Source organism: Pseudomonas sp. 2024-210, from assembly GCF_045062345.1.
Classification (GTDB): Bacteria; Pseudomonadota; Gammaproteobacteria; order Pseudomonadales; family Pseudomonadaceae; genus Aquipseudomonas.
In genome coordinates this window covers 321,861-379,531 of the sequence record NZ_JBJGEJ010000002.1, presented here as the reverse complement: position 1 = coordinate 379,531, position 57,671 = coordinate 321,861, and the positions used below count along the sequence as shown (strand labels likewise).

The window sequence follows — 57,671 nt, the reverse complement described above, 5'->3', positions numbered from 1 at the left end:
CACCAGCGAACGCCTGAAAGCCTTGAACATGAACAAGGATGAACTGAGAGCGTTGCGCAGTTTTCTCGACACGCTTTAAGGAAGGACGCATCACAGTTCGTCGCTGGGGCGCAATTGGGCGCTGGGTCAAGCGCACTTGAGAAACAATATCGTTTATTATTGTTTCAAGTTTTGTAGTACCCCAGCGAGGAACCCAGCGAATGATGCTCCGAAATACCCAGCTTGCAACATTTCTACTGCGCAGTTTGTCCATCGCAACGCTTGGCCTGACCCTGCTCGCTCCCGCCGCTTACGCTGCCGACCCTGTCACCCTGACCTTGTATAACGGCCAGCACAAAGAGGTTGGCGACAACCTTGCGGCCGCCTTTGAAGCCAAGACCGGCATCCACGTCAATGTGCGCAAAGGCAGCAGCAACCAGTTGGCCAGCCAGATCGTCGAAGAAGGCGACCGCTCGCCTGCCGACGTGTTCTACGCCGAAGAATCGCCACCGCTCAACAGCCTGGGCGAGCAAGGCTTGCTGGCCAAGGCTGACGACAGCACCCTGCAAGCGCTGCCCAAGGAATACGTGGCGGCTAACGGTACATGGATCGGCGTGACGGCGCGTACTCGCGTAGTGGCCTTCAACCCAAACAAAATCAAAGAAGAAGAACTGCCAAAATCAGTTCTGGATTTCGCAGGCCCTGAATGGCAAGGCAAGGTAGGCTTCGTGCCGACCAGCGGCGCTTTCCAGGAACAGGCCGTCGCCATTATCAAAATGCATGGTCGCGACGCCGCTGAAGAATGGCTGACAGGCCTGCGCGCCTTCGGCAAGACCTACACCAACAACATGGTGGCGCTCAAAGCCGTCGAAAATGGCGAAGTGGCAGCGGTACTGGTCAACAACTACTACTGGTTTGCCTTGCAGCGCGAGAAAGGCAAGCTGGACTCCAAACTGCACTACTTCACCGACGGTGATGCGGGCGGCTTGATTACTGTGTCCAGTGCCGGTGTGGTCAAAGCCTCCAAGCACCCTAAAGAAGCCCAGCAGTTGCTGGCCTACATGGCCAGCGAAGAAGGTCAGCGGGTGATCACCAATACCACCGCTGAATACCCGATGCGCAAAGGCATGGTCTCGGAACGCGGCCTCAAGCCGTTTGATGAACTGCAAGCGCCGAAAATCACTCCGGCCGACTTGGGCAACGCAGATGAAGCGCTGGAGCTCGAACAAGAAGTAGGCCTGCTCTGATGCTGCTTGCCGCTCAACCTGCCCGCTTTACCCTGAAACGCAAAAGGCCATCAATCTGGCTGTTGTTGCCCGTATTGTTTCTGGTGGGCCTGAGCCTGTTGCCATTGCTGTATGTGGGCACCAAGGCCTGGCAAGCCGGATGGGCGCAAGCGGTGCATCTGTTGTGGCGGCCATTTGTATTTGGCCTGATGCGCAACACCTTGATGTTGATGGTCGGCGTGACCGTCACCTGTGCGCTGGTGGGGTTGTCGCTGGCCTGGTTGCTGGAGCGCAGCAACTTGCCGGGTCGCCGGCTGTGGGGCGTGATCCTGTGCCTGCCGTTTGCCGTTCCGGCGTTCGTCAGCAGCTTCACCTGGGTATCGCTCAGCGCCAGCTTTGAGGGGTTGGGCGGCGCCATTCTGGTGATGAGCCTGTCCAAATACCCGCTCATTTTTCTGCCGGTGGCGGCCACCTTGCGCAACCTCGACCCGGCGCTTGAAGAGTCTGCGCGCACGCTGGGCCAGAATCGCTGGGGGGTGTTTTTCACCATCACCCTGCCGTTGCTCTGGCCTTCGCTGCTGGCGGGATCGCTGCTGATTGCTCTGCACATGCTGGTGGAGTTCGGCGCACTGTCAATTATTGGCTTGCAGACCTTCACCACCGCGATCTATCAGCAGTTTGAGCTGGAATTCAGTAACGCCAATGCCGCCATGTTGTCAGCGGTGTTGCTGGTGATGTGTTTGAGCCTGTTGTGGCTGGAGCTGAAAGTGCGGGGTAAAGGCCGCCACATTCGCATCGGCCAGGGCGCGGCGCGGCGTGCCGAGCAGGTTCGGCTAGGCAAGTGGTCGCTGCTGGGCCAGCTGTATTGCCTGGCGCTGGCAGTGATTGGCAGCGGCGTGCCTTTGGGCATGCTGGTGTACTGGCTGGTCAAGGGCAGCTCGGCTGCTTTTCCCATGGCTCAGATTGGCGAAGCGCTGCTCTCGTCGTTGTCACTGGCACTGGGTGGCGCGGCGTTGTGTCTGGTTTTGGCAGTGCCGGTCGGCCTGCTGGTGGTGCGTTACAAAGGCCAACTGGCGATCTGGGCTGAGCGCTTGCCGTACCTGCTGCACGCGCTGCCAGGGCTGGTGATTGCCTTGGCGCTGGTGTATTTCTCGCTGCATTTCGTGCCTGCGCTGTACCAGACTTCGGCTTTGCTGCTGATTGCCTATGCGTTACTGTTTTTGCCGTTGGCGCAGGCGCCGATTCGTACGGCGCTGAACAAGGCGGCGCCGCAACTGGAAGAAGCGGCGCGAACCTTGGGCGCCTCGTCGTTCTCGGCGTTTTGCCGGGTGACGTTGCCAATCATCTTTCCGGCGCTGGGGGCGGCGTTCGCGCTGGTATTTCTGGATGCGATGAAGGAGCTGACAGCGACGCTATTGTTGAGCCCAACCGGCTTGAATACCTTGGCGACGCAAGTGTGGTCGCACACCTCGAATATCGAGTTTGCGGCGGCGGCTCCTTACGCAGCGCTGTTGATTCTGGTGTCCGGGCTGCCTGTTTATTTGCTGACCACACGGATGTATTTGAGCCGCTGAGTACGCTTGCCCTCACCCCAACCCTCTCCCGGAGGGAGAGGGGGCTAGATCGAGGCGTTTCGCACATCTGCTTTTGCCTTTAATCCCCTCTCTCAAAGGGAGATGGGGTTGGATCTGAGCGTTTCGCATATCTGCTTTTGCCTTTAGTCCCTCTCCCTCCGGGAGAGGGAGCTGGATCTGAGCGTTTCGCACATCTGCTTTTGCCTTTAGTCCCCTCTCCCTCCGGGAGAGGGAGCTGGATCTGAACGTTTCGCATATCTGCTTTTGCCTTTAGTCCCTCTCCCTCCGGGAGAGGGAGCTGGATCTGAGCGTTTCGCACATCTGCTTTTGCCTTTAGTTCCCTCTCCCTCCGGGAGAGGGAGCTGGATCTGAGCGTTTCGCACATCTGCTTTTGCCTTTAGTCCCATCTCCCTCCGGGAGAGGGAGCTGGATCTGAACGTTTCGCACATCTGCTTTTGCTTTTAGTCCCCTCTCCCTCCGGGAGAGGGTTAGGGTGAGGGGCTTTTGATCTCAAGCCCGAAATTGCCCCAAGCTCGCCTTGAGCTGCGCCGCCAAACCATCAAGCACCTTGCCACTGGCCGTGGTTTCATTCACCGCTTGCGCCGCCCGCTCGGACTGCGCGTGGATCACTTCAACCCGCCCCCGAACGGCATGCGCCCCCTGCGCCTGATGCGCAGCGGCTTTAGTGGCATCACCAATGGCGGCATGCACTTGCTCAACCGAGGCTTGCACCGTTTTTTGCAATTGCACACTGCCGTGCAACACCGCCAACCCCTCATTGGCCTGACGCCCCGCTAACCCAATCGCCGCCACCGCCTCTTTCGCGCCCTGCTGCAAGGCCACGATGTGCGCCTGAATATCGCCAGTGGAGCTTTGTGTCTTGCTCGCCAGCGCCCGCACTTCATCCGCCACCACGGCAAAACCACGCCCCGTCTCACCGGCCCGCGCAGCTTCAATGGCCGCGTTCAATGCCAACAAGTTGGTTTGCTCCGCGATGCCATGAATCACCGTTAACACCACCTCAATCTGCTCGCTCTGACGGGCCAGCCGTTCAATCACCTTGGCGCCCTCGCCCACTTGTCCGGCCAAGGCTTCAATCAAGCCGCCGACTTGCGTCGAGGTACGCGTGTTTTCATCGGTGGCCTGACGAATCTCCTGCACCTGTTTTAGCGCCGCTTGCATCGCATGGCTTTCGGACTGTGCCGCATCAGCCATGGTCGACAGCGCTGCCAGGCTTTGCGCAACCTCATCACGCTGCAGTTGCGCGGCAGCATTGGCCCCGGCATTGCGCACGGTCATCGCGCCGATCTCAACCCCGGTCCGTTGCGCCACATCACCGGCCTCACGCACGATGGGCTGGAGCTTGTCGATAAAACGGTTAACCGCTGCGGCCATGTCGCCAATCTCATCCTTGCTGTGCAGGCCGACACGTTTCGTCAAATCACCATCGCCTGCTGCCAGGTCATTGAGCGCGTTAATCAACAGCAGCAATTTGCTCACCACGCGCCGGCCCAGCACCACGGCCAGAAGTAAAAGCACAACCAAGCCGACAACCGCCAACCCCAGGCCAATCCGCCAGCGCAACGTATCCGCCGCCTCACGCACGGTTTGGGAAGTATTGACTTGCATCTGCGCGGCTGCCGCCTGAGCCGACTGCAAACGTGCGCCTAACACCGCCGAGCTGTCGCTCGCCGCACCTTGCAAGCTTTCGCCCACCAACTGTTCACTGTTGACGATCAGGGTCGCAAAACGCTTATCAAGGGCCGCCAGATCCTCTTCTAACGACGCCGTTGAAACCCCCATCAACACTTTGCCGATTTCAACACCGTTTGGGCTGATGGGTGCCTCGAGGTAATACACGGCCGGGTCGTTGCGGGCAGCGCTCAAGACCTTGTCCAACGCTCGCTCACCCTGGCCCTTTTCCAACAGGGCTTTGTTGATCGGGTTGTCACGGTTGAGGTAGCGCGTCAGGTGCTGGCCTGCCGCATCGTCATACACAACAAACAGCACATTGGGATTACGTTGAGCACGGCGGGCAAATTCAGACAGTGTGGGTACGTCGTTGTCCCAAATGGCTCGCGGTGCCACAGCCGCCAATAATTGCGCCATGTCGTTGGCGGAATCCTTGAGACTCTTTTCCATCGAATCCCACAGCTGCGTCTGCTCTTCTTTCAAGCGCGGCGCCAGGCCCGCTGTCAGGCGCTGGCGGGTATGGGCAGACAGCTCATCGAGACTGTTTTTGACTTCCTGAGTGGCCTGCTGCAATTCAACTGTCAGTTTTTGGCTGTCTGCGCCCAGACGCGCGTCCAAATCAGCTTCCAATGCGGTGACGGTGCTCCGAGTCAGTGCAACCGCCACCAACACTTGCACCAAAAGAGCGATACCCAAGGTAACGAACACAGGTCGCAACAAGCGGCTTCGTAACAGTGAGAGAACGGCAGACACTGGTAACCCCTCCACATACGTGCCATTATTTTGATGGCACTTTTATTGGCGGTTTCCACAGCAAGGGTCGTGCCGTTTGAGATGACGCAAACAACAAAGGGCCCCGAAGGGCCCTTTGCTTTACATCGCTACGACTTAAGCGAACGGGTGACGCAGAACGATGGTTTCGTTGCGGTCCGGACCTGTCGAGATGATGTCGATCGGTGCACCGATCAGCTCTTCTACGCGCTTGATGTAAGCACGAGCGTTGGCTGGCAGAGCTTCCAGGGTTTTGGCACCCACGGTCGACTCAGTCCAGCCCGGTACAGTTTCGTATACCGGTTGCAGGCCTTCGTAGCTATCAGCATCAGTCGGCGCGTCAACCAGCACGGTGCCGTTTGCATCTTTGTAGCCGACGCAAATGTTGATGGTTTCCAGCCCGTCGAGCACGTCCAGCTTGGTCAGGCAGATGCCCGAGATGCTGTTCACGTCGATAGCGCGACGCAGGATGACGGCATCGAACCAGCCGCAACGACGGGCACGGCCCGTGGTTGCGCCGAACTCGTGACCCTGTTTAGCCAGATGAGCGCCAACGTCGTCGAACAGCTCAGTCGGGAACGGACCCGAACCAACGCGAGTGGTGTAAGCCTTGGTGATGCCCAGGATGTAGTCCAGGAACATCGGGCCCACGCCCGAACCCGTTGCAACGCCACCGGCAGTGGTGTTGGAGCTGGTCACGTACGGGTAAGTGCCGTGGTCGATGTCGAGCAGCGAACCTTGCGCGCCTTCGAACATGATGTCTTTGCCAGCGCGGCGCAGGCCGTGCAGCTCAGCCGTCACGTCCAGCATCAGCGGCTTGAGCAGCTCAGCGTATTCCTTGCACTCGGCCAGGGTCTTGTCGAAGTCGATGGCTGGCTCTTTGTAGAAACCCACCAACATGAAGTTGTGGTATTCCACCAATTCACGCAGCTTGGCTTCAAAGCGCGGCATGTTCAGCAGATCGCCAACACGCAGGCCACGACGTGCCACTTTGTCTTCATAAGCCGGGCCAATGCCGCGACCGGTCGTGCCGATCTTCAGCTCGCCGCGGGCCTTTTCACGGGCCTGGTCCAGCGCAACGTGGAACGACAGGATCAGCGGGCAGGACGGGCTGATACGCAGGCGCTCACGCACCGGTATGCCTTTCTCTTCCAGCTTGATGATTTCACGCAGCAGGGCATCGGGAGCGACCACGACACCGTTGCCGATCAGGCATTGCACGCCTTCGCGCAACACGCCCGACGGAATCAGGTGCAATACGGTTTTTTCGCCGTCGATCACCAAGGTGTGGCCAGCGTTGTGACCCCCTTGGTAACGCACTACAGCGGCAGCATGTTCGGTCAGCAGATCAACGATCTTGCCTTTGCCCTCATCACCCCATTGGGTGCCCAGGACTACGACATTCTTACCCATAACACTTGTCCTCATTCGCGCAAACTTGGTGCCGGCAATTGCCGGCAGGAAAACTCAAGAAACCAGCGGCACTACTTGCCACAGGCCATTCTGCTGAATCAATTGGCGGTCGCAGTCAGCCTCTTGGGCCCCAGCCTGCGGCTGCCCAGGCAATGCCTGAACCACACGCTGACCTTCACTGCGAAGCTGGCAAACCTGCTGCCAGAGTGCCGCATCCGTGCTGTCGGGCATCCATATACCACCAGACGGCAACTCGACTTGCGCACGCCCCAGGGTCACCAGGGTTTTCAAATCGGTCGAAAAGCCGGTAGCCGGCCGGGCACGCCCGAAGACAGCACCGATGTCGTCATAACGGCCACCCTGAGCGATGGAATCACCAACGCCCGGTACAAATACCGCAAACACTACACCTGTGTGGTAGTGATACCCACGCAACTCGCCCAGGTCAAAGTACAACGGCAACTGCGGGAAACGCACCGACAACCCGTGTGCAATCGCTTGCAGGTCGTCCAGCGCCGCCAGCACTTGAGCCGGAGCCTTTGCCAAACGCTCGCGCGCGGCAGCCAGAACTTCGTGACCGCCACACAAATCGACCAAAGCCTGGAGCATGCCTGCCAAATCAGCCGGCAAACCTTCGGTCAAGGCCGTTACTTCGTCGATCGCCTTGCGTTGCAGGGCGTCGAACAATTGTTGTTCCACTTGCGCCGACAGGTTGGCCGCACGGGCCAGCCCACGGTAAATACCGACATGCCCCAAGTCCATGTGGACATCGGGCACATCTGCCAGTTGCAGCATCGCCAGCATCAGGCTGATCACTTCAACATCGCTGCTCGGGCTGGCATCGCCATACAACTCGGCACCCAACTGGATCGGGCTGCGCGAGGAAGACAAACCGCGCGGCTTTGCATGCAACACGCTGCCGGCGTAGCACAGACGGCTCGGGCCTTCACGACGCAGGGTATGCGCATCAATACGCGCCACTTGCGGCGTGATGTCGGCACGAAACCCCATCTGGCGACCCGTTTGCGGGTCAATAACCTTGAAGGTGCGCAAGTCGAGATCCTGGCCTGCCCCAGTCAGCAAGGACTCCAGGTATTCGATATGCGGGGTGACGACGAACTCATAGCCCCAGCTCTGGAACAGATCCAACACCTGACGCCGCGCCACTTCTATGCGGGCCGCTTCAGGTGGAAGTACTTCTTCGATGCCATCTGGCAGAAGCCAGCGGTCTACTGTTGCCATTACGCCATTCCCCTATGATCCGGGCGGCTTGCCAGCAGGCGAGCCTTGAGTAAAGCAGAACGTGGCTGCGTCTTGAGCGCGCACAGCAAAAAAGCCTGAAGCAACAGGCTTACACAGCACATTCCTCGAAAAAATCTGCCGACGCTGTATCAGCCGTTCGGTCAATCAAACATGCAGACGCAAAAAAGCCGGGAATTTCCCGGCTGCCGCATCATACACACGTTTTCTAAAAGGATCACCCCGCCAGGCAATTTGCCCGCCCGGCGGAGTGAATGCATGCGCCCGATTGTGATGCCTGAGGCCGGCAATCGGACGGCATGACGCCTTACTGTTGCGCGGGCTTGGATTTTTCCAGGTAGCGGAAGAAATCGCTGCTTGGGTCCAATACCAACACGTCGCTCTTGTTCGCAAAGCTTTCGCGGTAAGCGCGCAGGCTGCGATAGAACTTGTAGAACTCCTGATCCTGGCCGTAAGCCTTGGAGTAGATCGCAGAGGCTTGGGCGTCGCCATCACCGCGCAGCTCTTCGGACTGACGATACGCTTCAGCCAGCAGAACTCGACGTTGACGGTCGGCGTCAGCACGAATGCCTTCGGCCAGCTCATTACCTTTGGCCCGATGCTCACGTGCTTCACGCTCACGCTCGGTGCTCATACGTTCGAAAACGCTGCGGTTTACTTCTTTTGGCAAATCGATGGCCTTGACGCGAACGTCGACCACTTCGATGCCCAGCTCTTTTTCAGCCATTTTGTTCAGCGATGCGGTGATGTCAGCCATCAGTGCATCACGCTCACCCGACACCACTTCATGCAGGGTGCGCTTACCGAACTGGTCACGCAGGCCGGATTCCAGACGACGCGACAGGCGCTCGTCAGCAATCTGCTTCATGCCGGAGGTAGCGGTGTAGAAGCGCTCGGCATCTTTCACGCGCCACTTGGCGAAGGCATCCACCATGACCGCTTTCTTTTCCAGCGTCAGGAAACGCTGCGTCGGTGCATCCAGCGTCATCAGACGAGCGTCGAACTTGCGCACCTGGTTGACGTAAGGAATCTTCACGTGAAGACCCGGCTGAACATCGGCCTGAACCACACGGCCAAAGCGCAGCAGAACGGCACGTTCAGTTTGCGAGACGATGTAGAAGCTGTTCCAGGCAACGATCGCCACGACAACGGCAACAATAAGGGCGATCAGCGATTTATTGCTCATCAGCGACTCTCCCTGGTACGCGGTGGTGTCGGCAGATCCGTGTTGGTGTGCGAGGCCGAATCACTGGTGCTCGCCGCCGCTGCCGAACCCGTTGCCGGGGTGCTGCCATTACGGCCTTCGATCATTTTGTCCAAGGGCAAGTACAGCAGGTTGCTCTGGCCGTTCTTGTTACCGGTCACGAGTACTTTGCTGGTGTTGCTGAAGACTTCCTGCATGGTGTCCAGATACAGACGATCACGCGTGACCTCTGGAGCCTTGCGGTATTCCGCCACCAGTTTGGTAAAGCGGTCAGCTTCACCTTTGGCGCGAGAAACGACTTCGTCGCGGTAACCGTTGGCATCTTCGATGATGCGCTGCGCCTGACCACGGGCTTCCGGCACTACACCATTGGCGTAGCTTTCGGCCTGGTTGCGGGCACGCTGCTCGTCTTCACGGGCACGAATCACGTCATCAAAGGCTTCTTGTACTTCACGCGGTGCGGCTGCGTTTTGTACGTTGACCTGCGTGACGGTGATACCGGTCTTGTAAGTATCGAGGAAGCGCTGCAAGCGTTCCTTGATCTCGATAGCCATTTGCTCACGACCTTCGGTCAGCACCTGATCCATCGAAGTGGAGCCCACGACATGGCGCAGGGCACTGTCGGTGGCTTGTTGCAGGCTGACTTCCGGCTGATCAACGTTGAGCACGAAATCGCGCAGGTTGCTGATCTTGTACTGCACGGTCAGCGGCACTTCGACGATATTTTCGTCTTCAGTCAGCATTTGACCCTGCTTGGTATACGCACGCTCACGCGTCACGTTTTCCATGTACTTTTTATCGAACGGCGGGAAATAAATGTTCAGGCCCGGCCCTACAGTGTCGTAGTACTTGCCCAGGCGCAGCACCACGGCTTGCTCCTGCTCATCGACTACATAGACTGCGCTGTACAGCCAAACGGCTGCCAATGCGACCAGGCCAATGCCCAGCAGTCCGAAACCGGCACCCTTGCCGCCCGACCCACTGTCACCACCATTGCCGCCCGTGCGTTTTTTTCCACCACCGAACAACCCATTCAGGCTTTCCTGCAGCTTTCGGAAGGCTTCGTCGAGATCTGGTGGTCCCTTGCGGTCGCCATTTTTAGGGCGTTTGCCACCCCAAGGATCTTGATTATTCGAGTTGCCACCCGGCTCATTCCAAGCCATAGCGCTCTCCATCTGATAAAGCAAAGACGCGCCCACGGCGCGCCGACCAATGCTACAGAATGCCTATCACAGCGGCACAGCCGCTTTGCGAGGCTTTTATTGCAAAGTGTGTTCTTCGATGAATTCCAGCGGCTGCATCCCTTCGCGGCTGATTAAGCGATTGAGCTCGGCTCGCGGCAGGCGTACGTCCAACAAACTGGCCCCCTCATCGTCATGCGCTTCTTTTTGCACAACACCTAGTTCGAAGAACTGAGCCCGCAGTCGAGCAAATCGCTGCTCAAGACGCAAGGTGCCGACAAACAAATCATTGCCCAGCAACTCGGCGATGGCTTGTTCAAGCAACTCAAGCCCCGAACCGTCGCGCGCCGATAGCCAGACCCGTTGAGGTTTGCCGTTGGCATCGCGCTGAATCTGGGGTTCGACCGCTTCAAGCAAATCGATTTTGTTGTAGACCTCGAGGATCGGCAAGTCCTGAGCACCAATCTCGCCCAGAACGACCATCACCTGCTCAATCTGCTGCATGCGCTCAGGTTCGTGCGCATCGATCACGTGCAGCAACAAATCGGAATTGCTCGACTCTTCGAGCGTAGACCGGAAAGCTTCAACTAGCTTGTGCGGAAGGTGACGAATAAAGCCCACGGTATCCGCCAGCACAATCGGCCCCAAGTCACCCAAATCAAGGCGGCGCAATGTCGGGTCGAGCGTGGCGAATAGCTGGTCAGCGGCAAACACGTCGGAGCCGGTGACCGCATTGAACAGCGTGGATTTGCCGGCGTTGGTATAGCCCACCAGCGAAACCGTAGGAATGTCGGCGCGCTGGCGCCCTCTACGGGACTGCTCGCGCTGACTGCGGACTTTTTTCAGACGAGCCTTGATCTGGCTCATGCGCACACGCAGCAGGCGTCGGTCAGTTTCGAGCTGGGTTTCACCCGGGCCGCGGCTACCAATGCCCCCACCTTGACGCTCAAGGTGAGTCCAGCCACGAACAAGCCGTGTGCTCATGTGGTCAAGCTGGGCCAGTTCGACCTGCAACTTGCCTTCGTGAGTACGAGCGCGCTGAGCGAAAATGTCGAGAATCAGCCCGGTACGGTCAAGCACGCGACACTCGAACACACGTTCGAGGTTACGCTCCTGACTGGGCGTCAGGACATGATTGAAGATCACAATGTCGACCTTCTCGGCCTTGACCAGGTCGCGTAACTCCTCAACCTTGCCAGTGCCAATCAGGTACTTGGCCGATGGCCGATGACGCGGCACGTTAAAAAACGCGACGGTCTCGGCGCCGGCCGATTTAGCTAACTCCTGGAACTCCTGCGGATCTTCGCGCGCCTCAGGGTCCTGTCCTTCCAAGTGAACGAGGATTGCCCGCTCACCACCACCGTGACGCTCAAAGAACAAAGGAAGCTCCTGTCTTATTTATTAGGCGTTACCTGGTTCCGCGTCAGCGAGCTCTGCTTCGGTTGCGCTAGGCAAGCGAATTGGACGCACAGGTACGACTGTAGAGATAGCGTGTTTGTAAACCATTTGGCTAACGGTGTTTTTCAGCAGAATCACGAACTGGTCGAAAGACTCGATAGTCCCCTGCAGCTTGATGCCGTTGACCAGATAAATGGAAACGCCAACCTTCTCTTTACGCAATGTATTCAAGTAAGGGTCTTGTAGCGAATGCCCTTTTGACATATGCCGCACTCCTGTAAGGAAAAAAATAGAAACAAAAATTAATGGCTTATGTCGCCACATCCATAGGATAGACGGCATTCCCTAAGACTCAGGTCAATATGGAGACCGATTCCAGGTATTTCAAGGCTCGTGGCAGATTGTCGCAGTCGAGGCTGTCCAGCCAATGTAGACCATCCCAGCTGCGTAACCAGGTGAACTGACGCTTTGCCAACTGGCGCGTAGCAATGATGCCGCGCTCCTGCATCTCGGCTGCCGTCAGTTTGCCGTCCAGGTAATCCCAGACTTGTCGATAACCCACTGCACGTATAGACGGCAACCCGGCATGCAGGTCACTTCTATTACGCAAGGCTACGACCTCGTCAATGAAGCCCTGTTCCAGCATTTGCCCGAATCTTTGTGCAATTCGCTCATGCAACACCTGGCGGTTCGCCGGGGCGATGGCCAGATGCGCGACAGTATAGGGCAATTGGCTGCGCCCAGAAGCCGCTGCTTTAGTAGATTGTTCAGATTGTTTTTGACGATGGGCCGTCATGGTGAGGCCACTGACCCGATAAACCTCCAGCGCACGTGTCAAACGCTGAGGGTCATTGGGGTGAATGCGCGCCGCAGACTCGGGGTCGATGGCCGCCAACTGGTCGTGCAACGCTTGCCAGCCGAGCTGTTGCGCCTCTTCTTCGAGCTGGGCACGCACCTGCGGGTCGGCCGCAGGCATGTCGGCCAGCCCGTCGATCAATGCTTTGTAATACAACATGGTGCCACCCACCAGCAGCGGCGTATTTCCGCGCGCGGTGATTTCGGCCATGACTTTCAGGGCATCGGCGCGAAAGTCCGCCGCTGAATAGCTCTGCGCCGGATCAAGAATATCGATCAGTTGATGCGGGTGTTTGGCCAGAATGTCTTTGGACGGCTTGGCGGTACCAATGTCCATGCCGCGATAGACCAGCGCCGAATCAACGCTGACCAGTTCGCACGGCAGCACTTTGCTCAGCTCAATCGCCAGATCGGTTTTACCGGCAGCCGTCGGCCCCATCAAAAAGATGGCCGGGGGTAAAGCATTGGAACCTGTCATCAGCGACCGCGCAAAAAGAGTTTATCCAGGTCGTCCAGGCCCATTTGGGTCCAGGTCGGACGACCATGATTGCATTGACCGCTACGCTCGGTGTTTTCCATGTCGCGCAGCAAGCCGTTCATTTCCGGGATCGCTAAACGGCGATTCGCCCGGATGGCACCGTGGCAAGCCATAGTGCCAAGCAATTCGTTGAGGTGAGCCTGTATCCGGTCGCTGGTGCCGTACTCCATCAAGTCGGCGAGCACGTCATGCACCAGACGCTGAGCCTCGGCCTGCTTGAGCAGCGCCGGGATCTGGCGGATCGCCAAGGTTTCCGGGCCAAGGCGTTGCAGCTCAAAGCCCAGACGCTGAAACCACTCGGCATGCTCTTCGGCACAATCGGCTTCACGCTGACTGACGGCAATCGATTCCGGCACAAGCAACGGCTGACCGCTCAGGCCTTCGCTGGCCATGGCGACCTTGAGGCGCTCGTACATGATCCGCTCGTGCGCCGCATGCATGTCCACGAGCACCAGCCCTTGGGCGTTTTCGGCAAGGATGTAGATGCCCTTGAGCTGGGCGAGGGCAAAACCCAGCGGCGGAATATCGCCTTGTCCATCCGGCAACGGCGCAGCATTGGCTTCAGGCAAGGGGGCGAAAAACGCCCGATACGCATTTTGAGCCTCCGCCACAGGCACCGCAGGCGCTGAGGGCTGCGGGCGATATTGATACTGATAACCCGCCCCTGCACCTGAGCCCGCCACGTGTTGAGTCGGCGCCGATTGTGGCTGTTCCAGCACATTGGCCGCCAGACGCATCTCACCTTGCGGGCCGAACTCACCGGCGTCCTGCCCCGTCGGCCGCTCGGCACCCGGCACAGGCGCTGGTGCAGCCAATTGATCTTCGGGCCTTACATCGCCAAGGGCACGGTGCAAGGTGCCGTACAAGAAGTCATGCACCATGCGCCCGTCACGAAAACGCACTTCGTGCTTGGTGGGGTGAACGTTGACGTCGACCACGGAGGGGTCAACCTCAAAAAAAAGTACAAACGTCGGGTGACGGCCATTAAACAGCACGTCGCGATACGCCTGACGCACGGCGTGCGCCACCAGCTTGTCGCGCACCGCACGGCCATTCACGTAGAAATACTGCAAGTCGGCCTGACTGCGCGAAAAGGTCGGCAAACCGACCCAGCCCCACAAATGCAGGCCGTTGCGCTCTACTTCAATCGGCAGCGCCTGCTCCAGAAACGCCGAGCCACACACCGCCGCCACACGCCGGGCGCGGGCCGTATCGTCGCGGGCTTCGTGCAAGTTGAGGATAGCCTTGCCGTTGTGGCGCAGGTTAAAGGCCACATCAAAACGTGCCAGCGCCAAGCGCTTGATGACTTCTTGCAGGTGATCGAACTCGGTTTTCTCGGTCTTAAGAAACTTGCGCCGCGCCGGAGTGTTGAAAAACAGGTCGCGCACTTCAACCGACGTCCCCACCGGGTGGGCAGCTGGCTGAACCCTGGGCGCCATGTCGCGGCCTTCGGTTTCGACCTGCCACGCCTGATCGGCACCACGGGTGCGCGAGGTCAACGTCAGGCGCGCCACCGAACTGATGGACGCCAGCGCTTCCCCGCGAAAGCCCAGGCTCATGACCCGTTCAAGGTCTTCGAGGTCGCGAATTTTACTGGTCGCATGTCGCGCCAACGCCAGCGGCAAGTCGTCGCTGGAGATGCCGCGACCGTCATCACGCACGCGCAAGAGCTTGATGCCAGCCTGTTCGACGTCCACATCAATGCGCTTGGCACCGGAATCGAGGCTGTTTTCCAGCAGCTCTTTGATCACCGATGCCGGACGCTCCACCACCTCGCCCGCCGCAATCTGGTTAGCCAGTCGCGGGCTGAGCAATTCAATACGTGCACTGTCGTTCAACGGCCCGTCACTCATTATTGGGCCGCCAGGGTAGTTGCCGGAATGTGCAGGCCCTGACCGATTTTCAATTCATCGGTTTTCAAGTTGTTGGTGCTGCGCAATGCCGTCACTGGCACTTGGTAGCGCACAGCAATCATCGCCAGCGTTTCGCCGGGGCGAACCGTGTGCTCGCGTGCACCCTGGGCAATTTTGCCGGTGTCGCGCAGCCAGGCAATGTAAGTGCCCGGCGGCGGATTTTGCTGGAAGAACTGACGCACGCCGCTGCTGATCGAGCGGGCCAACGCTTGCTGATGGCTGCTGGAGGCCAGCTTGGAGGCTTCATTGGAGTTCGAAATAAAGCCGGTTTCAACCAGGATCGACGGGATGTCCGGAGACTTGAGCACCATGAATCCTGCCTGCTCAACACGCTGCTTGTGCAGCGGAGTTACGCGGCCAATGTTGCTCAGCACTTTTTGCCCCACGTTAAGGCTGGAGGTCAGCGAAGCGGTCATCGACAGGTCGAGCAGAACACCAGCCAGCATGCGGTCCTTGTCATCCAGACTGACGTTACCCGCCCCGCCGATCAAGTCAGAACGGTTTTCACTGTCGGCCAGCCAACGTGCGGTTTCAGAGGTTGCACCGCGTTCAGAAAGTGCAAACACCGACGCACCAAAAGCGGCCCTGGACGGCGCCGCATCGGCGTGGATCGAAACAAACAGGTCAGCCCCCTTTTTGCGGGCGATTTCGGTACGCCCGCGCAACGGAATAAAGTAGTCGCCGGTGCGGGTCAATTCGGCTTTAAAGCCCTTCATGCCGTTGACCTGACGCTGCAATTCTTTGGCAATGGCCAACACAACGTCTTTTTCGCGCTGACCGGCGGAGCCAGAAGCACCTGGGTCTTCGCCGCCGTGGCCGGCGTCAATGACCACCACCACATTGCGTTTACCGCTCGGAATGGGCGGCAAGGCCACGCTCGGTTGAGTCGGGGTCACAGGCACCACCGGCACCTTCGCCACATTGGTGGCCGGCAAACTTGGCGTGAGGTCCGCGCCTTGATCGTACAAGTCGACCACCAGACGATTACCGTACTGCGCATTCGGCGCCAGGATGAAGCTCTTGGGGGTCACGGCCTTTTTCAGATCGATGACCACGCGTAAGTCGGTCGGGGTGCGCTGCGCCGAACGCATGCTGGTGATCGGCGTATTGGCGGTCTGCACATTCAAAGGGCCAGCCAGCGTCGCTCCATTGATATCAATCACCAGACGATCAGGGGCGGTCAGCGTGAATACGCTGTGCTGCACCGGGCCTGTGAGGTCAAACACCAGTCGTGTGTTGTCCGGGGCACGCCACAAACGCACGCTTTTTACTTGAGTCGCCGCCACCGCATTCACGGCCATGACACTCAGCAACAGACCCACGACACTCACTAACGCGCGAAAGCGCATACCTAACCCCATCATTAATTGTTTTCCGATGCCAATTTGGCATACCAGGATTCACCGCGTGAACCGTGGGGCTTCAGCGTCAGCTCCCGCCCGGTCTTATGCGACCTAATGGTAATGGTCAGGTCGGGCTTTGGCAAAAAGCCTGCACCTTTATCGGGCCATTCAATCAAGCATAGAGCGTCATCGTCGAAGTAATCGCGAATGCCCAGATATTCCAGCTCCTCGGGATCGACCAAGCGATAGAGGTCAAAGTGAAACGCTCGTATGTCGCCGATCTCGTAGGGCTCAACCAGTGTAAATGTCGGACTCTTAACCGCGCCTGTATGGCCCAAGCCCCGAATCAGGCCACGAGATAAGGTGGTTTTACCCATACCCAAGTCGCCATTGAGAAAGATCAGGCCATGACCTTCGGTGATCTGTGCCAGACGCGCTCCAAAAGCGGTCATGGCCTCTTCATCGGCCAGATGCAGTGTTATTTCTTGCACGGTGCATGTTCCTCCAACAACTGACGAATGGCTGGAATCAAATCACTGGCCGCCAGCCCACGGCCCAATTGTCCTTGCTGCTCGCCTGCACGGGCATGCAGCCACACGGCCAGACAAGCCGCCTCATAAGCCTTCATGCCTTGCGCCAGCAATGCGCCGACCACGCCAGCCAGCACATCACCCAGCCCCGCAGTGGCCATGGCCGGATGGCCGTGGTTGCACTGAGCCAACTCGCCTTGCAGCCCCGCAATCAAGGTACCCGCCCCCTTGAGGACACATACCACTGAGTATTTTTTAACCAGCGCTCTGGCCGCCGCAGGGCGATCCGCCTGCACCTGCTCCGTGCTGATACCCAGCAAACGCGCGGCTTCGCCGGGGTGCGGGGTCAATACCGAGCCTTCAGCCAACGTCAGGTCGGCGTTGGACAACAGATTGAGTGCATCGGCATCCCACACCTGTGGCATTTTTGCCTGAGCGGCGGCTGATAAAAGGCTACGCCCCCACGGGGCCTGGCCCAAGCCCGGTCCAATCACCAACACAGAAGCGTGGGCCAGCAAGCTCATCAGTTGGTTGGCCGATTGCACGCCTACGGCCATGACTTCCGGCAGGCGGGTCAACGCCGCGGGTACATGTTCAGGCCGCGTTGCCAGCGACACCAGACCCGCGCCACAGCGTAGTGCAGCTTGGGCACTCAAGGTAATTGAGCCGCCAAAACCCCGATCGCCGCCGATCAATAGCACATGGCCAAATTGGCCTTTATGAGCCGTGAGCGGACGAGCGGGCAGAGCTGGCAAGGTCTGCGCCATGAGCAGCTGGGGTTCTGAAAACAGGTGTTTGGTCTGCGGCATACGTGTCGTGCTCCGATGTCTGGCAGAATTATACGCATCTCAGCTCCGGTTTCTCTTGCCTCATGCCTGCTATTACTGCCGACCTCCCCGCTCTCGCTCAGTCCATCAAGGAATGGGGCCGCGAGCTGGGCTTTCAACAAGTCGCCATTGCCGGCCTCGATCTGGGCGAACACGAACAGCATCTGGAGCACTGGCTCGCCGCCGGGTATCACGGCGACATGGACTATATGGCCGCCCACGGCAGCAAACGTTCACACCCCGACGAGTTGGTGCCCGGCACGGTACGGGTGGTTTCTTTGCGCATGGACTACCTGCCGGGCGACACGCACATGGCGCAATTGCTGGCCCAGCCGGAAAAAGCCTACGTGTCGCGGTACGCACTGGGTCGCGATTATCACAAGTTGATTCGCAAGCGCGTGCAGCAATTGGCTGACCGTATTCAAGCTCAAATTGGACCGTTTGGTTTCAGGGCCTTTGTCGACAGTGCCCCGGTGCTGGAAAAAGCCATCGCACAAAAAGCTGGACTGGGCTGGATCGGTAAAAATACCTTGGTGCTCAATCGCAAGGCCGGCAGCTACTTCTTTTTAAGTGAATTGTTCGTCGACTTGCCACTGCCTGTGGATGCGCCCCACGAGACTGAACATTGCGGGCGATGCACGGCCTGCCTGGATATTTGCCCCACCAATGCCTTTGTCGGGCCTTATGTGCTGGATGCGCGCAAATGCATTTCGTACTTGACCATTGAATTGAAAACCGCGATTCCAGTGGCGTTGCGCTCGATGATCGGCAATCGGGTCTTTGGGTGCGATGACTGCCAGATTGTCTGCCCCTGGAACCGTTTTGCCCGCACGACAGCCGAGGGTGACTTCAAGCCGCGGCATAACCTGGACAACGCGGGCTTGGCCGAACTGTTTATGTGGGATGAAGATAAGTTCTTGAGCAGCACCGAGGGCTCGCCCTTGCGACGCGCGGGGTATGAGCGCTGGTTACGCAACCTGGCGGTGGGGCTGGGCAATGCGCCCTCCACGATTCCCGTGCTCGAAGCATTGAAAGCGCGGCGTCACTATCCGTCAGAGCTGGTGCAAGAACATGTGGAGTGGGCGCTTGAGCAGCATGCAAAGCGCTTGCCCTCACCCTCTCCCGAAGGCTCAGGGATCTGATCGACAGTGTCATGCACAACGGTTTCTGCCTTTAGTCCCCTCTCCCTCCGGGAGAGGGCTAGGATGCTTTTAACTAATGCTCGTCGTTGTAAACGAACTTGGGCATTTCCCAGTTAAAGCGTATCGCCAGCAAGCGCAGCAATAACCCGCCGAACAAGGTGACAAAAATCGCCTGATCTTCAGGCATCCCAAAGTAGGTACACAGCAAGAAGCACCACGCCGCTGCAAACGAGACGCTGGCATAGAGTTCACGGCGGAAGATCAGCGGAATATCGTTGCAGAAAATGTCCCGCAAGATGCCACCGAATACCCCTGTGATCACACCACTGACCGATGCCACCAGCATGCCCTGCCCCATTTCCAGGGCGGTCATGCAACCAATAAGGGTGAAAGCCACGAGCCCTAGCGCATCCAGCACCAGAAACAGTGAACGCAGATGTCGCATCAGCGGTGCGATAAAAATCGTTACCAAAGCGGCAACGGTGGTGAGCACCAGGTATTCGGGATGCTTGACCCACGTGAGCGGGTAATGCCCCAGCAACATGTCACGCACCGAACCGCCGCCCAGTGCGGTGACGCAGGCGATCAGCACGACCCCGAACCAATCCATCCCCCGCCGACCGGCAGACAACGCACCGGTCATGGCTTCAGCCGTAATGGCCACTAAATAGAGCATCAGCAACATGTCGGCGATCCTTGCAATAAGGCGCGCAGTCTACTCATTTGCCGCATGCACCAACAGAGGGCAGCCATTCACGACAGGCAGTCGCTGACGAAAGTTGCGACGTGGACATGAGTGCTTGCAGATCAGAACTTGATGAAGTGTTTGCGGTAGTGCTGCAGCTCGGCAATCGACTCGCGAATATCATCCAGCGCCAAATGCGTGCCTTTTTTAACCAGACTGTCGCGCACTTCCGGTGCCCAGCGTGCGACCAGCTCTTTAAGCGTGGAGACATCGAGATTTCGGTAGTGGAAGTAGCTTTCCAGGTCTTTCATGTAGGTGTACAAAAAACGCCGGTCCTGGCAGATGCTGTTGCCACAGATCGGCGATTTGCCTTTGGGCACCCAGTGCTCAAGAAAAGCGATGGTCTGCGCCTCGGCCTCAGCCATGGTCGTGGTGCTGTCCTTGACACGCTGGGTCAAACCGCTTCCGCCGTGGGTACGGGTGTTCCACTCGTCCATGCGCGACAGCACTTCATCGCTGTGATGGATGGCGATGACCGGGCCTTCGGCCAAAGTATTGAGGTTGCTGTCGGTGACGATGGTGGCCATTTCAATAATGACGTCGTTGTCAGGATCAAGACCGGTCATTTCCAAGTCGATCCAAATCAGGTTCTGCGCGTTTTGCATAATGGCCTCCAGTGCTAAGTCGAGCAGTTTAGCTTAGGCAGGTTGCCCACGTGCTAAACTCGCCAGCGTTTCACCCTCATTATCGCTTTATCAACACGGAACACCCATGGCCAAACGCCAGCTCAACCGTCGCCAAAACTGGCGCATCGAAAAGATTCAGGGCGAGCGCGCTGCCCGCGCCGCTAAACGTGAATCCAGTGCCGTCGAAGCGCTGGAAGGCGGCGATTTAGGCGCTGAACAGCTCGGCTTAGTGATCGCGCATTTTGGTGTGCAGGTCGAAGTCGAAGCCCAGGAAGGTGAACTTAAAGGCCAGATGTTCCGTTGCCACTTGCGCGCCAACCTGCCCGCACTGGTAACCGGCGACACGGTGGTGTGGCGCGCTGGCAATCAGGGCATCGGCGTTATCGTCGCCCAACTGCCGCGTAAAACCGAACTGTGCCGTCCGGACAGCCGCGGCCAGCTAAAACCGGTTGCCGCCAACGTCGACATGATCGTGATTGTGTTTGCGCCCATGCCCGAGCCGCACGCCAACCTGATTGACCGCTATCTGGTGGCGGCTGAGCACGCCGGCATTCGTCCTTTGCTGCTGCTCAACAAGGCTGACCTGATTGACGAGCAAAACGCCCCTGCACTGAACGCCTTGCTGGGCGTTTATCGCCAGCTCGGTTACCCAGTGCTGGAAGTATCGGCGCATCACGGTGATGGCATGCAGCAGTTGCAGGCGCAACTTGACGGCCATATCAGCGTGTTTGTGGGTCAGTCAGGCGTGGGTAAATCGTCGTTGGTCAACAGCCTGCTGCCCGAGGTCAACCTGCGGGTGGGACCGCTGTCCGAAATTTCGGGTCAGGGTACGCACACCACGACCACTGCTCGGCTGTTCCACTTCCCAGGCGGCGGCGACCTGATCGACTCCCCGGGTATTCGTGAATTTGGTCTGGGCCACGTCAGCCGGGCCGATGTTGAAGCGGGCTTTATTGAATTCAACGACTTGATTGGTCGCTGCCGCTTCCGCGACTGCAAGCACGACCGCGAACCGGGGTGCGCGTTACTGATGGCGCTGGAAGATGGTCGCGTGCAGCAACAACGCATGAACAGCTACCGCTCGATTATCGCCAGCTTGCCTGAGTCGAGTTACTAACGGCAAAAGCCCCTCACCCTAGCCCTCTCCCAGAGGGAGAGGGGACTGATTTGTGGCGCAGCTTTTAGCTCCCTCTCCCTCTGGAAGAGGGGACTGATTTGTGGGGCAGCTCTTAGCTCCCTCTCCCTCAGGGAGAGGGTTGGGGTGAGGGCGAGGCCGGATCATCAAACAGGTTCAGCTTCTGGCGCTCTTCATGCATCGGCGGCGGCTGTTGATCCGGCGGCAAGGTGATCGGGTCAACTGGCGCCTTAGGCAGCGCCTCAGCCTTGACCGGCTCCGCACTTTGCCCCCCCTCAATCGCTTGCTGGGCACGCTTGTTCAGCACCACGATGTCGATACGGCGGTTCACCGGGTTCGTTGGGTTGCTCTTGTCGAACGGCACCGATGAGGCGTACCCCACCACCCTGGCAATCTGGCTTTCGGGGTAACTGCCTGTGACCAACGCACGGCGGGCCGCATTGGCACGGTTGGCCGACAATTCCCAGTTACCAAAATCACCACTCCCCGAATACTGCGTGGCATCGGTGTGGCCGCTGATGCTGACCTTGTTCGGTACCGCTTTGATGGTGTCAGCCATGGCCAGCAGAATATCTTCGACGTACTGCTTGAGCCGCGCGCTGCCAACGTCAAACATCGGCCGATTTTCAGCGTCCATGATTTGAATGCGCAAGCCATCCGGCGTGATTTCAAACAGTAACTGGTCTTTGAATTTGCGTAACTGAGGGTTTTCTTCGACCTTGTTTTGCAATTCTTGCAACAGCAATTCGAGGCGCTCTTTCTCCACTTGCTCAGCCACACTTTCGGCCTGATCAGGATCGATCTTCTGGCTGTTGATCGTGTCGAGCTGGGGTTGCAGCTTTTCTTCCGGGTTCAGCGTGTTGTCCGGCGCCAGGGCGGGTGTACCGCCCAGATCAATGGTGTACGGCGAACCGCTTTCAGTGAAACCGACCGGGTCTTTGAAGTAGCCGCTAATGGCCAGTTTTTGCGCCGGGGTGGCCGCAGACATCAGCCATAGCACCAGAAAGAACGCCATCATCGCCGTGGCAAAGTCAGCAAAGGCAATTTTCCAGGCGCCGCCGTGATGGCCAACGGCAAAGCGCTTGACGCGCTTGATGATGATCGGCTGATTGTTTTCCATAAATCAGCGACCGCGAACCACTTGCTCAAGCTCGGAAAAGCTTGGACGGTGCTTGGGATACAGCACTTTGCGGCCAAATTCGACCGCCAGCGACGGCGGCATGCCCGAGGCAGAAGCGACCAGCGAGGCCTTGATGGCTTCGTACACGTTTATTTCTTCTTTGGCATCGTGGGCCAGCGACGTGGCCAAAGGGCCGAAGAAACCATAAGCGGCCAGAATACCGAAGAATGTGCCCACCAATGCAGCACCAACGTGCTGGCCAATGGCAGTTTGATCGCCTTCACCCAGCGATGCCATCGTCACCACAATACCCAGAACGGCCGCCACGATACCGAAACCCGGCATGCCGTCGGCGATGCCGTTAACGGCGTGAGACGGGTGTTCTAACTCTTCCTTTAGATTGAACAGCTCCATGTCAAACAAGCCTTCCAGCTCGTGGGGCGCCATGTTGCCCGAGGACATGATGCGCAAGTAATCGCAAATGAACGCAGTCATGCGCTCATCTTTAAGAATGGTCGGGTATTTGGCGAATATCGGGCTGGCAGCCGCGTCTTCGATGTCGGCCTCAATAGCCATCATCCCTTCGCGACGACTTTTATTCAGAATCTCGTAAACCAGGCCCAGCACTTCAAGGTAGAAAGCGTGGGAGAACCGCGAACCGAACATGCCCAGCGATTTTTTCAGTACGTGCAGGGTCATGTAGCCCGGATTGGCCTGCAAGAACGCCCCCAGCGCTGCGCCACCAATGATCATGACCTCAAAAGGCTGAATCAATGCCGCGATCTTGCCGTGGGAGAGCACGTAGCCGCCGAGTACACTCGCGATCACGACGATAATGCCGATAATTTTAGCCATAAATATAAAAGTACTTATTCAGTCGGGTTCGGGGTGATTGCAGCGTCACAAAAACTCTTCTTCTCCCTATCGGCAAATCTGCGCCAGACTGTAACGCGTAAAAGCGAAAAACATTCAGCCCGGTTCGGGTGTGCCCTCCCTTTATGATGATCGCGCTCCTTTTATGGCTAACAAAAATATTGCATCGACATCAGTACCGACCACGCTGGACGCTTGGGTTCAGCGGCTAAACAACGCTCAGCTGCCCATCCCGCAATACAGCCATGCGCAGGTAAGCGCAGCGATCAACGACAGTCGCCGCTCGTTGCGCGATATTGCCGAGGTCATGCAAGACAGCCCTGCGTTGGCGTTGAGTTTGATTCGCGAAGCCAACCAGCATCTGCAAAGCAGCCTGAGTGAACCGGCTGAAAGCCTGGAAGTGGCCATCAACCGACTGGGGTTGAAACGCACCCAGGAAGTGCTTGAGAGCTTGCCCGCCCTGGCCCCGGAGGACATGCCGCTGCCTTACCGGCAAATCCAGCTCATCAGCCAGCATGCAGCGCAACAAGCCATCGGCCTGTTCGGCAATCGCCTGGCGCGGCTCTGGCAAGAGATTTACTGGGGCAGTTTGCTGTTCCTCTCGCCCTTGTGGGCCATGGCGCTGACCCACCCTGACCTGCTCGAAGAATGGGAGCTGCAAGTGCTTCACCGCGGTGAGTGCGCCGACAAGGTCGAGCAGAAGCTGTTCGGCGTACGCCTGTTTGAGATCTGCAGGGCACTGGCCGAGTTATGGCGGCTGCCTGATTGGGTGCTGCACGGATACACCGTGGTCAATGAGCAACAGCTTACGCTGGTCAGTGTGTTGCATATTGCTCGCGACCGGCATCATCCGCTTCGCCAGCAACAGCGTCTGGACGCCGATCCGGCCTTGCGTAGCTGGCTCAACCAGCCAGCCAACAGCGTGCTGCTGGCCAATGGGTTGGCACTGTCGGCTCAAGCCGCCTGGGATATACCGCACAATCGGCGCTGGCAACTGCTGACCAGTCTGTACTTGCAAATGCCGCTGGATGATGTGCAGCAGCTTGTTCACCAAAACGCCGTCAGCAGCGGCCGATACCACTCTGTACCCGAACTTTGGCACCCGGCGCAGGCACTGCTTTTGCCTTGGAATGCACGACGCACGCTGCAAGGCAATCAACCCGCCGCGCCGCCTTCGGCCGAAGCGCTGACCCTATGGCGTAAACACTGTACACAGCTGTTGGCCGAGCCGAGCACGTTCGCCAATGCGATGCACCTGACGACCTGCGCCCGCGAAGCTTTGGTCGCCTGCGGTATGCGCAGGCTCATTGTGTTGATGGCTGACAAGACATCGAGTTATCTGCGGGTTTTTCAGGTCTGGGGGCTGCCCAAAGAGGTGTTCGATCTGACGTTCACTATCAGTGAGAGTACCGGCCTGCAGCGTTTGATGGCGCAACCTGCACAACTGCGCCTGACCCCCGAAAATAACGCAGTGATTGGTGCAGCCCTGCCTGACAAGCTGCTCTGCCTGTTTCCCGGTGAGCATCTGCTGCTGCGTTCACTGAGTAATAATGGCCGCGTGGTCATGCTGATACTGGCCGACCAGGGCGGCGGTGCGCTCAACGAGACCAGTGTGCAAGCGTTTGGCAAAACCGCGCAATGCATTGAAAAAGCCCTGCACAGCTTTACCAACCGCGGGCGTTAGCGCTTGCGCTACAATCCTCTCTTTTTTCGCTCTGGAGAACCCATGCCTGACTTCTCTGGCTTGCCGTTGGTGATCGAACCCGGCGACCTGCTCGCACGGCTTGATGCCCCCAATTTGATTGTGGTCGACCTGACCAGCGCAGCACGCTACGACGCCGGGCATATTCCGGGCGCTCACTTTGTCGACCCCAAGCGCACGCAACTGGGTCAGCCTCCTGCACCCGGCCTGCTGCCGACACGCTCGTCACTGGAGGCATTGTTCGGTGAGCTGGGCCACACACCCAATGCGGTCTACGTGGTGTATGACGACGAAGGCGGCGGCTGGGCCGGGCGGTTTATCTGGTTGCTCGATGTGATCGGGCACAAGGCTTATCACTACCTTGATGGCGGCCTTCCCGCCTGGATTGCCTCAGGCGGCCCCTTGTCTACCGACGTGCCTGCGCCGGGCGGCGGCCCTGTGCCAGTAACCTTGCATGAAGAACCCATCGCCACCCGCGAGTACCTGCAAAGCCGTCTGGGTGCAGCCGACCTGGCGATCTGGGATGCGCGCAATCCTGCCGAATATTCGGGTGAAAAGGTGTTGGCCGCCAAGGGTGGGCACATCCCCGGCGCGATCAATTTTGAATGGACAGCAGGCATGGATAAAACCCGCGACCTGCGCATTCGCACCGACATGGCACAGATCCTCAAGGATCTGGGGATCACGCCGGACAAAGAAGTGATTACTCATTGCCAGACTCACCACCGTTCTGGCTTTACCTATCTCGTCGCCAAAGCGCTCGGTTATCCGCGCGTCAAAGGCTACGCCGGCTCCTGGGGCGAATGGGGCAACCACCCCGACACCCCCGTCGAGCTGCCTGTCAAACACTAAGGACCTGTAATGAAAAAGCGTTTGTTTCTCTTGAGTCAGTACCTGCTGCCCCATCACCTGCTGTCGCGTCTGGCCGGCTGCATTGCCGAGTGCCGCGTGCGCTGGTTTAAAAATGCGTTCACCACCTGGTTCGCCAAGCGCTACAACGTGGACATGTCCCAAGCGCTGGTTGAAGACGTCACCGCGTACGAACATTTCAACGCCTTCTTCACGCGCGCCCTGAAAGACGGCGCGCGCCCGCTGGACCAGACCCCCGGTGCTGTCTTGAGCCCTGCCGATGGTGCCGTTAGCCAATTGGGTGCGATTGAGCACGGTCGTGTATTTCAGGCTAAAGGCCACAGTTACAGCGTGCTGGAACTGGTGGGCGGCGATGCGGCAGTTGCGTCGCAGTTCATGGGCGGCGAATTTGCCACCATTTACCTGTCACCCAAGGATTATCACCGGGTGCACATGCCGCTGGCTGGCACCCTGCGTGAAATGATCTACGTGCCGGGTCGCTTGTTCTCGGTTAACCAGACCACCGCCGAAAACGTGCCGGAGCTGTTTGCCCGCAACGAACGTGCCGTGTGTATTTTTGATACCGAACGCGGCCCGATGGCCGTGGTATTGGTGGGCGCCATGATCGTGGCATCGATTGAGACGGTATTTGCCGGTTTGGTGACGCCGCCTAAACGCGAACTGAAAACGTTCCGCTACGATGAAGCGGCGCGTGCGCCGATTCATTTGGAAAAAGGGGCCGAATTGGGTCGTTTCAAGCTGGGATCCACAGCCATCGTGTTGTTCGGGCCAGAACAGGTCAAATGGGCCGAAGGCCTGAGCGCCGGCTCGCCGGTGATGATGGGGCAGAGCATTGGCGGCCCGGCTCACGCGGAATAAAGCCACACCTAGTATCCGCTACGGACGCCAAATCCGTAGCAGCTGCCAAAGGCGGCGTTCGGCAGCGCAGCCGTCGTAGAAACTAAAATCGCGGTGAATCAAACACACCATGAATTCAGATTTCACGATCGCTTCGCAATCGGACGCGGCCTTCGGCCGCTGCTACGAAATCATTTAGCCCTGACTGTTACGGTCACGCTGACCCAGCAGGTACAGCACGCCATCCAGCCCCAAGGTCGAAATGGCATGTTTGGCCGATTTTTTAACCAGCGGCTTGGCACGGAAGGCGACACCCAGTCCCGCAATGGCCAACATCGGCAAATCGTTGGCACCATCACCGACTGCAATGGTCTGTTCCAGACTCAAGCCTTCCTTTTGCGCCAGCTCGCGCAGCAAGTCAGCCTTGCGTTGCGCATCGACTATCGGCTCAACCGCCACGCCAGTTACTTTGCCATCTTCGACGCCCAGTTCGTTGGCGAATACGTAATCGATCTCCAATTTGGCCTGCAACTGCTTGGCGAAGTAAGTAAAGCCGCCTGACAAAATGGCCGTCTTGTAGCCTAGACGCTTGAGCTCGGCGAACAGCACTTCAGCGCCTTCGGTCAAGCGCAGTGACGCGCCGATCGAGTCCAGGACACTCACGTCCAGACCTTTGAGCAGGGCCAAACGTTCTTTAAAGCTGGCTTTGAAATCCAGCTCGCCCGCCATCGCGCGCTCGGTGATTTCGGATACTTGAGCGCCCACGCCGGCCGCTTTCGCCAGCTCGTCTATCACCTCGGCTTCGATCAGGGTGGAGTCCATGTCAAACACTGCCAGCCGACGATTGCGGCGGAACAGTGTGTCTTCTTGCAGAGCGATGTCGACGCTGAGTTCCTGGGCCAGATCAAAGAATGCCGCACGCAGAGCGTCGATATCGGCCACGTCACCACAGACGCGCAATTCAATACAGCTTTTGCTCAGCGTTGTAGGCGCGTCCAGCGACACTCGACCCGACAGACGATCCGTTTGCTCGATATTCAAGCCATGCTGACTGATGACCGACGTCACACGTTGCAATTGGAGGGCCGTCACTTGGCGGCTCATCAAGGTCACGACATGACGTTTCTGGCCTTGCTCATTGACCCACTGCTGATAGTGCTCTTCGGTAATCGGGTCAAACACCAATTGCAGCCCTTCTTTAGCGATCAAGGGCTGAAGGTCTTTAAGCACGGCCGACACCTGATCGGCGTGCGGAATCTCGACCAAGAACCCCAACGACAACACGCCGTGGATGGCGGCTTGACCGATGTCGAGAATATTCACCCCATTGCTGGCCAGAACGCCGGTAATGGCAGCAGTGAGACCTGGACGGTCTTCACCAGTGATGTTTATCAGGACGATTTCGCGCAAGGCACACCCCCATTCGCTAAAAAAAACGCATTCTACCCCCATTCAGTGACCATCGGGCATCGCCAAGGCTTTGCCGCCTCAGGGCTGATCGCTATACTGCGCTCCAACTTAACGGACTAAGAGCCGCGCTCAGTGAACCGGCCATTGCCTGTCAAAAACGATAATTTCTTTCTGCTGATCTTCCGGGCCTTACGCGATCGTCGCGTTCCGATAGCTCTGCGCATTGCCACCCACAACGTGATTCTGGTCGCGTTGGCGCTGGTCATTTATGCCGTGGTCATGGGCCTGCAATTCAAGCAGGCCATGCACGACCAGGCCGATGCGCTGGGTCAGAGCCTGACCACGCAGACTGCCACGTCGGCCACCGAGCTGCTGGTGTCCAACGACATCCTCAGCCTCAACGTGCTGCTCAACAACCTGACCAAAAATCCCTTGGTGGCGCACGCGGCTATTTATAGCGTCGATAACCGCATCCTCGCCGAGGCCGGGCAACGTCCTAAAAACAGCCTGCTGGGTGAAACCGAGGGTGTGTACCAGACCAAGATCACCTTCCAGGATGTGACGGCCGGGCACCTGCGTATCAGCCTGGACATGAACCAGTTCGAACAGCCGATGACCATCAGCTTGCAGAGCATGGGCATTCTTAGCGCCATTTTGCTGGCTTTGGCCTTGGCATTGAGCCTGCGCCTGGGTCGCAACATCACCACGCCCCTGCTGCAACTGCGGGTGTGGCTGCGCGAACCGGATCCTTACACGCCGGCGATCACCCGTCAGGATGAAATCGGTGATCTGGCCCGCCAACTGCACACCCGCCTGGCTCCGCCTGCGCCAGAACCTGAGCCTGAGCCGGAACCTGAAGAAGACTTCGACGACAGCGACTATGAAGAAGCAGCTGACAACGAGCCAACCTTCGAAGTACGCAACCTGAGCGATCCGACCTTCGACGAAAAACCGGCTGTGCCTGCGCCCAAGGCGGCACCTCGGCAGGTAATCAGTACCGAAGAAGACGAAGGTGAGGAAGACCCGTTTTCAGATTTGCGCGATACCGGCACCGCCAGTGTGGCACCAAAAGCCGTAGTCAAAGCTGAGCCAACTGCACCGCAACCGAGTGCAGTATTGGCCGTGCAACTGGGGGCGCAAGAGCAACTTCGACGTTTGCCTCGCGCCCGTTTGATGGAGCTGCTGGAGCGTTATCGCGACTGCCTGAATCAAGCGGCATCGCTGTATCAAAGCGAGTTGCATACGCTCAATGATGGCAGCACGCTGATGCTCTTCCACAGTGAAGACAGCGGTGAGGACTACCTGACCAATGCGATTTGCTGTGGTGAGTTGCTGCGTGCCTTGGGTCATGCCTTGCAGATCGAAGTGGCTGACAGCGGCATTACGTTGCAATTGCAGTTGGGTCTGGTACTGGGCGAAGGCCTGAGCGGGTTGAGCCAGATAGATTTGTTGCTGACTGAATCGGCACAGGATGCACTGGCGCTGTCGCAACACAGTCGCAACCTGTTGCTGGTAGAGCGCAAAATCAGTGATGACCCGCTGATCCGCCAACGCGCCCGCATCCGCCCGATTGCCAGCCCTGAAGGGGCGTGTTGTGTTGAGCGCCTGATGGAGCCTTACCCTTCCATGCTAGAACGCCAGTTGGCGCGTATGCATGAGAATCGTGCGTAAGGCTCAAAGCCCCTCACCCTAGCCCTCTCCCAGAGGGAGAGGGGACCGATTGGGGGATGCTTTAGGTTGGCGGCAGCCTGACTGATCACCGCTGAACTCGAAAACACTGAGGTCAGTTCCCTCTCCCTCCGGGAGAGGGCTAGGGTGAGGGGATGCTTCAGGTTTGCTGCAGCCTGACTGATCACCGCTGAACTCGAAAACACATAGGTCAGTTCCCTCTCCCTCCGGGAGAGGGCTAGGGTGAGGGGATGCTTTAGGTTGGCGGCAGCCTGACTGATCACCGCTGAACTCGAAAACACCCAGGTCAGTTCCCTCTCCCTCCGGGAGAGGGCTAGGGTGAGGGGATGCTTTAGGTTGGCGGCAGCCTGACTGATCACCGCTGAACTCGAATACACTGAGGTCAGTTCCCTCTCCCTCCGGGAGAGGGCTAGGGTGAGGGGCTTTTGACCTGACCAAAAAAATCCCGCACACGTGCGGGATTTTTTGTTATCGCCAAACACTCAGAACCTGAATACTTCCATGTCCGTGCGAATCGGCGATGCCATCGGTATCTTCGGCTTTTCACTGCCCTGCTTCGGTGCCGCTTTCTTTTCCGGTGCTCGTGGTTCAACCAGTGGCGGCTGGTTAGCCAGCGGCTTGAGCGCCACCGCCAATTGCTCGCTCAACTGTTGCAACAACTCGCCCTGGGCCTTGACCTGATCAGCAGTCGTCCCGGCATGCGGCTTTTCAAGGTGAACCATCCGGTTGTCACGCACCTGCCCACGGCGGTCAATCAAACGCCACTGAGCATCCAGAATCGCGGGCTGGTTTTTACCCGAATCCAGTCGAGTAATGGACAACAGCACTTGTACATCCGGGCTGAAGCCCGCAGGCGCAGGGGCCAGCACTACGCGCTGACTGTCCAGGCGCCACGCCAGCTGACGCAGCAGCAACTGGTCAATGTCTGCCGACAAGCTGCCCGCCCAACGCCCATCCGGTGCTGCACTCAGGCTGCCATCGGTTTGACGTTGCAGCAGGGTTTCGCGTTGCAGGTAATCGGCCACAGTCACTGGGCCAAGTACCACCGACATGCCCGCACTTTGCTTGGGCTGGCCAGGGGTACCGCTGTCCAGCTGGTACAAGGCCGCAGGCTGGTGCACGCTGCACCCCGCCAAGCCAAGCACGCCAGTCAGCAGCGCAATTAAAGGAAGACGTAGAACGTTCATCATTCCATCCAGGTGGCCGCCATGTGGCGCGCCTCAATGTGATTCCAATTCATAGGAAGTTTCTTACACGTCGTTTCGCAATCGCGGCATATCATCCGCGAATATCGACCGTGACTCCAGTGCTGTTGCGCCGATCTACGCGATAAAACACAGATCGGACGCTCTAAACAGCCTTAATTGGGCACTTCTACCAGCAAAGCATCAACACGCTGGAACCCTCGCGGTAACTTATTACCACGCCGACCCCGCTCACCTTTGTAATGCTCGAGGTCGTCAGCCTTGAGCGACAACGTGCGTTTGCCCGCCTGTAACACCAATGTGGCGCTGTCCGGCAATACGGCAATGTCCGTCACGTATTCATCTCGGCTGGCCACGCGATCACCGGGAATACCGATGATTTTATTGCCTTTGCCTTTGCTCAGCTGCGGCAGGTCGCTCACCTTGAAGATCAGCAGGCGACCCTCGGTTGTCACCGCTGCCAGCCAGTTGTGCTCACGGTCTGCCACAGGCCGTGGCTGCATGACATGCGCGCCCTTTGGCAGGCTAAGCAGCGCTTTACCCGCCTTGTTTTTGGCTTGCAGGTCTTCACCTTTGACCACAAAACCGTAACCGGCGTCGGAGGCAATCACGTACAGCGCGTCGTCTTCAGGCAACAGCACGCACTCGAACGTCGCGCCCGGCGGTGGCGTCAGGCGACCTGTTAGCGGCTCGCCCTGACCACGGGCAGAGGGCAGCGTGTGTGCCGCCACCGAATAACTACGCCCGGTAGAGTCAATAAACACGGCAAATTGGTTCGAACGCCCCGCAGCAGCGGTTTTGTAACCATCGCCTGCTTTATAGGACAACCCGGTCGCGTCCAGATCGTGGCCTTTGCCACAACGAACCCAGCCCTTTTCTGACAATACAACCGTTACCGGCTCGGTCGGTACCAATTCGTTTTCCGACAGGGCTTTGGCTTCTGCGCGCGCCACAATCGGCGAGCGTCGGTCATCGCCATAGGTTTTGGCATCTTCGATCAGCTCAGTGCGCACCAGCTTTTTGAGCTTGGCTTCACTGCCCAGCAACGCTTGCAGCTTGGCTTGCTCTTTACGCAGCGCGTCTTGTTCATCGCGCAGCTTCATCTCTTCCAGACGGGCCAATTGACGCAAGCGCGTGTCGAGGATGTAGTCAGCCTGGGTTTCGCTCAGGGCAAAGCGGGCAATCAGCTCGGCCTTGGGGTGTTCCTCGGTACGAATAATGTGGATCACTTCGTCGAGGTTCAAGTAGGCGGTGAGCAAACCGTCCAACAGGTGCAGGCGACGCTCGACTTTATCGAGGCGGAACTGCAAGCGGCGGCGCACGGTGTTGATGCGGAACTCAAGCCATTCGACCAGCAGGGCTCGCAGGTTTTTCAGCTGCGGCTTGCCGTCTAGGCCGATGATGTTGACGTTGACGCGAAACGTGGACTCCAGCTCGGTCACGGCAAACAGGTGCTGCATCAGCTCATCGAGATCCACCTTGTTGTTGCGCGGGATGATCACGATACGGCACGGGTTTTCGTGGTCTGACTCGTCACGCAGGTCAGTCACCATCGCCAATTTGGTCGGTTTGGCCTGCATCAGCGCAGCAATCTGCTCCAGCACCTTGGCGCCCGAGACTTGATGGGGCAAGGCGGTGACGACAATATCGCCATCTTCAATGTGATACACCGCCCGCATGCGCACCGAACCACGACCGGTCTGATAAATCTTCAGCAGATCGCCACGCGGGGTGATGATTTCGGCTTCGGTCGGGTAGTCAGGGCCCTGAATGTGTTCGCACAGTTGCTCGACCGTGGCTTTCGGCTCGTCGAGCAAACGCACGCACGCCGCCGCCACTTCGCGCAGGTTGTGCGGCGGAACGTCAGTGGCCATGCCCACGGCGATGCCGGTGGTGCCATTGAGCAGGATATTGGGCAAGCGCGCTGGCAATACAGCCGGCTCGTCCAGCGTGCCATCAAAGTTCGGCACCCAGTCTGCGGTGCCCTGCCCCAGTTCGGTGAGCAGCACTTCGGAGTAACGCGACAAGCGCGCCTCGGTGTATCGCATGGCCGCGAAGGACTTGGGGTCGTCCGGCGCACCCCAGTTGCCCTGACCATCGACCAAGGTGTAGCGATAGCTGAACGGCTGCGCCATCAGCACCATTGCTTCGTAGCAGGCGGAGTCGCCGTGGGGGTGAAATTTACCGAGCACGTCACCGACGGTACGCGCCGATTTTTTGTGCTTGGAATCGGCGTCCAGCCCCAGTTCGCTCATGGCGTAAACAATACGCCGCTGTACAGGTTTAAGACCGTCACCGATGTGCGGCAAGGCCCGATCCATGATCACGTACATGGAATAGTTGAGGTAGGCCTGTTCGGTGAAGTCGGCCAGTGACCGGCGTTCTACGCCGTCCAGGCTGAGATCAAGGGAGTCGCTCATGCGGACCTCATTCAGTTCGTTGTCTGGCGCAGCAGCATGGTGCCACCGCGCTGGGTAAATTCGAGTTTGTTCAACGCACTCATGCCCAAGAGCACTTGTTCGCCTTCAAGCCCTGGAGCCGCCACTGCACGCACGTTGCGCAGCACAATGGCCCCCAGTTGCAGGCGGTCGATTTGAGTGCGATAGCCCTGTGCGCGGCCATTGGCCGTGCTCAAGGTGACAGGCGCGCCTTTGGGCAGCGCCAGTTGTTCTGCCAGATCCAGCGGAACCGCCACATCGGTGGCTCCGGTATCGAGTAAAAATTCCACGGGCACGTTATTGATACGGCCACTGGCAACAAAGTGCCCCTGCACATTGGCGAGCAGTTTGACTTCGATGAAGCCCTCACCTTGTTGCGAAATCACGTCAGTGTTGGGGTTGTCCTGACGCTGTTCCCAACGTCCGAAAAATTGTGTCGCCAAATACAGACCGGCGCACCAGGCGACGATCATGAACACCCGTCCCATGCCTTTGCCCGGTGCTTGCTGACTCATGGCTTGGCGCTCCAGCCACCTTGCGGTGCCGCAAAACGCCAGACAACGGGGCGCTTTTCACCATCCGCACGTACGTGATTGCCATTATCCACACCGATCCATGCACCTTTGGCGTCCAGACTCAGCGCCTCGGCGGTGCCATAGCCAGTGTTGTAGCGCCGCGCATCGGTCAATGCATCGTTGGCAAACGACCAGCAGCGTTCCAGCTCCCCGGTGGCTGGCGTGCGTCGGCAAATGCGGTAGGCCATGCGTTCAAGGGTAAACAGCTTGCCGTCGAACAGCGCCAGATCGGCAAAGTCCTTTTGTTGCGCCTTGGCCTTTAATTGAGAGGGCGGCTGTTCAAGCCCGCCTTCGCTCATCACCACACATCCGCCTTCACAGTTCCAAACGCTTTGTTGCTTGCGCAGGGTCAGCAAGCCTCGGCGTTCACGCTCGGCCGCCAGCCACAGTTGGGTGCCTTGCGGGTTGACGGCAATGCCTTCAAACAACGCATTGAAATGCAGCAACATGCCACTGCCACGCGCCTGTCGCACCAACGCCGAATCGACCTTGAGCCAGGCAGACTCACCGACGGGCGGCACTTGCAGCACCGCCGCATGGGTCTCACTGACGACATAACGGTTGCCCGCTGCGTCACAGCTGATGCCTTCGAAGTCCAGGTCGCCGCCCCGCAACGGGCTGACGGCTTTGTGCATCATGCGCACGCCCCACGGCAAACCGCTTTCGGGGGGTGGCGGCACTTCGATGCCAAACGCCTCGGCTTGCCATTCGGCATAACGGGTATCGAGACGGTAAATCTGATCATCATCACGATCAGACACCGTCCACATCTCGCCCTGACAGAGCGCCAGCCCGGACAGGTTACCGCCGCGCATGCCTTCGACAGGATGCTCGGCTTCAAGGACCAGTTCAGGCCATGTATTGGCCATCACCGGCGCAGCGCTCAAGCACAGGCCCAGCAGTAAGCCTCTGCCCATCAAGCCAGAACCTGCGCCAGATTGCCTTTGGATTCAAGCCAGCTTTTACGGTCACCCGCGCGTTTTTTGGCGAGCAGCATATCCATCATTTCAGAGGTGGCAGCGAAGTCTTCCAGCGTGAGCTGCACCAGACGCCGGGTGTTCGGGTCCATGGTGGTTTCACGCAGTTGCGGTGGGTTCATCTCGCCCAGCCCCTTGAATCGTGTGACTTGTGGCTTGCCGCGTTTTTTCTCGGCCACCAGACGGTCAAGAATCCCGTCCCGCTCGGCTTCATCAAGGGCATAGTAGATCTCTTTGCCCAAATCGATCCGGTACAGCGGCGGCATCGCGACGTAGACATGACCGGCATCCACCAACGGGCGGAAATGCTGCACGAACAAGGCGCAAAGCAAGGTGGCGATGTGCAAGCCGTCAGAGTCGGCGTCGGCGAGGATGCAGATTTTGCCGTAGCGCAGCTGGCTAATGTCCGCAGCGCCCGGATCAACGCCAATGGCCACGGCAATGTTGTGCACTTCCTGACTGGCCAGCACTTCGCTGCCATCGACTTCCCAGGTATTGAGGATCTTGCCGCGCAACGGCAGGATCGCCTGAAACTCTTTGTCCCGTGCCTGTTTGGCCGAACCGCCAGCGGAATCACCTTCCACCAGAAACAGTTCGGATCGCATCGGGTCCTGCCCCGCGCAATCCGCCAACTTGCCCGGCAAAGCCGGGCCTTGGGTGATGCGCTTGCGTTCGACCTTTTTGCTGGCCTTGAGGCGACGCCCGGCGTTGTTGATCGCCAACTCCGCCAATTGCATGCCCAGTTCAGGGTTGGCATTGAGCCAGAGGCTGAACGCATCCTTGACCACACCTGACACAAACGCCGCCGCTTCGCGCGATGACAGGCGCTCCTTGGTCTGACCCGAGAACTGCGGTTCTTGCATCTTCATCGAAACAACGAAGGCAATCCGCTCCCAGACATCTTCAGGTGCCAGCTTGACGCCACGGGGCAGCAGGCTGCGGAATTCGCAGAATTCGCGCATGGCATCCAGCAGACCCTGACGCAAGCCGTTGACGTGCGTGCCGCCTTGGGCCGTGGGAATCAGGTTGACGTAGCTTTCCTGAACACTGTCGCCGCCTTCGGGCAACCACAGTAACGCCCAGTCGATGGCTTCTTTGTTGCCCGCCAGACTGCCGCAAAAGGGTTCGTTGGGCAGGCGTTCAAATTCACTGACCGCGTCGACCAGATAGGAACGCAAGCCGTCTTCGTAATGCCACTCGATCTTCTCGCCGGTACTTTTGTCTTCAAAGCTGACCAGCAGCCCCGGACACAAAACGGCCTTGGCCTTGAGCACATGCTTGAGGCGGCTGACCGAAAACTTGGGCGAATCAAAGTATTTGGGGTCCGGCGCGAAATACACGCTGGTACCGGTGTTGCGTTTGCCAACAGTGCCGACAACTTCCAGATCGGTGGCTTTATAGCCATCGGCGAAGGTCATCTGGTATTCGTTGCCGTCACGCTTGACCTTGACCCTGACCTGCGTAGACAGCGCGTTGACCACTGAAATCCCCACGCCGTGAAGGCCGCCGGAGAACTGGTAGTTTTTGTTGGAGAATTTGCCGCCCGCGTGAAGCTTGGTCAGGATCAGTTCGACACCTGACACGCCTTCTTCGGGGTGAATGTCCACGGGCATGCCGCGCCCGTCGTCACTGACTTCCAGCGAGTGATCAGCGTGCAGAATGACTTGCACCGATTTGGCATGACCGGCCAAGGCTTCGTCGACACTGTTGTCGATGACTTCCTGAGCCAGGTGATTGGGCCGGCTGGTGTCGGTGTACATGCCGGGGCGCTTGCGCACCGGGTCGAGGCCCGAGAGGACTTCGATGGCGTCGGCGTTATAAGAGCTAGCGCTGGGAGTGGCCATAAGGTCTCGTCGTTAGTCGTAAATTAAGAATAAAGGCCATTGCCGGGGCCCCTAAAGGGTCGCAAAGTCGATGGCTTGATAGCGATGCGCACTGATCCCGGCAAATGTCAGGAGATCGGGCAATTGCTGGGCGAAACCTTGGTAGCTGTGATCACCACCTGCCTGGATACGCAGTGTGCACGCCTTGTAGTACTGCTCAGCGTAGCGGTAGTCCAGGGTTTCATCGCCTGTTTGCAACCACACGTGATAACGCTGCGGGTCCTTAGGGGCTGGCACTTCAAGCTCGGCAAGGGCCGCCACATGGTCGAGAGTCAATTCCCAGGTTTCGCCGCTGTAATGATTGGTTTGCGTACCCAGATAGCCGTCGAACATCCGATGCGGGCTGACGGCCGGGTTGATCAGCAGGGCGTTGAGGCCCAACTGTTCGGCCAGATACGTCGCATAGTAGCCGCCGAGCGAGCTGCCGACCAGCAGCGGACGGCCCAGCTCATCGACTGCCGCCCGCAATTGGGCGAGTGCCTCACGCGGATGGTGGTGCAACGCCGGTATTTGCAATTGATGACCGAGGCCGATGCGTTGCATCACCGCGGCAAGCTGGCTGGCTTTGGCAGACTCGGGCGCACTGTTGAAACCGTGGATATACAAAATGGAACCGGACATGCAATCACTCCCGAGTACAGGTTAGCCAACGCTACATCAACAAAGACGCGCAGTTTAGCCTGACTCGGCATCTGGATATATCCGGTCTGCAACACTCAGTAATTATTGGCGCTGTAATCGGGCTCGAATGTGAAATCCGCCAACCGCGAGACACCCGTCTGCACATCCCCATCAGGCAACAGGCGCAACCAGCGATAACCCGGTGCCTGGTTGCTGACCTTGAAGTCTGCGCTGCCCGGCTCGAACTGAAGACAGGTTGAGGGGGTGGCCAATAGCCTTACATCCTTGCGCTGCTGTTCAAATGTTTGGTGCACATGCCCCCATAGCACCGCGCGTACCTGCGGGAAGCGGTCGACAACGGCCCAGAACGCAGTGGCATTGTGCAAACTGATCGCGTTCATCCACTCGCAGCCGATGGGCACGGGGTGGTGGTGCAGGCACACCAGATGATGACGCTCGGGCGCCTCACTCAGGGCCTGAGCAAGCCGTTGCAGTTGATCGTCTTCCAGATAGCCGTGGGCTTTGCCCGCAACAGACGTGTCGAGCAGCGTAATGCGCCAATTGCCAATATCGACCACAGGCTCCAGCAAACGGCTTTGCACGGCGGCTTCGGCCATGGCTTTGAGGTCATCATGATTGCCCGGCAGCCAGCGCGCGGGGGCTGCCAGCACGTCGGTCATCTGACGAAAGCGCTGATACGCCTCAACGCTTGCGTCCTGAGCCAGATCGCCCGTTGCCAAGAGCAGGTCTATCCGGGGTTGTTCGGCGCGCGCAAGGTCGATGACGCGTTGCAAGCTTTGCGCCGTTTTAAGCCCCAGCAGCGACCCGTCTGCGTCGGCAAACAAATGGCTGTCTGTCAGTTGCACCAGCAGCACCGGATCGTCGGTGGTCAGCGTGGAGACATTCGGCAAGGGGGATTTCTCCGCAGCACGTTTATAAAAGAGGTGATTATGCCATTAGCCTGCTGGAATGCTCACGCCTGAGTGCTGTAGTCGCTGCCGAGGGACGAAAGCTGCGACTACATAAAACAGCTTTATCGGACTTGCGCGTATTCATGACCGCAGGTCAGGCAATGACTGAGCCACTCGCCCAAGAAGATATTGAGCTGGGCCTTTTCATCCGGTTGATGCATGGCCACGTTGGGATAAGCATAAATACTGCGAAAACGCCTCGCATGCTCTGCGCCGACCACTTCCGCCATGCGCGCATCGTGGTAGACCTGCACCTGCAATTCCGGCACGGGCAACCAAGGCAAACTGTGTTCCTGACGCACGCGCAGGGTGCTGGTGTACGGGCAGTCGAGCATCACTTCCAGGGTCAGGACGCCGAGCATCTGGTCGCCCTGAGTCACCGCAATTCGCCGCGCACTGGGCTGTTCACGCATATCGGGCAACAAGCGCATCAAGCGTGCAAAATTAGCCTCGCAGGCAGCCTGCAAGCCAATCAAATCGACCGTGTATCGATCACGTCGCGCCGTTACTGCCATAACCCCCTCACTTCAGCGCGATTAAGCGCCAGCCATTGCAGGGCGATAATGCTCGCTGCATTGGAAATACGTCCATCTCGTACTGCTTGAAGCGCATCTTCGTACGCCCAAACCGTCACTCGAATATCTTCTGCTTCTTCTTCCAGTCCATGCAAGCCTCCCACGCCCTCCGTGCTGCAACGGCCCAGGTACAAATGGACAAATTCGGTGCTGCCGCCTGGCGACGGGAAATAGCGTGTGATGGGCCAAAGCGACGAGAACGTCAGCCCCGCCTCTTCTTCGCCTTCGCGGTGAGCCACTTCTTCGGGCTCTTCGGCCTTGTCGATCAGTCCGGCGACCAGTTCGATCAACCACGGGGTATCGGTCTTGCCCATCGCACCGACGCGGAACTGCTCGATCAGCACCACTTCATCGCGCTGCGGGTCATAGGGCAGCACACACACGGCATCGTGGCGCACAAATACTTCGCGACTGATCTCACGGCTCATGCCGCCGGCAAACAGTTCATGGCGCAGGTGTACGCGATCAAGCTTGTAGAAGCCCTTAAAGCATTCTTCGCGTTTTACGACCTCGACAGCGCTGGGTGTGGCGCGGGTGATATCAGTCATTGCAAACCTCTGGCTGGCGAATTCTTACCGGGGCGAACCCCAAGCATCGCGCATCCTAACGCGCCTGAGGTTCAGCATGTAGCCTCTTTTTTGCCACAGGGATAGACGGATCGCCTGCAAACCCTCTCTAATTGACTGGCTTAAGCTTAGTGTCGAACTGACGCCTTTGTTGGCAGTCGAACACGCATAATTTCACCTTTTTTTGTTAATGAAGGACGACCATGTCGCTTTTAAAATTTGCCTCCATGGCGTGTATAGCCCTGACACTGGGCGCTTGCCAGAGTGTTTTCCAGCCCAAGCCGATGGCCTTCACCCAAGACGCCACGGAGCAAGTCAAGACAGGTTGTGAGGGCCAGGATTGCCCGCTGGTGAACATTGACACCTTGCACTTTGCCAATGCCCCGCAACTCGACGCACTGATCGAAAAGCGCCTGCTGCGAATGACCGTGAACTCGCCTGACGAAAAACTGGCGCCCTCACTGGACGCCTACCGCGAACAGTTTCTGCGCACCGCGCAACCCCGCAACAGCACCTACTTGCAGGCCAAGGTACGCGAACAGCATGACGATCTGGTGGTGATCGAACTGTCCAGCTACCTGGACACCGGTGGCGCCCACGGCATGCCGGGTCGCGGGTTTATCAACTACTCGCGCACCGCCCAGAAAGAAGTGACCTTGCAGGACATGCTGCTGCCGGGGCAGGAGCAAGCCTTCTGGGGCGCGGCCAAAGTGGCTCACAACAACTGGCTGATCAAAACCCACTACGGCAGCGACCCGGAATACGTGAAGAACTGGCCTTTCCAGAAAACGCCGAACGTGGCCCTGCTCAAAGACAACGTGGTGCTTAAATACGACGTGTACAGCATTGCGCCGTATTCCGAAGGGCATGTTGAACTGAGCATCCCGTACTCGCGCCTGAACGGAATTTTGAAGCCTGAGTGGGTTCCAGCTAAGGATTAAATCTGAGCAACCCTCACCCCAACCCTCTCCCAAAGGGAGAGGGGGCTGATTTGCAGTGTGCTTGAGGTTGTGCGCGGCCTGTTCCCTCTCCCTCCGGGAGAGGGTGAGGGGCTTTTAGTGTTTACGCCCCAACACCCACTGCAATACCCCCGCCAGCAGCAACGCCGGCAACGTTGCACCCACATCCGGCATAAAATTCGCCAGCGCGTGATACGTCACCACCCCGCCCAACCAGGCCAGTAATGCCGAACCGCTGAATAACATGGGCGCTACCTGAGCACTGCGTTTACGCACGATAAAGTGGTCCACCAGCACCACGCCAAACAGCGGCGCAAACACTGAGCCTATCAACAGCAGAAAGTTCTGGTACTGCGCCAGCGGCGCGAAGCAGGCAATCAAGGTGCAGATAACACCGATGATCAACGCCAAATGCTCGACCTTCAACCGCAGCAACAACCCACTGGAGACCGCCGCCGAGTGGATATCGGCAAAAGCGTTTTCAGACTCATCCAGCAGAATCAGCAACAACGGAATTCCCAACCCGGCCCCAGCCAGTGCCAGCAATAGCGCATTGACTTCACCGCTCGGCGCGAATGCCAAGGTGTAGGCCACCCCCAGACTCATCAGCCAGAAGTTGCCAATCAAAAAGCCCAGCGCGGTGCCGCCAAACACGCCTTTGGCGCGTTTGCCGAAGCGCGAATAGTCGGCAATCAAGGGTAACCACGACAGCGGCATGGCGATGGCAATATCAAAGCCCACGGCAAAGGGCAGCGAACCATCACCCTTTTGCGCCCACAGCGCAGGCAAATCAGCTTTGCTGAAGAGGTTCCAGGTCAGCCACAGGCAGGCGCCCAACAATAGCCAGATGCCCCACTTGCGCAGAATTTTACGCACGAAGGTCAGTGGTCCACTGACTGCCAGCAACGTCGCCAAGACACCAAAGAACAGCGTCCACAACAAAGGCTGGCTCCACAGGCTGGTGTCGCTGAATGCTCGCGCACCCAGCAGGCTGGCGGCGTCACGCATGACAATGATTTCAAACGAACCCCAACCGATCAGTTGCAGTACGTTGAGCAGTGCAGGCAAGAGTGCGCCGCGACTGCCCAAACTGACCTTCAGCGCGGCCATGGACGACAGGCCCGTGTCGCTGCCGATCACGCCCACTGACGCCAGCAACGACACGCCCACGAGCGTACCGAGAAAGATCGCCAGCAATGAGCCCGATAGCCCCAGACCCGGCGCCAGAAGCGCGCCGGTCTGCAGCACCATCAAGCCAATGCCGAGGGAAAACCACAGGGAAAACAGATCGCGAGCGCCGAAGACGCGCTTGTCTAAAGGGACAGCGAGGTCTGGAGAGTAAGTACTGGGTGTGTTCAAGGCATGAATCTCAAGGAGAGCAGGATTAACACTTACCTCGTAGCAGCTGCCAAAGGCTGCGTCCGATTGCGAAGCGATCGTAAAACCTGAAGATGCGGTCTAACAGATGTACCGCGATCTCTGAATTTACGACGGCTACGCCGCCGAACGCAGCCTTCGGCAGCTGCTACGGAGTTTGCGGTTTAGATCACACTTTTTTGTAGAGCTGGCTGCCTTCCTGCTTGAAGCGCTCCGCTTGTTCGGCCAAGCCTTTGGCCACGTCGACGTCAATGGCGTCAATACGCTGGTTCGCCGCGTAAATACGCACTTCCTGAGTGATTTTCATCGAGCAGAATTTGGGTCCGCACATGGAACAGAAATGGGCGACCTTGGCCGAGTCTTTAGGCAAGGTTTCGTCGTGGTACGAACGCGCGGTATCCGGATCAAGGCCCAGGTTGAACTGGTCTTCCCAGCGGAACTCGAAACGCGCCTTGCTCAAGGCGTTGTCACGGATTTGCGCACCGGGATGGCCTTTGGCCAAGTCTGCGGCGTGGGCCGCGATCTTGTAGGTAATGATCCCGGTCTTGACGTCATCTTTGTTCGGCAAGCCCAAGTGTTCTTTAGGCGTCACGTAGCAGAGCATGGCGCAACCAAACCAGCCGATCATCGCCGCGCCAATGCCCGAAGTGATGTGGTCGTAACCCGGCGCGATGTCGGTTGTCAGCGGGCCTAAGGTGTAGAACGGTGCCTCGTCGCAGCACTCCAGTTGCTTGTCCATGTTCTCTTTGATCAACTGCATCGGCACATGGCCCGGGCCTTCGATCATGCATTGCACGTCGTGCTTCCAGGCGATTTTGGTCAATTCGCCGAGGGTTTCCAGCTCACCGAACTGCGCCGCGTCGTTGGCGTCGGCAATCGAACCGGGACGCAAGCCGTCACCCAGCGAGAAACTGACGTCGTAGGCCTTCATGATTTCGCAGATGTCATCGAAATGGGTGTAGAGGAAGTTTTCTTTGTGATGCGCCAGGCACCACTTGGCCATGATTGAGCCACCGCGAGAAACAATGCCGGTCACGCGTTTGGCGGTCAGCGGCACATAGCGCAGCAACACACCGGCGTGGATGGTGAAGTAGTCAACGCCCTGCTCGGCCTGCTCGATCAGCGTGTCGCGGAACAATTCCCAGGTCAGGTCTTCGGCCACGCCATTGACCTTTTCCAGCGCCTGATAAATCGGCACGGTACCAATCGGCACCGGCGAGTTGCGGATGATCCATTCGCGGGTTTCGTGAATATGCTTGCCTGTGGACAAGTCCATGACCGTGTCCGAGCCCCAGCGAATGCCCCAGGTCAGTTTGGCCACTTCTTCTTCGATGGAAGAACCCAGCGCACTGTTGCCGATGTTGCCGTTAATCTTCACCAAGAAGTTGCGACCGATGATCATCGGCTCCAGCTCAACGTGGTTGATGTTGGCCGGGATGATGGCCCGACCACGGGCGATTTCATCGCGTACGAATTCGGCGGTGATTTCGTTAGGGATATTGGCCCCGAAGCTGTGGCCTGCGTGCTGCTGATCAAGCAAACCGGCCGCCCGGGCTTCCTGCAATTTCATGTTTTCGCGGATGGCGACGTATTCCATTTCCGCCGTGATGATGCCCTGACGTGCATAGTGCATCTGACTGACGTTGGCACCCGCCTTGGCCCGACGCGGATTCTTCACGTGGGCGAAACGCAGTTGGGTCAATTCAGCGTCTTCAAGGCGCATTTGGCCAAAATTCGAACTCAGGCCCGGCAAACGCTCGGTGTCGTTGCGGTCATCAATCCACGCTGAACGCACATCGCCCAGCCCTTTGCGCACATCAATCTGCACAGACGGGTCGGTATACGGGCCGGAGGTGTCGTAGATCAATACCGGGGCATTCACTTCGCCACCAAAATCGGTGGGGGTAACGTCCAGGCTAACTTCACGCATGGGCACTAGAATGTCCGGGCGCGAACCCTGTACATAGACTTTTTGTGAGCGGGTAAACGGCTTGACGGACTGTTCATCGACCTTGGCCGAATCACTGAGGTTGATTGCGTTTTTTAGTTTTGTACTCATCACGGCTCTCCAGACTTCATCCAGGCGGATTGTCGGAGGAAGAACCTGAAAAAAGCACGGATGCACCCCATGACTGGATGCTGAGTGACGGCCTCGAACAATTGATCATTTTTTGATCAATCATTCCCGGACGGCACTCAAGAGGACTCGCCGGGAGACGAGAAATCTTGTTCCCTACGCAGGCGTTAACCTGATCAGGTTCAACGGGATCCGAAATTATTCGATCTCAGCCTCATAGCAAGGCACCCCGACAAGAACGTGGCCAGTCTAGGGCAGCAGCAAGCTTTTAGCTACAAGCGGTAAGAAGCGAGCTTCAAGCTCGCTTCTTACCGCTTGCAACTTGCAGCTGCCCTCGATCTCCAAAACTACTACACTCGCTACGTCTTGAAACCGCGAGTCGGACTCGGGCCTTTATTTTTCCGCATTCTTGAACTAGGGATCGCTCATGCTGCGCAAACTCTCACTGGCAATCGCCGTGTCTTGGGCGACCAGCGCAATGGCTCTGGACACCGCTGCCCCGTTGTCCAGCCAAAACGGACTGGTCAGCGTTTACCACGAAGCGGTCGACAACAACGCTGATCTGGCCGCTGCCCGAGCCGATTACGCGGCACAAAAGGAAGTGGTGCCACAGGCCCGCGCCGGTTTGCTGCCTAACTTGTCCGGTGGCGCCGAGTCCAGTAATGTGCGCACGGCCATTGACCAGCCCTCACTGACCACCAACCGCAGTGCAATGGTGTATCAGGCAACGTTGGCACAGCCGCTGTTCCGGATTGATCGCTGGTTCCAGTTGAAAGCCGCCGAATCAATCAATGAGCAGGCTGCCTTACAGCTGTCGGCGACCGAACAGAATTTGATTCTGCAATCGGCCAATGCCTATTACTCGGTATTGCGCGCTCAAGACACGCTGGCCGCCACCAAGGCTGAAGAAGAAGCCTTCAAGCGCCAGCTGGACCAGTCTCGCGAACGCTTTGACGTGGGCTTGTCGGACAAGACCGACGTGCTGCAATCTCAGGCCAGTTACGACACCGCACGTGCCAACCGGATGCTGGCTCAGCGCCAGGTTGAGGACGCCTTTGAAGCCCTGGTGACGCTGACCAACCGTCAATACAACTCGATTGAAGGCATGCGCCACACCTTGCCGATTCTGCCCCCGTCACCCAACAACGCCAAATTGTGGGTCGACACCGCCGGACAGCAAAACCTTCAACTGCTTGCCAGCAACTATGCAGTGGATGCAGCAGAAGAAACCCTCAAGCAACGCAAGGCCGGCCACGCCCCGACGCTTGATGCCGTGGTGCAGTATAAAACCGGCGATAACGATGCCTTTGGTCTGAGCAACCCCAATGCGTTCAACCAGCGCTATGCGGGTGACGTGTCGCAACGCAGCATTGGCGTGCAGCTGAATATCCCGATCTACAGCGGCGGGCTGACCAGTTCACAAGTGCGTGAATCGTATTCACGACTTGATCAGACCGAGCAACAGCGCGAGCAATTGCGCCGCCAGGTGGTCGAAAACACGCGTAATTATTTCCGCGCGGTCAATACCGACGTTGAGCAGGTCTCGGCACGCAAACAGTCGATCATCTCCAACCAGAGCGCTCTGGAAGCCACTGAAATTGGCTATCAGGTCGGCACCCGCAATATCGTCGACGTGCTTGATGCTCAACGCCAGCTGTACAACTCGGTACGCGACTACAACAACAGCCGCTATGACTACATCCTCGACAACCTGCGTCTCAAGCAGGCAGCAGGCACGCTGAACCCTGGCGATCTGCAAGCCTTGGCCCAGTATTTGAAAGCTGACTACAACCCGGATAAAGACTTCTTGCCACCCGACCTTGCCAAAGCGGCCGAAGCCAATTTTCGCTCGCCGGGCAACTGAAGCACCACGTTCTTCGCAGCAGACACCATACCCCGCTACCACCGTTCCTTGAGAGCACCAGAGGTTAATACGACATCGATCGTATGACCTCTTGGACTCAATACAGGAATACCTATGTCTACCGTACCTTCAACGCCCCTTGTGCCTGCAGAAAACGCCGTTCGTGCACAATTCTCCCATCCTCCAGCGCTTGAAGCCGTCGCACGCAAAATGCTCGAAGAGGCCATTGAGCAAGCGTACCCCTCATTAAAAATTGACCTTGCGCGCACTCGCCTGGCGGTGCCGATGCCCGAAGGCGGCTGGGGGTTGGAGCCTTTTATGCCCAAGGTTTTGGATTACCTTGGAGGTGGGCCAGAACTTAATTTAAGCCCGATCCAGGGTCAGTCTTACTACCTGAGCGATGAAGCGCCCGCGTGGCTTATCCCGAGCGAAGGTGAGCTGGACATGAAAGTCATTGAGCGCGTGGTGAAAGAACTGGCCTGGCGCCTGCCCATTGGTCTTCAAGATGCCCTGACCAGCTTTTGGGGGGAGGACTCAGGGGCGGGAGGCAATCGCTGGAAATGGCTCAGTAATGTGCTCAAAGACACCTTGACCATCAAAGCACTCCAGCAATCGGAGTTAGATACAGATGCCCTCGCCGCCATCAGTCAGATGATCAGGGCGCCCGAACTGGATGAACGCACCCGCCAATATGGCGAAAAAGCCGTACGTGCCTACTGGATTAAAATCTCGCTGCTGAGTTCAGGAAAGATGAGTTCCGGTTTAAGTGCGAGGATCGCTGTGGCCACACCTGATCAAGTCTTGGTGTGCAAACCCAGCGGTAAGACCAGCTCATTCAGAAATATCGACGCCTTGAGCCAAAGCTGGAGTTTCAGGATCAACAAAATTTATACGGCACAAGAGATTTACCTGAAACGCTTTGAGCTTGAAGGCAATGTATTCGAGGCCATGGCCGCGGCGATACTCAATCAGCAACTGGAACGCATCGGCTCAATCAAATTGCCTGCCAGTATTGGATGGGAGGCGCTGGAAACGGTGTATACGAATATCGTAGACACAGCAGCAATATTCATTGATGCCCCTGAAGCCAATCTCGAAGCCCTTCAATGGCTGAAAACCCAAGTGCCTGACTGGTTGATAAACACCTCTCCCGAAGATCAGGCGAACTACCGCCAGTACAGCCTGGCCTTGTCCGCTATCAAAAAAATGAATCACGGCCAGACGTATCTGTCCGGAATCAGTGATATCCACTCTTATGCCGCCGATGTTCTACTTGAACACATGCGGGCTGATTATTTGCGTCTTGAACATACTTCCCCTGGGCAAGAATTGAACGCCCTGCTTAATCCCGATGATATCGAGCTCTCATTTTTGACCGCAGCAGGTCTGCCCGGCAGCATCGGTATCATTGAACCCGTCTTGATGAGTCTGACCGAACTGGCGCTGAAAAATCTGGTCGGCCGCCCCAAAGGTGAGCTTTCGGTGCGTCATCGCCTCGGGCTTGCCCTGCCCTCCTGGCTGACACCCGACTACATCACTCGTCGTGACGGCCTGATCGAACAAGTCAACATAGGGAAAAATTACCCGGAGCGAATTGAAGATTTACTGCTGTCTCAAACTCCGGATGTAAAGAATCGGGAGCGTTTGTTCGCTGAGCAAGTCAGCATCCAATTACCTTTGGAAGCACTGGAACTCAGCCTGAAGCAAGAAGGCGGGGTCACCCCCCAAGGGGCTCGCTATGTGGCCGCTGTGGTAAAGCCTGGCGCTGATGACCGACAGGTTGACGGGGCACAGATCGTCATTCGCCGCCTGGCCATGGTGCGCAAGCCCGACGCCGTGCCCGATACAGTCACCAATATGTTCATCATTGAGCCGGCTAACCTTGAACAGGGTCCGCACCTGCTCTATCGACCTTTTTACGCAGATTCATTGCTGCAATTTGCGGATCGCCAAGCATTGCTGAACGCTATTGCTCAACCTGGAGAACTTCAAGACAGCATCCTGGCCTGGTTGAGCGATATTGCCCGACCTATTTATGACAACGGCGGCTTTAAAGAACCCCATTACGTGCGCTTCGGGCTGGGCAGTGATTTTGCCCCGATCGAGATACCCGAGCCCGCCTCTCTGGCGACCAACGGAGTCAGTAATGAGCTCCTTCAATACCTGGAAAACGGGCAATTGATGCAGTTCCTTTACGCAAGCAACTCAAGGGCATTGGTCGATCAAGCCCAAAGTGAGTCAGTGTCCAACAGCGAAAGTCGCTGGAGGGTGCTCCTCGAAGGCGGAAGCTTGATCCTCAACAGCCTTCTAGTACTGCCTGCACAACCTCGTCCTCTGATGCTCACCGGAGGCTTGTTGGGAATGACAAAATTAGCCATCAATGCCGTCCCGGCGCTGGCCAGTGCAAGCAAGGCGGCCCGCGAGGTGGCAGCGGCCGATGTCATCATCAACCTGGGCCTGATGTTGCTCCATCCCATTCTGGACGCCCTGCCCCGAACTGCGAAGTTAGCCCCTGGGTTAAAGACCCAGGCGTTACGTCCATTCGCGCCAATACGCATCAAGGAACAGTGGCCGGAGCCGCTTCTACCAAAAATCGATTCGGGGCTTGTGGCCTTACCTGGCGAATACCCTAATACCCAAAGTACCGTGCTGGATTTTAGGTTCGTCAGTGCCCATAACCGTTTAACCGAAAGCCAGAAGCATGCACTCGCCAAGTTCAGGGTGGCTCCCCCTGTACCCATGCCTGCTGCACAACCCTTGGGCCAGCGAAAGGGTTTGTTTCGTATCAATGAAAAGTGGCATGCCTTGATCGGGGGGGATCTTTTTGAGCTAGACGTCGATCCGAGCGGCGCAGCCTTTATAGTCTCTTCTACAGACATCAATAATCTGGGCCCCGCTGTAAGAAAGGATGGGGAGGGTAATTGGTCGCTAGACTTGCGCATGCGCAACAGGGGCGGCATGCCACCACGGCGCATCGTAGCTCACCAGAAAAAAACCGCGGCACGGATCGTGGAACTGAACGAGGAGCTGGAAGATTTTTTTTCCAGTGAGCTGCCACTGCACAAAACCGTCGAAATTACCCAAGCCACCCTGCAAAGAGCGACAGCGGATTTCCGCTTTCCCAGGGAGCAGCTGGCTGACCTTCGCAACCGACTCAATACGGCGCTGCAAGCGCAATTGGATGCGTACAAGAAGCTGTTGAACTCACTGGAGGAACGCGTCTCGTTGAAGATTCCGTTCAAGGATTCAGTCGTGATCTCCCTGCTTGAGAAAGCGTTCGATAACAGGGCCGTCGCGTTGTCTCTGTCCGCACGGGAACAAAGAGCGCTTATTGCCAAATGGCCCCAGTTCAGCACCCCAGGCCCCGAATTGGAGGCCGCGGGGGATGCAGACCCAGAAGGGTTCAACGAATTTGTCAAAGAGCAAGTGGCGCTCAACGACCATACTATTGATCGCCTCGAACAGAGAAACCGCTATCTGGACCAACTGCAAAATCTGGGCAGTGCAGGTGCCATGGCCGCTGCACCGCTGAGCCATGCCATTTCTGATGACGCCCACACAATTCTGAGCCTGCAAGGTTTTCAGCTCGACTGCCTCAAATTGCTCAGCACAAAAATTTCAGCCCGTGGTTCTACGGAGCAGAGCCTGGATCACACACTCGATCCGCTAAAAGAGCATGTGCAAACCCACAATGAGCTCAACATTCTGGACATCGATCCCGCTAAACGGTTAGAGGTTCTTGACAGTCTGGTTGAACACTACGGTCTGGCTCTGGATGCCCTGCAAGGCATCGCCCTGTTCAATGCCGAAGAGCTGGAGACTCACTTCTTCAATAAACTTCGTGCACTGCTCGAAGCGCTTTTTCAAGACGCTACCAAGCAACTGGCAGCAGAAATAAAACCTGCCTCCACCCCCCGTAAAAGGCCGCACAGCCGGCATTCATCGGCAGGTAAATCAAACAAGAAAGTCATCAGCGTCAAAGGTAAGGGCAAATTGATTGGCGAAGTCAAACCCGCGGGTGAAGACTGGCCGATTGAAGTGATTGAAGTGCGCTCAGATTATGATGATCAATTAATTTCGACCTATTCTCAGCACGGAGAAGAATGGGTGGAAATTAAAGAGCCTTCCAAGCCTGTGGCTCCCACCGCTCGGGCGCTTAACGTCATCAAGGGCGAAGCGCGTAAAACTTTCGCGATGTATCAGGAACATTTGCTCAGGGCCAGACAATTCAAAAAGTCGTGTAGGCACCCTGAAGAAATTCAAGAGTTACTCGATTTCCAAGCCACCAAGCTCGACAAACTTGCAACTGAACTGGGCGTGGCCTTGAAAGCAGTACATGCGGATGCGCGTATATTGGGTGACCAAACACTGTACGACAGCATGAAAAGCGCAGTACAAACCATGTTGAGTGAAGGTAAAGCTTTACGCGTCCAATTGAGCCTGGAATTACCCCCAACCCATGGCAATCTTCAATACCTGCTTGACGAAGAGAAGGTGCAGATTGCAGGTCTGGGAAAACGCATAAAGTTACAGGGCGACCGGCAGGATTTCATTCAGGAATACGCCATTAACGACAGAGACGGCTTCCCGTTGTGGTATGCCCACTTTCACTACGCACAAGCCAAGACGCCAAAGCTGGAATACACCGTCGCTCACCTGAAAACCAAGGAACAACGCAAGTCGAGCTACTATTCGCAATTGGCAGAAGCCACTAATGGCCAAGCGGTTGTTAACGTGCACCGTGGCCAAATTGGTAAAGCGCTTGCTGAACGTTGGTTTTTGCCCCTGGCCGATGATGAGTAAACACCCACTGCCGATGGAGGGCTTAGCCTGGCAGCAAACGGCCTAGCCCATCCAGCAGACGCTGCAAAGCGCCCTGATTGGCCTGCATGACTTGCAGGCCCGCCTCGGCCATTCGTTGCGCGTCTTGCGGCAATTCGAACAAGCGCTGCACCGCCAAGGCCAAACTTTGGGCATCTTCCACTTCCAGCAACGCACCGGCTTCACGCAACAACGCAGCGATGTCGTAGAAATTGAACAGGTGCGGCCCGCTCAACACCGGCTTGCCCAAGGCGGCGGGCTCTAACAAATTATGCCCGCCGTTGGGCACCAGACTGCCGCCGACAAAGGCACTGTCTGCCAGCGCATAGAGAAACAACAGCTCGCCCATGGTGTCACCCACCATCACTTGCGTAAGAGGTGCAACCACCTCGCCTCGTGAGCGGCGCACCGACTCAAAGCCCTCGCGTTGGCATAATTCAAACACCGCGTTAAACCGTTCAGGGTGGCGCGGTACCAGAATCAAGAGCGCATTGGGGTAGCTGGCCAGTAATTGCCGATGAGCCGCGAGCACGATTGAGTCCTCGCCTTCGTGCGTGCTGGCGGCAATCCACACCGGACGGTCAAGTGCCTGCCACTCTTCGCGCACTGCCCGGGCCTTGACCAACAACTGCGGGTCAATGCTTAAATCGAATTTGATAGACCCCGTGACCTCGACACATTCAGGGCGCGCGCCAAGTTCCCGAAAGCGCTGCGCTTCAGTTTCCGTCTGTACGGCGATAAGGCTCATTTCTTCAAGCATCGGCCGGGTCAGTTGGGCAAACCGTGCATAGCCTTTTGCCGAACGGGCCGACAGCCGCGCATTGGCCAGCGCCACCGGAATGCCACGTTTAGCGCATTGATGGATATGGTTAGGCCATAGTTCGGTTTCCATGATCACGGCAAGCGTGGGCTGTACGCGATTCAAAAAACGCGCCGCCGCCCAAGGCAAGTCATAAGGCAAGTAGCAGTGCTGGACTCGCGGTTCATTGGCAAACAGGGCTTGAATACGTTCCGAGCCGGTAGGCGTCATGCACGTCACCGTGATGGGCAACTGCGGATACTGTTTGAGCAGTGCACGAATCATCGGCGCTGCGGCAATACTCTCGCCAACCGACACAGCATGTACCCAGATACCGCCGGGCTGCATCAGGGGCAGATTTAAAGCGAAACGCTCACTCATACGCTTGGCATACGCGGGCGCCTTGCGCGCCCTCAGCCACAAACGAATCGCCACCAATGGCAGCCCCAGATGAAACAGCAAGGTGTAGAGAGTTCTATTCATGGGCGCAGAGTTTACTTGAAAACCAAGAGGGCGATGAGTTAGCAGGCGATCTGCCGGGGAGTCCACTGAAACTGTCGTAAGTAAAACGCCTACACACTTTTACAACCACTAGAATCCCTTGCTGGTAAATTGCCCCGCCTCCCCTTTCAGGACTTCACCATGAACGCTTACTACTACTTGGCCATCGCCATTTGCGCCGAAGTGATTGCTACCGTTTCAATGAAAGCGATCAAGGGATTCAGCACGCCACTGCCTCTGGTACTGGTCATCGCCGGTTACGCCACCGCGTTCTGGATGCTGACGCTGGTGGTGCGCACAATCCCGGTCGGGGTGGCGTACGCCGTGTGGGCAGGCTTGGGCATTGTGATGGTGAGCATCGCCGCGCTGTTTATCTACGGGCAAAAACTCGATGTCCCGGCCATGCTGGGCATGGGCCTGATCGTACTGGGCGTCGTCGTCATTCAACTCTTCTCCAAAACAGCAGGACATTGACGCAGCTGCAAGCGGCAAGTGTTGAGCTACAAGTAAAAGCAAGATCAAACGCTATGTGATCCCCGGCGATTGATCTTGCCTTTACTTGCAGCTTGAAGCTTGCCGCTTCTTTATACTGCATCTTTGTCTTTCAACACTGAGGTCGCCCATGCCATCTGTTATTTCCACCGACGTGCTGATTGTCGGCGCGGGTATTGCCGGCCTCTGGCTCAATGCGCGTCTACGTCAACAAGGCTTCTCAACGATAGTGGTGGAGCGCGAAGGCCTGGGCGGCGGTCAGAGTGTGAAGTCCCAGGGGATTATTCACGGTGGCGCAAAATACGCGCTGCATGGCGCGCTAACCGGTGCTTCCGAAGCCATTGCCGATATGCCGCGCCGCTGGCGCGAAGCCCTTGCAGGTGATGGCGAACTGGATTTGCGCGGTGTGCGCATCCTTTCTCAAGCCCACTACTTATGGTCGCCCGGTACGCTGGCCGGCAATTTGACCAGTTTTTTTGCCAGCAAAGCCGTCCGTGGCAGGGTCGACCAAGTTAAAGGCGATCAATTGCCTGAGGCCCTGCAAGACCCGCGTTTCAAGGGCAAGGTCTACCGGCTGGCCGAGCTGGTGGTCGATGTCCCTAGCCTGATCGAGCGTCTGGCAGAACTGGCGGGAGACGGGCTGCTCGCGGCTCAATCCATCGAGCCCCTAATTGAAGACGGTGAAATGATCGGCCTGCGTATTGATGGCCGCGAGATTCACGCTCAGCGCATCGTGTTCAGCGCGGGCGCTGGCAATGCCGAGTTGCTGGCCAGTGCCGGTATCAGCGTGCCAGCGCAACAGCTGCGCCCCTTACATATGGTGATGGTCAAAGGCCCAACGCTTAAACCGCTCTATGCCCACTGTCTGGGTGGCGGACCTAAACCGCGTATCACCGTGACCACGCACCCCGCAGCCAATGGTGAGTGGGTTTGGTATTTGGGGGGGGACATTGCTGAAGCTGAGGGCGTCGCTCGCGAACCTGCCGAGCAAATCGCAGTGGCGCAGAAAGAATTGGGCAATTTACTGCCGTGGATCGATCTGAGCCAAGCCCAATGGGCCACGCTGCGGGTCAACCGTGCCGAGCCGGCGCAATCGGGGCTGGTACGTCCAGACAATGCCTTTGTCGCCGACCAAGGTCGCTTACTGGTGGGCTGGCCAACCAAATTGGCGCTGGCGCCGGACTTCTCGGATCGCGTACTGATGGCGTTTGAGCAAGACGGTATACAGCCCGGCAATGCGCCTGCCTTACCACCGTTGCCTCGCCCGCCGCTGGCTAAAACGGCCTGGGAGCAACTGTTGCCATGAGCCAGCCAACACTGCACGACTTCCATCGCCCCTTGGGCAGCACGGGCATCGTGGTTTCACCGCTAGGGCTGGGCACCGTCAAACTGGGCCGCGATCAGGGCGTGAAATACCCCAGCGGTTTTCAGATCCCGGATGACGACGATGCGCGCAGGCTGCTCAAGCTCAGCCGCGATCTGGGCATCAACCTGATCGACACTGCGCCCGCGTATGGCCGCAGTGAAGAGCGCCTTGGCCCTCTGTTACGCGGCCAACGCCAGGACTGGGTCATTGTCAGCAAAGTGGGTGAAGAGTTTACCCACGGTGAGTCCAGTCACGACTTCAGCGCAGCCCATACCCGGTTATCGGTTGAGCGCAGCTTGAAACGTCTTGAAACAGACTTCATCGATATGGTGCTCGTGCATTCTGATGGCAATGACATGGCCATTCTTGAACAACAGGAGGTCTATGAAACCCTCGCGGCCCTTAAACGCGAAGGCAAAATTCGCGGGTACGGCCTCTCGGGCAAAACCGTAGAAGGTGGGCTCAAAGCGCTGGAAATGGGCGACTGTGCGATGGTCACGTACAACCTGAATGAGCAAACCGAGAAGCCGGTGATTGATTATGCCGCTGCCCACGGCAAAGCCATTCTGGTGAAGAAAGCGCTGGCCAGCGGGCATGTTTGCTTAAGCCCGGGTGTAGATCCGGTGCGCGCCAGTTTTGAACTGGTATTTGGCCATCAGGGCGTTGCCAGTGCTATTGTCGGCACCATCAACCCGTTGCACCTGGCCCATAATGTGACCACCGTGGCGCAGGTTCTGCGTAAACCTTGATGCCGCCGACGCGGCCGACCCCGACGCAAGAAGGAGCCGACATGCCGCGTTCGCTCATCCGCAAGAACCCCAACGACTTTAAAACCCTGTCGCTGTTTGTCGAGGCCACGCCGGAAGGCTTGAGCTATCAAAGCATTGGCATGCCCCTCAACTTTGCGCAAACCTTGCACAAACGCCGTCATGTCAATGTGACAGACACCCAGCGCTTTAGTGTGGAGCTGGCCAATCTCGGGGTATCGGTACGCCTGACGCTGAACTGGCAGGGCCGTGATTATTGGGTGCTGGTTCGCCAACGCCGTCAGGACCGTGGCGACGTGGTGCTCAAGTTGATCTCTGGCTATGTGCCGGCCCACGAGATCAACTTACCGTTGCATACCGCCATCCAGGAAGTCGCTGAAGAGTGCCTGCTCGAAACCCCTGAAGGCTGGCTCAGTGGTCGTTTCAAGGAAACCTGGCTGCCTGCACCTTATGCCAGCGCGCTGCATTATCGCGAGGCCCTGCCCTTTCTGCTTACACCGTTGTCGGGCGCTGCGCTTGCGGTTCGTTGCGCCAGCCAGACGTTGCTGGAGCGGCCACGGGCGTATGTGCACTTGCCTACGGCTTCGCTGCAACTGATTTACGACTTGCGGCTGGAGGTCCCTAAAGAGGCTAAATCGCTAAGCCTGCTGCATGTCGATGAACGTCTGGAGGGTGACCAGTTGGTGGCGCGGCTAGACCGTAAGCGTCCAGATCTTTACTTGATGCCGTTGACGGATGGACTGCCCTGCGCCGAGCTTTACACCTTGCACAAGGACAGGCTGCACCCGGTCAATACGCGCGGCCTACATTTGGCTGAAAGTTTTGCGCCGCAGGTGGGCTGGGTGGTCAGCGATGAACGTATTCGCTGGAAAGACTGGCTCAAACAACAAGGTTTGAGTGAGCCTGAGAAAGAGTCAGGACTCAAGCGCCTGACGGGCAAGGCCCGACAGATATTCAGGAAGGTGGTAAAGCACAAAGCCCCTCACCCTAACCCTCTCCCGGAGGGAGAGGGGACTGACCCTACGGGCATTCAAGATCAACACTGATCAGCCCGCTCTCTACCAACGAGAGAGGGACTGACCGCACCAGCCTTCAAGATCAACACTCATCACCCCCCCTCTACCAACGAGAGAGGGCTGACCGCACCAGCCTTCAAGATCAACACTCATCAGCCCCCTCTCCCTCCGGGAGAGGGTTGGGGTGAGGGCAAACCTCACTGACCCCGTATTTTGTCGACAATAGCGGTGGTCGAGCTGTTCTCTACCAGCCCCAGCACTTTCACGGTGCCGCCATAGGCCGTCACGATGTCCGCACCGACCACTTGGTCAATACCGTAATCGCCACCCTTGACCAAGACATCAGGCTTGACCTGAGCCAGTAAGTTTTCCGGCGTGCCTTCAGGAAAGCTGATGACCCAATCCACGGCGCCCAAACCGGCCAACACCGCCATGCGACGGTCAACACTGTTAATCGGACGCCCCGGCCCTTTCAGACGGCTTACCGATGCATCGTCGTTAACCGCAACGATCAGACGATCGCCTTGGGCCCGCGCCTGTTCCAGATACGTCACATGCCCGGCGTGCAAGATGTCGAAGCAACCGTTGGTGAAGACGATTTTTTCCTTGTGCGCGCGCGCATCGTCAATTGCCAACAGCAACTGATCGAGGGTCACTACGCCGCGCTCCGAACCTTCTGAACGCTGAATCGCACGGCGCAGCTCAGGCGCACTGATGGCCGCCGTACCGAGCTTGCCCACCACAATGCCGGCCGCCAGATTGGCCAACGCAACCGCGTGAGGCAGCTCTTCACCGGCGGCAATAGCCGCGGCCAAGGTTGAGATCACTGTGTCACCGGCACCCGTCACGTCAAACACTTCCCGGGCACGAGCAGGCAAGTGCATGGCCGGAAAGCCTGGGCGCAACAAGGTCATGCCCGATTCGCCGCGAGTCACCAGCAAAGCACCCAGATCCAGTTCTGACATCAGCTTGGCGCCCTTGGCTACCAAGTCGCCTTCATCCACACAACCACCGACGATGGCTTCGAATTCGCTGAGGTTAGGCGTGATCAGGCTCGCCCCCCTATAGATCGAGAAGTCCTTGCCTTTCGGGTCTGCCAGCACTGGGATGCCTCGTGCACGTGCAGCCTGGATGAGTACCTGATGGTTTTTTAGCGCGCCTTTGCCGTAGTCAGACAGCACCAGCACCTTGATGCCTTCCAGCAAGTTTTCAACCTCAGCCCCCAACGCCAACGCGTCAGTGGCGAACGGCTCTTCGAAGTCGATACGCAGCAGTTGCTGGTGACGGCTCATGACCCGCAGCTTAACGATGGTCGGCTGATGCGCAATGCGCTGAAACAGCGCACGAACCCCCGCGCCTTCAAGGCTATTAGCCAAGCTGTTGGCCGCTTCATCGTCGCCGGTCACACCCACCAGAGAAGCGGGCGCACCCAGCGCAGCGATGTTCAAAGCAACGTTGGCAGCACCGCCCGGGCGGTCTTCGATTTGCTCGACCTTGACGACCGGCACCGGCGCCTCAGGGGAAATCCGTGAGGTCCCACCATGCCAATAACGGTCGAGCATGACATCGCCTACCACCAAGACAGGGGCTTGATCGAATCGCGGCATGGACAACTTCATGGAGAACCCACATACAAAATGAACAGGGGCGCGATATTAACACAGGGTGAACACAGGTCAGTTCACCTGTTAATCGCAGCGAATGAGAATCAGGGGTGGGCTACAGAGCCCGACTAATCTTAACCAAACCTGCGGGAGTCAGCCCCCACAGGTCTGGTTTACAGACTAGGTCATATCGCCCGAGGTTTGCGGGGCGTCAAGGCCCATCGAATGCAAGCGTGCGTAATACCCGCTCAGCGCCATCAACTCGACATGAGTGCCGCGCTCAACGATCTGGCCCTGATCCATGACCAGAATCAGATCGGCTTTTTCGATGGTCGTCAGGCGGTGAGCGATCACCAGCGTCGTT

At 57.8% G+C, this 57,671-nt stretch carries 47 protein-coding genes, 1 pseudogene and 1 riboswitch (2 of these 49 cut by a window edge); of the genes and pseudogenes, 16 read left to right on the top strand and 32 right to left on the bottom strand.

What is annotated here, in order from left to right:
* From ACI7MX_RS04310 to ACI7MX_RS04300, 3 genes are all read left to right on the top strand, one after another.
* Window positions 1-79: the 3' end of a cytochrome-c peroxidase gene (locus tag ACI7MX_RS04310; protein WP_405585220.1), read on the top strand. It extends 1,031 nt beyond the left edge of the window; 79 of the gene's 1,110 nt are visible here — the last part of the coding sequence; the start codon falls outside the window, past its left edge; the stop codon is at window positions 77-79.
* A 121-nt stretch (window positions 80-200) separates the two neighbouring features.
* Window positions 201-1,226: an iron ABC transporter substrate-binding protein gene (locus ACI7MX_RS04305; protein WP_314492525.1), complete on the top strand. Its 1,026-nt coding sequence runs from the start codon at window positions 201-203 to the stop codon at window positions 1,224-1,226.
* Window positions 1,226-2,779 (top strand): iron ABC transporter permease, encoded by a 1,554-nt coding sequence (locus ACI7MX_RS04300; protein WP_314492522.1) that lies wholly within the window; start codon window positions 1,226-1,228, stop codon window positions 2,777-2,779. Before ACI7MX_RS04305 ends, ACI7MX_RS04300 begins: the two co-directional genes overlap by 1 nt.
* Window positions 2,780-3,289: 510 nt before the next feature.
* Here ACI7MX_RS04300 and ACI7MX_RS04295 read toward each other — a convergent pair.
* From ACI7MX_RS04295 to ACI7MX_RS04235, 13 genes and pseudogenes are all read right to left on the bottom strand, one after another.
* Entirely contained in the window at window positions 3,290-3,994 is a 705-nt protein-coding gene (locus ACI7MX_RS04295; protein ID WP_405585360.1) for a methyl-accepting chemotaxis protein, read from the bottom strand.
* Window positions 3,995-4,195: 201 nt separating this feature from the next.
* Window positions 4,196-4,408, bottom strand: a pseudogene (locus tag ACI7MX_RS04290) (methyl-accepting chemotaxis protein); the annotation flags it as partial.
* 951 nt (window positions 4,409-5,359) lie between these two features.
* Window positions 5,360-6,655, bottom strand: a complete 1,296-nt coding sequence (locus ACI7MX_RS04285; RefSeq protein ID WP_405585216.1) for an adenylosuccinate synthase — start codon at window positions 6,653-6,655, stop codon at window positions 5,360-5,362.
* Between the two features lie 54 nt (window positions 6,656-6,709).
* A complete protein-coding gene (locus tag ACI7MX_RS04280; RefSeq protein ID WP_405585214.1) occupies window positions 6,710-7,897 on the bottom strand; it encodes an ATP phosphoribosyltransferase regulatory subunit in 1,188 nt (395 codons plus the stop codon).
* 325 nt (window positions 7,898-8,222) lie between these two features.
* A complete protein-coding gene (gene hflC, locus ACI7MX_RS04275; RefSeq protein WP_405585211.1) occupies window positions 8,223-9,101 on the bottom strand; it encodes a protease modulator HflC in 879 nt (292 codons plus the stop codon).
* On the bottom strand, window positions 9,101-10,282 hold the full coding sequence (gene hflK, locus ACI7MX_RS04270; RefSeq protein ID WP_405585208.1) for an FtsH protease activity modulator HflK: 1,182 nt from the start codon (window positions 10,280-10,282) through the stop codon (window positions 9,101-9,103). The genes hflC and hflK overlap by 1 nt, the downstream gene beginning before the upstream one ends.
* A 96-nt stretch (window positions 10,283-10,378) precedes the next feature.
* A complete protein-coding gene (hflX, locus tag ACI7MX_RS04265) occupies window positions 10,379-11,680 on the bottom strand; it encodes a ribosome rescue GTPase HflX (RefSeq protein ID WP_405585205.1) in 1,302 nt (433 codons plus the stop codon).
* Between the two features lie 21 nt (window positions 11,681-11,701).
* The gene (gene hfq, locus ACI7MX_RS04260; RefSeq protein WP_122785080.1) at window positions 11,702-11,962 is read right to left on the bottom strand and encodes an RNA chaperone Hfq; all 261 of its coding nucleotides are present in this window, start codon (window positions 11,960-11,962) and stop codon (window positions 11,702-11,704) included.
* An 88-nt stretch (window positions 11,963-12,050) separates the two neighbouring features.
* Window positions 12,051-13,031: a tRNA (adenosine(37)-N6)-dimethylallyltransferase MiaA gene (gene miaA / locus ACI7MX_RS04255; RefSeq protein WP_405585201.1), complete on the bottom strand. Its 981-nt coding sequence runs from the start codon at window positions 13,029-13,031 to the stop codon at window positions 12,051-12,053.
* Window positions 13,031-14,944 (bottom strand): DNA mismatch repair endonuclease MutL, encoded by a 1,914-nt coding sequence (gene mutL, locus ACI7MX_RS04250; RefSeq protein WP_405585198.1) that lies wholly within the window; start codon window positions 14,942-14,944, stop codon window positions 13,031-13,033. Before mutL ends, miaA begins: the two co-directional genes overlap by 1 nt.
* Window positions 14,944-16,365, bottom strand: coding sequence for an N-acetylmuramoyl-L-alanine amidase (locus tag ACI7MX_RS04245; protein WP_405585357.1), 1,422 nt, complete (start codon window positions 16,363-16,365; stop codon window positions 14,944-14,946). The genes mutL and ACI7MX_RS04245 overlap by 1 nt, the downstream gene beginning before the upstream one ends.
* Before the next feature lie 2 nt (window positions 16,366-16,367).
* Window positions 16,368-16,838, bottom strand: coding sequence for a tRNA (adenosine(37)-N6)-threonylcarbamoyltransferase complex ATPase subunit type 1 TsaE (gene tsaE / locus ACI7MX_RS04240; RefSeq protein WP_405585196.1), 471 nt, complete (start codon window positions 16,836-16,838; stop codon window positions 16,368-16,370).
* Entirely contained in the window at window positions 16,826-17,686 is an 861-nt protein-coding gene (locus ACI7MX_RS04235; protein ID WP_314491545.1) for an NAD(P)H-hydrate dehydratase, read from the bottom strand. Before ACI7MX_RS04235 ends, tsaE begins: the two co-directional genes overlap by 13 nt.
* Window positions 17,687-17,748: 62 nt before the next feature.
* On the opposite strand from ACI7MX_RS04235, the gene queG reads away from it, so the two are divergent.
* The gene (gene queG / locus ACI7MX_RS04230) at window positions 17,749-18,846 is read left to right on the top strand and encodes a tRNA epoxyqueuosine(34) reductase QueG (RefSeq protein ID WP_405585193.1); all 1,098 of its coding nucleotides are present in this window, start codon (window positions 17,749-17,751) and stop codon (window positions 18,844-18,846) included.
* Window positions 18,847-18,919: 73 nt separating this feature from the next.
* Here queG and ACI7MX_RS04225 read toward each other — a convergent pair whose 3' ends face one another.
* Both ACI7MX_RS04225 and orn read right to left on the bottom strand, forming a co-directional pair.
* Entirely contained in the window at window positions 18,920-19,531 is a 612-nt protein-coding gene (locus ACI7MX_RS04225) for a trimeric intracellular cation channel family protein (protein ID WP_314491549.1), read from the bottom strand.
* A 122-nt stretch (window positions 19,532-19,653) separates the two neighbouring features.
* Entirely contained in the window at window positions 19,654-20,196 is a 543-nt protein-coding gene (gene orn, locus ACI7MX_RS04220) for an oligoribonuclease (protein ID WP_314491552.1), read from the bottom strand.
* A gap of 106 nt (window positions 20,197-20,302) precedes the next feature.
* Here orn and rsgA point away from each other — a divergent pair, with 106 nt between their 5' ends.
* Window positions 20,303-21,334 carry a small ribosomal subunit biogenesis GTPase RsgA gene (rsgA, locus tag ACI7MX_RS04215; protein WP_122785089.1) on the top strand — a complete coding sequence of 344 codons (1,032 nt, stop codon included), beginning with the start codon at window positions 20,303-20,305 and terminating at the stop codon, window positions 21,332-21,334.
* Window positions 21,335-21,461: 127 nt separating this feature from the next.
* Here the strand turns inward: rsgA and motB are convergent, their stop codons facing one another.
* Both motB and motA read right to left on the bottom strand, forming a co-directional pair.
* The gene (motB, locus tag ACI7MX_RS04210) at window positions 21,462-22,472 is read right to left on the bottom strand and encodes a flagellar motor protein MotB (RefSeq protein WP_314484417.1); all 1,011 of its coding nucleotides are present in this window, start codon (window positions 22,470-22,472) and stop codon (window positions 21,462-21,464) included.
* 3 nt (window positions 22,473-22,475) lie between these two features.
* A complete protein-coding gene (gene motA / locus ACI7MX_RS04205; RefSeq protein ID WP_122785091.1) occupies window positions 22,476-23,327 on the bottom strand; it encodes a flagellar motor stator protein MotA in 852 nt (283 codons plus the stop codon).
* Between the two features lie 163 nt (window positions 23,328-23,490).
* On the opposite strand from motA, the gene ACI7MX_RS04200 reads away from it, so the two are divergent.
* From ACI7MX_RS04200 to asd, 3 genes are read left to right on the top strand one after another with little or no spacing between them, the layout of a single operon-like run.
* Complete coding sequence (locus ACI7MX_RS04200; protein WP_314484411.1) at window positions 23,491-25,029, top strand: HDOD domain-containing protein; 1,539 nt, start codon at window positions 23,491-23,493, stop codon at window positions 25,027-25,029.
* Window positions 25,030-25,071: 42 nt separating this feature from the next.
* A complete protein-coding gene (rhdA, locus tag ACI7MX_RS04195; RefSeq protein WP_405585187.1) occupies window positions 25,072-25,899 on the top strand; it encodes a thiosulfate sulfurtransferase in 828 nt (275 codons plus the stop codon).
* Window positions 25,900-25,908: 9 nt separating this feature from the next.
* Entirely contained in the window at window positions 25,909-26,775 is an 867-nt protein-coding gene (asd, locus tag ACI7MX_RS04190; RefSeq protein WP_153381470.1) for an archaetidylserine decarboxylase, read from the top strand.
* Window positions 26,776-26,949: 174 nt separating this feature from the next.
* On the opposite strand, the gene serB is transcribed toward asd, so the two are convergent.
* On the bottom strand, window positions 26,950-28,164 hold the full coding sequence (serB, locus tag ACI7MX_RS04185) for a phosphoserine phosphatase SerB (RefSeq protein ID WP_405585184.1): 1,215 nt from the start codon (window positions 28,162-28,164) through the stop codon (window positions 26,950-26,952).
* Between the two features lie 132 nt (window positions 28,165-28,296).
* Here serB and ACI7MX_RS04180 point away from each other — a divergent pair, with 132 nt between their 5' ends.
* Entirely contained in the window at window positions 28,297-29,835 is a 1,539-nt protein-coding gene (locus ACI7MX_RS04180) for an AhpA/YtjB family protein (protein ID WP_405585181.1), read from the top strand.
* A gap of 500 nt (window positions 29,836-30,335) precedes the next feature.
* On the opposite strand, the gene ACI7MX_RS04175 is transcribed toward ACI7MX_RS04180, so the two are convergent.
* The 9 genes from ACI7MX_RS04175 to ACI7MX_RS04135 all read right to left on the bottom strand — a co-directional run bounded on the left by ACI7MX_RS04175 (window position 30,336) and on the right by ACI7MX_RS04135 (window position 39,646).
* Complete coding sequence (locus ACI7MX_RS04175; protein ID WP_314484397.1) at window positions 30,336-31,040, bottom strand: ABC-type transport auxiliary lipoprotein family protein; 705 nt, start codon at window positions 31,038-31,040, stop codon at window positions 30,336-30,338.
* Between the two features lie 173 nt (window positions 31,041-31,213).
* Complete coding sequence (gene parC / locus ACI7MX_RS04170; protein ID WP_405585177.1) at window positions 31,214-33,478, bottom strand: DNA topoisomerase IV subunit A; 2,265 nt, start codon at window positions 33,476-33,478, stop codon at window positions 31,214-31,216.
* An 11-nt stretch (window positions 33,479-33,489) separates the two neighbouring features.
* Window positions 33,490-34,011: a TIGR02281 family clan AA aspartic protease gene (locus ACI7MX_RS04165; RefSeq protein WP_153386930.1), complete on the bottom strand. Its 522-nt coding sequence runs from the start codon at window positions 34,009-34,011 to the stop codon at window positions 33,490-33,492.
* Window positions 34,008-34,988 (bottom strand): esterase-like activity of phytase family protein, encoded by a 981-nt coding sequence (locus ACI7MX_RS04160; protein WP_405585173.1) that lies wholly within the window; start codon window positions 34,986-34,988, stop codon window positions 34,008-34,010. The genes ACI7MX_RS04165 and ACI7MX_RS04160 overlap by 4 nt, the downstream gene beginning before the upstream one ends.
* A complete protein-coding gene (gene parE, locus ACI7MX_RS04155; RefSeq protein ID WP_314484383.1) occupies window positions 34,988-36,892 on the bottom strand; it encodes a DNA topoisomerase IV subunit B in 1,905 nt (634 codons plus the stop codon). The genes ACI7MX_RS04160 and parE overlap by 1 nt, the downstream gene beginning before the upstream one ends.
* 51 nt (window positions 36,893-36,943) lie before the next feature.
* Window positions 36,944-37,552, bottom strand: coding sequence for a YqiA/YcfP family alpha/beta fold hydrolase (locus ACI7MX_RS04150; RefSeq protein ID WP_405585170.1), 609 nt, complete (start codon window positions 37,550-37,552; stop codon window positions 36,944-36,946).
* Window positions 37,553-37,647: 95 nt separating this feature from the next.
* Window positions 37,648-38,463 (bottom strand): 3',5'-cyclic-AMP phosphodiesterase, encoded by an 816-nt coding sequence (gene cpdA, locus ACI7MX_RS04145; protein WP_405585167.1) that lies wholly within the window; start codon window positions 38,461-38,463, stop codon window positions 37,648-37,650.
* Window positions 38,464-38,585: 122 nt separating this feature from the next.
* Complete coding sequence (locus tag ACI7MX_RS04140) at window positions 38,586-39,038, bottom strand: DUF1249 domain-containing protein (protein ID WP_314484375.1); 453 nt, start codon at window positions 39,036-39,038, stop codon at window positions 38,586-38,588.
* On the bottom strand, window positions 39,029-39,646 hold the full coding sequence (locus tag ACI7MX_RS04135) for an NUDIX domain-containing protein (protein WP_153380779.1): 618 nt from the start codon (window positions 39,644-39,646) through the stop codon (window positions 39,029-39,031). Before ACI7MX_RS04135 ends, ACI7MX_RS04140 begins: the two co-directional genes overlap by 10 nt.
* Before the next feature lie 221 nt (window positions 39,647-39,867).
* Between ACI7MX_RS04135 and ACI7MX_RS04130 the strand changes: the two genes are divergently transcribed.
* Window positions 39,868-40,605: an RsiV family protein gene (locus ACI7MX_RS04130; protein ID WP_314484368.1), complete on the top strand. Its 738-nt coding sequence runs from the start codon at window positions 39,868-39,870 to the stop codon at window positions 40,603-40,605.
* 114 nt (window positions 40,606-40,719) lie between these two features.
* Here the strand turns inward: ACI7MX_RS04130 and cytX are convergent, their stop codons facing one another.
* Both cytX and thiC read right to left on the bottom strand, forming a co-directional pair.
* Complete coding sequence (gene cytX / locus ACI7MX_RS04125) at window positions 40,720-41,982, bottom strand: putative hydroxymethylpyrimidine transporter CytX (protein ID WP_405585163.1); 1,263 nt, start codon at window positions 41,980-41,982, stop codon at window positions 40,720-40,722.
* 187 nt (window positions 41,983-42,169) lie between these two features.
* Entirely contained in the window at window positions 42,170-44,059 is a 1,890-nt protein-coding gene (thiC, locus tag ACI7MX_RS04120; RefSeq protein WP_314484365.1) for a phosphomethylpyrimidine synthase ThiC, read from the bottom strand.
* Between the two features lie 154 nt (window positions 44,060-44,213).
* Window positions 44,214-44,319: riboswitch (TPP riboswitch) on the bottom strand.
* 185 nt (window positions 44,320-44,504) lie between these two features.
* Here thiC and ACI7MX_RS04115 point away from each other — a divergent pair.
* Together ACI7MX_RS04115 and ACI7MX_RS04110 are read left to right on the top strand one after the other, a co-directional pair.
* Complete coding sequence (locus ACI7MX_RS04115; RefSeq protein ID WP_314484362.1) at window positions 44,505-45,941, top strand: TolC family outer membrane protein; 1,437 nt, start codon at window positions 44,505-44,507, stop codon at window positions 45,939-45,941.
* A gap of 114 nt (window positions 45,942-46,055) precedes the next feature.
* Window positions 46,056-50,744 (top strand): dermonecrotic toxin domain-containing protein, encoded by a 4,689-nt coding sequence (locus ACI7MX_RS04110; protein ID WP_405585159.1) that lies wholly within the window; start codon window positions 46,056-46,058, stop codon window positions 50,742-50,744.
* 22 nt (window positions 50,745-50,766) lie between these two features.
* On the opposite strand, the gene waaA is transcribed toward ACI7MX_RS04110, so the two are convergent.
* A complete protein-coding gene (gene waaA, locus ACI7MX_RS04105) occupies window positions 50,767-52,044 on the bottom strand; it encodes a lipid IV(A) 3-deoxy-D-manno-octulosonic acid transferase (protein WP_405585156.1) in 1,278 nt (425 codons plus the stop codon).
* A gap of 159 nt (window positions 52,045-52,203) precedes the next feature.
* Here waaA and ACI7MX_RS04100 point away from each other — a divergent pair, with 159 nt between their 5' ends.
* The 4 genes from ACI7MX_RS04100 to ACI7MX_RS04085 all read left to right on the top strand — a co-directional run bounded on the left by ACI7MX_RS04100 (window position 52,204) and on the right by ACI7MX_RS04085 (window position 55,733).
* Window positions 52,204-52,536: an SMR family transporter gene (locus ACI7MX_RS04100; protein ID WP_314484352.1), complete on the top strand. Its 333-nt coding sequence runs from the start codon at window positions 52,204-52,206 to the stop codon at window positions 52,534-52,536.
* 148 nt (window positions 52,537-52,684) lie between these two features.
* Window positions 52,685-53,860 (top strand): NAD(P)/FAD-dependent oxidoreductase, encoded by a 1,176-nt coding sequence (locus tag ACI7MX_RS04095; protein ID WP_405585153.1) that lies wholly within the window; start codon window positions 52,685-52,687, stop codon window positions 53,858-53,860.
* The gene (locus ACI7MX_RS04090) at window positions 53,857-54,669 is read left to right on the top strand and encodes an aldo/keto reductase (RefSeq protein ID WP_405585150.1); all 813 of its coding nucleotides are present in this window, start codon (window positions 53,857-53,859) and stop codon (window positions 54,667-54,669) included. The genes ACI7MX_RS04095 and ACI7MX_RS04090 overlap by 4 nt, the downstream gene beginning before the upstream one ends.
* A 41-nt stretch (window positions 54,670-54,710) precedes the next feature.
* On the top strand, window positions 54,711-55,733 hold the full coding sequence (locus ACI7MX_RS04085; RefSeq protein WP_405585147.1) for a metal ABC transporter ATPase: 1,023 nt from the start codon (window positions 54,711-54,713) through the stop codon (window positions 55,731-55,733).
* Between the two features lie 167 nt (window positions 55,734-55,900).
* On the opposite strand, the gene hldE is transcribed toward ACI7MX_RS04085, so the two are convergent.
* Together hldE and msbA are read right to left on the bottom strand one after the other, a co-directional pair.
* Window positions 55,901-57,322, bottom strand: a complete 1,422-nt coding sequence (hldE, locus tag ACI7MX_RS04080) for a bifunctional D-glycero-beta-D-manno-heptose-7-phosphate kinase/D-glycero-beta-D-manno-heptose 1-phosphate adenylyltransferase HldE (protein ID WP_405585144.1) — start codon at window positions 57,320-57,322, stop codon at window positions 55,901-55,903.
* A 165-nt stretch (window positions 57,323-57,487) separates the two neighbouring features.
* Window positions 57,488-57,671 carry the end of a lipid A export permease/ATP-binding protein MsbA gene (msbA, locus tag ACI7MX_RS04075; protein WP_314484337.1) on the bottom strand. 1,622 nt of this gene lie beyond the right edge of the window, so only the last 184 of its 1,806 coding nucleotides appear in the window; its start codon lies off the right edge, out of view — the gene reads right to left on this strand; its stop codon occupies window positions 57,488-57,490.

Coding starts and splice junctions, on each gene's coding strand:
- ACI7MX_RS04305 (WP_314492525.1), top strand. CDS start 201: ATGATGCTCCGAAATACCCAGCTTGCAACATTTCTACTGCGCAGTTTG.
- ACI7MX_RS04300 (WP_314492522.1), top strand. CDS start 1,226: ATGCTGCTTGCCGCTCAACCTGCCCGCTTTACCCTGAAACGCAAAAGG.
- ACI7MX_RS04295 (WP_405585360.1), bottom strand. CDS start 3,994: ATGGCTGATGCGGCACAGTCCGAAAGCCATGCGATGCAAGCGGCGCTA.
- ACI7MX_RS04285 (WP_405585216.1), bottom strand. CDS start 6,655: ATGGGTAAGAATGTCGTAGTCCTGGGCACCCAATGGGGTGATGAGGGC.
- ACI7MX_RS04280 (WP_405585214.1), bottom strand. CDS start 7,897: ATGGCAACAGTAGACCGCTGGCTTCTGCCAGATGGCATCGAAGAAGTA.
- hflC (WP_405585211.1), bottom strand. CDS start 9,101: ATGAGCAATAAATCGCTGATCGCCCTTATTGTTGCCGTTGTCGTGGCG.
- hflK (WP_405585208.1), bottom strand. CDS start 10,282: ATGGCTTGGAATGAGCCGGGTGGCAACTCGAATAATCAAGATCCTTGG.
- hfq (WP_122785080.1), bottom strand. CDS start 11,962: ATGTCAAAAGGGCATTCGCTACAAGACCCTTACTTGAATACATTGCGT.
- miaA (WP_405585201.1), bottom strand. CDS start 13,031: ATGACAGGTTCCAATGCTTTACCCCCGGCCATCTTTTTGATGGGGCCG.
- mutL (WP_405585198.1), bottom strand. CDS start 14,944: ATGAGTGACGGGCCGTTGAACGACAGTGCACGTATTGAATTGCTCAGC.
- ACI7MX_RS04245 (WP_405585357.1), bottom strand. CDS start 16,365: ATGGGGTTAGGTATGCGCTTTCGCGCGTTAGTGAGTGTCGTGGGTCTG.
- ACI7MX_RS04235 (WP_314491545.1), bottom strand. CDS start 17,686: ATGCCGCAGACCAAACACCTGTTTTCAGAACCCCAGCTGCTCATGGCG.
- queG (WP_405585193.1), top strand. CDS start 17,749: ATGCCTGCTATTACTGCCGACCTCCCCGCTCTCGCTCAGTCCATCAAG.
- ACI7MX_RS04225 (WP_314491549.1), bottom strand. CDS start 19,531: ATGTTGCTGATGCTCTATTTAGTGGCCATTACGGCTGAAGCCATGACC.
- orn (WP_314491552.1), bottom strand. CDS start 20,196: ATGCAAAACGCGCAGAACCTGATTTGGATCGACTTGGAAATGACCGGT.
- rsgA (WP_122785089.1), top strand. CDS start 20,303: ATGGCCAAACGCCAGCTCAACCGTCGCCAAAACTGGCGCATCGAAAAG.
- motB (WP_314484417.1), bottom strand. CDS start 22,472: ATGGAAAACAATCAGCCGATCATCATCAAGCGCGTCAAGCGCTTTGCC.
- motA (WP_122785091.1), bottom strand. CDS start 23,327: ATGGCTAAAATTATCGGCATTATCGTCGTGATCGCGAGTGTACTCGGC.
- ACI7MX_RS04200 (WP_314484411.1), top strand. CDS start 23,491: ATGGCTAACAAAAATATTGCATCGACATCAGTACCGACCACGCTGGAC.
- rhdA (WP_405585187.1), top strand. CDS start 25,072: ATGCCTGACTTCTCTGGCTTGCCGTTGGTGATCGAACCCGGCGACCTG.
- asd (WP_153381470.1), top strand. CDS start 25,909: ATGAAAAAGCGTTTGTTTCTCTTGAGTCAGTACCTGCTGCCCCATCAC.
- ACI7MX_RS04175 (WP_314484397.1), bottom strand. CDS start 31,040: ATGAACGTTCTACGTCTTCCTTTAATTGCGCTGCTGACTGGCGTGCTT.
- parC (WP_405585177.1), bottom strand. CDS start 33,478: ATGAGCGACTCCCTTGATCTCAGCCTGGACGGCGTAGAACGCCGGTCA.
- ACI7MX_RS04165 (WP_153386930.1), bottom strand. CDS start 34,011: ATGAGTCAGCAAGCACCGGGCAAAGGCATGGGACGGGTGTTCATGATC.
- ACI7MX_RS04160 (WP_405585173.1), bottom strand. CDS start 34,988: ATGGGCAGAGGCTTACTGCTGGGCCTGTGCTTGAGCGCTGCGCCGGTG.
- parE (WP_314484383.1), bottom strand. CDS start 36,892: ATGGCCACTCCCAGCGCTAGCTCTTATAACGCCGACGCCATCGAAGTC.
- ACI7MX_RS04150 (WP_405585170.1), bottom strand. CDS start 37,552: ATGTCCGGTTCCATTTTGTATATCCACGGTTTCAACAGTGCGCCCGAG.
- ACI7MX_RS04140 (WP_314484375.1), bottom strand. CDS start 39,038: ATGGCAGTAACGGCGCGACGTGATCGATACACGGTCGATTTGATTGGC.
- ACI7MX_RS04135 (WP_153380779.1), bottom strand. CDS start 39,646: ATGACTGATATCACCCGCGCCACACCCAGCGCTGTCGAGGTCGTAAAA.
- ACI7MX_RS04130 (WP_314484368.1), top strand. CDS start 39,868: ATGTCGCTTTTAAAATTTGCCTCCATGGCGTGTATAGCCCTGACACTG.
- thiC (WP_314484365.1), bottom strand. CDS start 44,059: ATGAGTACAAAACTAAAAAACGCAATCAACCTCAGTGATTCGGCCAAG.
- ACI7MX_RS04115 (WP_314484362.1), top strand. CDS start 44,505: ATGCTGCGCAAACTCTCACTGGCAATCGCCGTGTCTTGGGCGACCAGC.
- ACI7MX_RS04110 (WP_405585159.1), top strand. CDS start 46,056: ATGTCTACCGTACCTTCAACGCCCCTTGTGCCTGCAGAAAACGCCGTT.
- waaA (WP_405585156.1), bottom strand. CDS start 52,044: ATGAATAGAACTCTCTACACCTTGCTGTTTCATCTGGGGCTGCCATTG.
- ACI7MX_RS04100 (WP_314484352.1), top strand. CDS start 52,204: ATGAACGCTTACTACTACTTGGCCATCGCCATTTGCGCCGAAGTGATT.
- ACI7MX_RS04095 (WP_405585153.1), top strand. CDS start 52,685: ATGCCATCTGTTATTTCCACCGACGTGCTGATTGTCGGCGCGGGTATT.
- ACI7MX_RS04090 (WP_405585150.1), top strand. CDS start 53,857: ATGAGCCAGCCAACACTGCACGACTTCCATCGCCCCTTGGGCAGCACG.
- ACI7MX_RS04085 (WP_405585147.1), top strand. CDS start 54,711: ATGCCGCGTTCGCTCATCCGCAAGAACCCCAACGACTTTAAAACCCTG.
- hldE (WP_405585144.1), bottom strand. CDS start 57,322: ATGAAGTTGTCCATGCCGCGATTCGATCAAGCCCCTGTCTTGGTGGTA.